This is a genomic window from Marinactinospora rubrisoli (genome assembly GCF_042664915.1).
GTDB lineage: Bacteria > Actinomycetota > Actinomycetes > Streptosporangiales > Streptosporangiaceae > Marinitenerispora > Marinitenerispora rubrisoli.
Genome location: NZ_JBHTBH010000012.1, coordinates 114103 through 171773, shown reverse-complemented (window position 1 = coordinate 171773; position 57671 = coordinate 114103). Strand labels below are relative to the sequence as shown.

Sequence of the window (57671 nt, the reverse complement as noted above, 5' to 3'; positions counted from 1 at the left end):
TGGTGCACCGCGACGTCGGTCGGGAGTAGGCCGGGCCCGGCGGGTCTTCACCCGCCCGCTGCGGACGGTGGCGGCCGGTACCCCCTAGCATGGCTTCATTTGCAAGCGGCCGGTGGGCGGTCCGCCATCGGAACGGCGGTACCGGCGCGGTCCGCACACGGATCGGACAGGGGTACGCAGACTCTGATGTCGGGCTACGAGGACGCGGACAACCCGGAGGAGGCCGCCGAAGCCTCCGTGGCGTGTGAGCGGGGAGCCGAGCCTCCTCCGCCGAGGGTGGTCGCGCTGGGCGGCGGGCACGGCCTGTACGCCTCGCTGTCGGCACTGCGCCGGGTGACCACCGACGTCACCGCGGTGGTGACCGTCGCCGACGACGGCGGGTCCAGCGGGCGGCTCCGCCGCGAGCTGGGGGTGCTGCCGCCGGGCGACCTCCGCATGGCCCTGGCCGCGCTGTGCGGCGACGACGAGTGGGGCCACACCTGGAGCGAGGTCATCCAGCACCGGTTCCGCTCGGAGGGCGAGCTGCACGGGCACGCCGTGGGCAACCTGCTGATCGTGGCGCTGTGGGAGCTTCTCGGCGATTCGGTGGCCGGGCTGGACTGGGTCGGCCAGCTGCTGGGCGCGCACGGCCGGGTGCTGCCGATGTCCTCGGTACCGCTGGACATCGTCGCCGAGGTCCAGGGGGTCGACCCGGCCCGCCCGGCCGAGGTGAGCACGGTGCGCGGACAGGTGGCGTGCGCGAGCACCCGCGGCCGGGTGCGCTCCATCTCGCTGGTCCCCGAGGCGCCGCCGGCCTCTCCGCAGGCGGTCAAGGCGGTGCTGGAGGCGGACTGGGTCGTGTTCGGCCCCGGGTCGTGGTTCACCAGCGTCCTCCCGCACCTTCTGGTGCCCGAGCTGGCGGACGCGCTGGTGCGCACCCCGGCGCGCCGGGTCGTGGCGCTCAACCTGTCGCCGCAGCGCGGTGAGACCGACGGCTTCGCGGCGCACACCTACCTGGAGGTGCTGGCCGCGCACGCCCCCCGGCTCGGGGTGGACGTGGTGCTGGCCGATCCCGGGGTGGTCGAGGACACCCGGTCGCTGCGTGGTGCCGCCGAGCGCCTGGGCGGTCGGCTGGTGCTGGCCGACGTCGCCGCCGCGGACGGCTCGCCGCGGCACGATCCGGATCTGCTCGCGGCGGCGTTCGACGGCATCTTCCGGAGCGGGCCGGACTGACCGCCCCCGCCGCCGGTGTGCGGGCCTGCCGGAGCCTCGGTGCCCGGCAGGCCGCCCCACGGCAGGGACAATCCACATCAAGATCCGGCAGAGCGGAAAAGTGGCCGCGCCGCTTTGCGGAGGTGCCAGCGGACACGCGGTCAGGGGCGTGGCGCGACAGCGCTCGGCCAGTAGTCTGCCACGAGGGGCAGTGCTGACGACGCCGCCGCACCGCAAAGCGTTCCAGGGGAGGACCACATCCATGGCCATGACCGGCGTGGTGAAGGACGAGTTGAGCCGGCTGACCGTTCTCAAGCCATGTTGCCGGAAAGCCGAGGTCTCCACGATCCTGCGGTTCACCGGAGGGCTGCACCTGGTCAGCGGCCGGATCGTGATCGAGGCGGAACTCGACACCGGGGCCGCGGCGCGCCGGCTGCGCAAGGACATCTCCGAGGTGTTCGGCCACGAATCCGAGGTCGTGGTCCTCGCCCCCAGCGGGTTGCGCAAGGGCAACCGCTACGTCGTCCGGGTGATCAAGGACGGCGAGAGCCTGGCCCGCCAGACCGGCCTCATCGACAACAACGGCCGTCCCGTCCGCGGCCTGCCCCGGCACGTGGTCGCCGGCGGCTCGTGCGACTCGGAGTCGGCCTGGCGCGGCGCCTTCATCGCGCACGGTTCGCTCACCGAGCCCGGCCGTTCGATGTCCCTGGAGGTGACCTGCCCCGGGCCCGAGGCGGCGCTGGCGCTGGTGGGCGCGGCGCGCCGCCTCAAGGTGCACGCGAAGGCGCGGGAGGTGCGCGGGGTGGACCGGGTGGTGGTCCGCGACGGCGACTCCATCGGTGCGCTGCTCACCCTGCTCGGCGCGCACCAGAGCGTGCTCGCCTGGGAGGAGCGCCGGATGCGCCGCGAGGTGCGGGCCACCGCGAACCGGCTGGCCAACTTCGACGACGCCAACCTGCGGCGCAGCGCACGTGCGGCCGTGGCGGCGGGAGCGCGGGTGGAGCGCGCCCTGGAGATCCTGGGCGAGGACGCGCCGGACCACCTCGTGGCGGCCGGCCGGCTGCGGCTGCTGCACAAGCAGGCGTCGCTGGAGGAGCTCGGGCAACTGTCCGACCCGCCGCTGACGAAGGACGCCATCGCCGGGCGGATCCGCCGGCTGCTGGCCATGGCGGACAAGCGGGCGGCCGACCTGGGCATCCCGGGCACCGAGGCCAACCTGACCGCGGACATGCTCGTGCCGTGACCACGGCGGTGCGGGAGCCGCGCGGTGACGGTAACCCGGCGTAAATATCGCCGTAAAAACCGTTTGGCGCCAAAAATCGGACCTAATGGTCTAGACCTCTGGTCGCGTTGCTGCCAGGATGGTCCCGGCGTTGCGGGGTTGTGCGCCCACGGGCGCACCGCGGATCCACCTCGGCCCATCTCGGCGGGTGGCGATAGGCTCGGTAACAACCCCGATACAACGCGGCCCAACTCAAAGAGCAGCTCTGTCGGGGCTCGGCGCGGGCACGCGCCGGACCGCTCGCAGCGACACATCGAAACACGTGAGGAGACTGGTCCCGTGACCATCCGTGTAGGCGTGAACGGCTTCGGTCGGATCGGCCGTAACTTCTGGCGTGCGGTGCAGGCCGCCGGGGGCAACGACGTCGAGATCGTCGCGGTCAACGACCTCACCGACAACGCCACGCTCGCGCACCTGCTGAAGTACGACACCGTTCTCGGCACCCTCCAGGGTGAGGTCGAGGTCGGCGAGGACACCATCAGCGTCGGGGGCCGCAGCATTCGGGCGCTGGAGGAGCGCGACCCGGCGGCGCTGCCGTGGGGCGACCTCGGCGTCGACGTGGTCATCGAGTCCACCGGCCGGTTCACCAAGGCCGAGGACGCCAGGAAGCACCTCGACGCCGGCGCCAAGAAGGTCATCATCTCGGCCCCGGCCAAGGGCGAGGACCTTACCGTCGTCATGGGCGTCAACGACGACAAGTACGACCCCGCCCAGCACCACATCCTGTCGAACGCGTCCTGCACCACCAACTGCGTGGCGCCCATGGCCAAGACGCTGCTGGACAACTTCGGCATCGTCAAGGGCCTGATGACCACGGTGCACGCCTACACCAACGACCAGGTCATCCTCGACTTCCCGCACAAGGACCTGCGCCGGGCCCGCGCCGCCGCGCAGAACATCATCCCCACCACCACCGGTGCGGCCAAGGCCACCGCCCTCGTGCTGCCCGAGCTGCAGGGCAAGCTCGACGGCATGGCCATGCGGGTGCCGGTGCCCGACGGCTCGGTCACCGACCTCGTCGTCGAGGTCGAGCGGGAGGTCACCAAGGACGAGGTCAACGCCGCCTTCAAGGCCGCCGCCGAGGGCCCGCTCAAGGGCTACCTGCACTACACGGAGGACCAGATCGTCTCCTCCGACATCGTCGGCACCTCGCCCTCCTGCACCTTCGACGCCAGCCTGACCATGACCTTCGGCTCGCAGGTCAAGGTCATCGGCTGGTACGACAACGAGTGGGGCTACTCCAACCGGCTGGTCGACCTCGCCAAGCTGGTCGGCTCGCGCCTGTAACAGCGGTCTCCGGCCCGCCGCGGCCCGCCGGTGGCGCTCCTCCCCGCGCGGGAGAGCGCCACCCGGTGTCCGCCGGCGGGCAGCGCCGTGCCGGCACCCGGCCGAACCGGCCGCCCGTCCCGGCGGCCGCACATCGCCGCCTCCGTGGACTCTTCGGACTTTTCGCCCAACTCTCCCTGAAGGGGAAACCCACATGCGGACGATCGAGGACCTCGACGTCGCGGGCAACCGCGTGTTCGTCCGGGCCGATCTGAACGTGCCGCTCGACGGTGACCGCATCACCGACGACGGCCGCATCCGGGCCAGCCTGCCCACCATCGAGAAGCTGCGGTCCCGTGGCGCCCGCGTCATCGTCGGCGCGCACCTGGGCCGGCCCAAGGGCGAGGTGCGCCCGGAGTTCTCGCTGCGCCCGGTGGCCGCCCGGCTCGGCGAACTGCTCGGCACCGACGTGCACTTCGCCGCCGACACCGCGGGCGAGTCGGCGCGAGAGGTGAGCGCGGCCCTGCGCGACGGCGAGGTGGCCCTGGTCGAGAACCTGCGCTTCGAGCCGGGCGAGACCAGCAAGGACGAGGCCGAGCGCGGCGCGTTCGCCGACCGGCTGGCCCGGCTCGCCGACCTCTACGTCGGCGACGGCTTCGGCGCCGTGCACCGCAGGCACGCGAGCGTCTTCGACCTGCCCCGGCGGCTGCCGCACGCCGCCGGCGGACTGGTCTTCACCGAGGTCGGTGTGCTGCGCCGGCTCACCGAGTCGCCGGAGCGGCCCTATGCCGTGGTCCTCGGCGGTTCCAAGGTGTCCGACAAGCTCGGCGTGATCGACAACCTGCTCGGCACCGCCGACCGCATCCTGGTCGGCGGCGGCATGGTGTTCACCTTCCTGGCCGCCCAGGGGCACGAGGTGGGCGCCAGCCTGCTGGAGCGCGACCAGATCCCCACCGTGCAGGAGTACCTGCGCCGTGCCGCGGAGCGCGGAGTGGAGTTCGTCCTGCCGGTGGACATCGTGGCCGCCGACCGGTTCGCCGCCGACGCCGGGCACGACGTCGTCGCGGCCGACGCGATCCCCGCCGGCCGGATGGGGCTGGACATCGGGCCGCGCTCGGCCGAACTGTTCGCGCACAAGCTGGCCGACGCCAAGACGATCTTCTGGAACGGCCCCATGGGCGTGTTCGAGATGGCGCCGTTCGCCGGCGGCACCCGAGCGGTCGCCCAGGGCCTCATCGACTCCGGCGCGTTCACCGTGGTCGGCGGCGGCGACTCCGCCGCGGCGGTGCGCGCGCTCGGCTTCGAGGAATCCGCGTTCGGTCACATCTCCACCGGTGGCGGCGCGAGCCTGGAGTACCTCGAAGGCAAGAACCTGCCCGGTATCGCCGCACTGGAAGAGTAGGAAAGACCTCCCCTATGGGAAACCCCGCAAGCACCGCGAAGTCCGTGCGCAAGCCGCTGATCGCGGGCAACTGGAAGCTGCACAACAACCACTTCGAGGCCATCGCCCTGGTCCAGAAGCTGGCGTTCGCGCTGAACGACGCCGACTTCGACGCAGCCGAGGTCGTCGTGCTGCCGCCGTTCACGAGCCTGCGCAGCGTGCAGACCCTGGTCGATGGCGACAAGCTGAAGATCGGCTACGGCGCGCAGGACGTCTCCCAGCACGAGAAGGGGGCCTACACCGGTGAGATCTCCGGTGCGATGCTCGCCAAGCTCGGCTGCTCCTACGTGCTGGCCGGCCACTCCGAGCGGCGCCAGTACCACAACGAGGACGACGCGATCGTCAACGCCAAGGTCCGCGTGGCCTTCGCCCACGACATCACCCCCATCCTGTGCCTGGGGGAGGGCCTTGACGTGCGTAAGGCCGGCGACCAGGTCGCGTACTCGCTGGCGCAGCTCGACGGCGCGCTGAAGGGCGTGACCGAGGAGCAGGCGCGCCGGCTGGTGGTCGCTTATGAGCCGGTGTGGGCCATCGGCACCGGCGAGGTCGCCACGCCCGAGGACGCCCAGGAGGTCTGCGCGGCGCTGCGCGCCCGGATCGGCGAGCTGTACACGCCCGAGACGGCCGGGGAGACGCGCATCCTGTACGGCGGCTCGGTGAAGAGCGGCAACATCGCCGGCATCATGGCGCAGACCGACGTGGACGGCGCGCTCGTCGGTGGCGCGAGCCTTCAGGCGGAGGAGTTCGTCAAGCTCGTGCGCTTCCGCGAGCAGTCCTAGCCCGGGATCTCCGGCCGCCGCGGAGTGCGGATCCTTCGCGGCGGCACCCGGAGATGGGTCGCGTAACCTCGCAGAACGCCGACTCCATGCCGCCGCGCTGTGCAACCGGATCCGTCACGCCGCGGCAGAAGGTAACATCGGAATCTGTTCCGGTCCCGGAAACGGGATCGCGCCGGCGGATCCTTCCAGCGGCGCGATCGCGGCTCCGGGGCCCAGGTCGTCAATTCCCCCTCGCAGGGGTCGAGTTACGGGTGAGCACGTGGTCCTCGGTCTATCCATCGTCCTGATGATCTGCAGCGTGCTGCTGGTCCTGCTGGTCCTGCTCCACAAGGGCAAGGGCGGCGGCCTCTCCGACCTGTTCGGCGGTGGTGTCACGTCGTCCCTGGGCGGTTCCTCCGTCGTGGAGCGCAACCTCGACCGGCTGACGATCATCACCGGCCTGATCTGGGTCGTGTCCGCGGTCGTCCTGGGGCTGCTCATCAACCGGGGAGCGTAGGTCCCTCCAGTCTCCCGTGCCCGCGCGGTCCGGGCACCCGCGCCCGGCACCCTGCCGCCGTGCCGCCGACTGGCGCATCATCCGTCCCCTCAGCGGGGTATGTCGCCGAAGGAGTTCTTTCGTGGGTAGTGGCAGTGCCATCCGGGGTAGCCGTGTCGGTGCCGGCCCTATGGGTGAGGCCGAGCGCGGTGAGTCCGCGCCCCGGATCCGTGTCCCGTTCTACTGCGCCAACAAGCATGAGGTCGTGCCGAGCTTCTCGCACGAGGCCCAGGTCCCCGAGGAGTGGGACTGCCCGCGCTGCGGTTTCCCCGCGGGCAAGGACCCGAACAACCCGCCGGCGCCGCCGCGCACCGAGCCGTACAAAACGCACCTGGCCTACGTGAAGGAGCGGCGCAGCGACGCCGACGGCCAGGCGATCCTGGAGGAGGCGCTCGCCAAGCTCCGCGCCGACCGTGCGGCGGTCGCCGCGGCCATGCGCGGCTGACGCGCCCCAGCGGCTTCCAGCGCCCACCGGCCCGGCCGGTGGGCGCTGTGCTGTGCCGGAGGGCGCGCCGGGGTCGCTCCGGCGATTCGGTCGTCACGGGGAGCGGCCGCCGAGCCGGCGGGTGAGCTCGGCGGCGGCGTCGCGCGCCCGCGCGGCCAGGGCGGGCAGTGTGACCGGTCGGGCGCGCGGCACGGTCAGGCTGATGGCGGCGACCGGCGTGGCGTTGTGGTCGAACGCGGCTGCGGCGACCGAGATGAAGTTCTCCGCCACCTGCTCCTCTTCGCTGGACCATCCCTGGCGGCGCTCGATGTCGAGCACCTCGCGCAGCTCCCGGGGGCCGGCCGGCCCCCGGCCGGTCCGCGTCACGAAGCTGCCGGGCCCTGGGTAGAGGGCGCGCACCTGGGTCCGGGGCAGCCGGGCCAGCATCGCGCGGCCGGACGCGGTCAGGTGCGCCGGCAGCCGGACGCCCACGGCGGTGATGAGCGTCGGCGCCTCGGCGGGCTGCTCCTTGAGCAGGTAGAGGGTGTCCGAGCCGTGCAGCACCCCCAGATGGGCGGTGGCGCCGGTCTGCTCGGCCAGACGGACGAGCAGCGGCCGGGCGAGCCGTTCCAGCGGGCCGTGCCGCAGGTAGGCGGAGCCGATCTCGAAGGCGGCCACCCCGAGCCCCCAGCGCGCCTCCTCGGGGAAGTGCGTCACGAACCCCTCCTGGGCCATGGCCTCCAGCAGCTGGTAGACGCTCGACCTCGGCATGTCCAGGCCGCGGGCCAGCGTCGTGGCCGACACCGGCCCCGGCTGGGCGGCGAGGAAGCGCAGCAGCCGCAGGGCGCGGGTCGCGGCGGGCACGTGACTCATGGGGAGATTGTGCCCGTTTGTTCGCCGGGCACCTGCTTCCGTCGCGGCCGGGGACGCCGCAAGGGCGGGGAGCCGCACGGCGGTCCGCCGCGATCCACTCCGCCGGGACGTGGCCGAGAACCGGGGCGGCGCCAACGGCGTCTTCCGCCACGGCAAGGCGGGCGTGTTCACCGGGCGGCGACCGCGAGCACGCCGGGGCCACCACGCTCGCCCTGCACCTGCTCCGGTCCTCTCCGGCCACGTCGACGCGCCGCTGGTGCGGCACGTCCGGAGCGATTTCGCCTGGGGCGACCGGCGCACCGCGGAGGACCGGCGCACTCACTGTTCTGGACCCGCGGCAGCTCCCGTTGGGGGTTCGAGCCGGACGTGGACGAGCGCGCTGACCTGGCCCCGTGCACCCGCCCGCTGCGCCGATGGGCCGACCGGCCTCGGCCGGTGACGCCACCCCTGACACCGCCTGCCGGGCGCCCGTTGTGCCGCGTACGATCATGGTCCGGCTGCCGATGCGACAGCCACGACCCGAGTTAAGGAGATCGCCGTGCTCCCCGCTCTTCCTCCCCTGCTCCACGTCGGCATCGTCGTGGCGGACCTCGACCGTGCCGCGGCGGACTACGAGCGACGGTGGGCCGTCAAGACCGAGCGGATCATGGATCTGCGCTTCCCCGACGCCCGGTTCCACGGGCAGGAGGTCGCCTGTTCGGCCCGCTACGGCTTCATCAGTACCGGAGCCTCGGAGATCCAACTGATCCAGCCGCTCACCGGCCGCTCGCCGTACACGGAGTTCCTGGAGACCAACGGCGAGGGCGTCCACCATCTCGCCTACGTCGTCGAGAGCATCGACCGCCATCTCGCGGCGCTGCGCGAGGCGGGCGAGGACCCGAGCGTCGTCTTCGACGGAGCCATCGGGGACCGGGTCCGCTTCGTGTACCTGGACGGCCTGGCGCACGGGCCGGTCGTCGAGCTGATCGAGAGGGCCGGCCAGGGCGGCTGACCGCCCGGGAACCGCACCCGTCCCCCCGTGGCCGCGGGCCGGGGACGGCCTGAGACGCAGCGGCGGCGCACGGCCCGCGCCGCCTCGGCGCCCAGTGCCACGGGTTGGCCGGGGCGCCTCTTCCCGGTGGCGAGACGCGCGCCGTCCCGCCACCCCGCAGGCCCGCCGGCCGTCGCACGAGCTGGTGGACGCACTCGGCCGCCCGGCTGCGATCCGGTTTAGTTTAAAGTTCAACCTTCGGGTAGGTTGGGCATGTCACCCCACCGGTGAGAAGGGATGAACCCATGAGCGCCCGACCCGCGGGGATCCATCACGTGACGGCGATCGCCAGCGACCCGCAGGCCAACGCCGACTTCTACCTCGCCGCCCTCGGCATGCGGCTGGTGAAGCAGACCGTCAACTTCGACGCTCCGGACACCCACCACCTGTACTACGGGGACCGGGCCGGAAACCCCGGCACGATCATGACCTTCTTCCCGTGGCCGGGCGCGCGGCGCGGTCGGCACGGCGCCGGGCAGGCGACCACCACGTCCTTCTCGGTGCCCGAGGGCTCCATCGGCTGGTGGCACGACCACCTCACGGCGCTCGGCGTGTCGGCCACCCGTCCGGCCGAGCGGGCCGAGGAGGACGTGCTCTCCCTGCGCGACCCCGACGGGCTGGCCATCGAGCTCGTCGCCAGCGCCGACGCCCACGACACCGATCCCTGGGACGGCGGAGCGGTGCCGGCCGAGCACGCGATCCGCGGCATCCGCTCGGTCACGCTCACCGAACGCGACCACGAGCGCACCGTCGCCATGCTCACCGACCAGCTCGGCTTCCGGCTCGCGGCCGAGGACGGCAACCGGCTGCGGTTCCGGACAGCGGGTGCCGGGGACGGAGTCGGGACCATCGTGGACGTCCTGGCCGAGCCGGGCGCACCGAGCGGGCACGTGGCGGCGGGGACGGTGCACCACGTCGCCTACCGGGCGCCGGACGCCGCGGCCCAGGTCGCCTGGCGGCAGGCCCTGCTCGACGAGGGCGTCGGGGTCACCGAGATCCGGGACCGTAACTACTTCACGTCGATCTACTTCCGTGAGCCCGGTGGCGTGCTGCTGGAGATCGCCACCGACGGGCCCGGTTTCGACTACGACGAGCCGCTGCTGGAACTGGGTCGCCGGCTCCGGCTGCCGCCGTGGCTGGAGCCGAACCGAGAGCAGATCGAGAAGGCGCTGCCGGCCGTCACCTTCCCGGCGGACGGCGGGACGGCATGACCGGAACGGCGTTCGCGCACGTCTACACCCCGCCGACCCGCCCGGGGGCGCCCACGCTGCTCCTGCTGCACGGCACCGGCGGCGACGAGCACGACCTGCTCGGGCTGGGCCGGCTGCTCGCGCCGGGCGCGGCCCTGCTCTCGCCGCGCGGCCGGGTGGACGAGAACGGCGCCAACCGCTGGTTCCGGCGACTGCGCGAAGGCGTCTTCGACGTCGCCGACGTCCGGCGCCGCGCGCACGAGCTCGCGGATTTCGTGGAGTCCGCCGCGGCCGGGCGCGGGTTCGATCCGGAGCGGGTCGTGGCGGTCGGCTTCTCCAACGGGGCGAACATCGCCGCGGCCCTGCTCCTGCTCCGCCCGGGGCTGCTGCGTGCGGCCGCGCTGTTCGCCGCCGCCGCGCCGCTGCAGGACGAAACCCCGGAACCGGTGGACCTCACCGGCACGGACGTCTTCATCGGCGCCGGAATCCGCGACCTGATCACGCCACTGGACCAGGCGGAACTGCTGGCGCGCCAGCTCGCCGACCGCGGCGCGCACGTGCAGATGCAAACGCACCCCGGTGGTCACGGTCTCCCGCCGGAGGTGTTGAATAGCGCACAGGAGTGGCTGCGGTCGGCCATGGCGGGGCCGCCAGAGAGCCTTTCTGAATAGGCGCGTGTCCGTCCCACGCGCCAGAGGGGGCGCCCCGCCCGTTGGGGGAGGTGGGGCGCCCCCTCGCGTGTTCCGTCGCACCGTGCTCGCCGCGGGCGGCACCTCCCGCAACGGCTAGGACGACAGCGACCGCGAGACGATGTCGTCGGCGAGAGGGGCGACCAGCGCGATGATCTCGCCCACCGTCTCCTCCGGGACGCCGGCCGCCGCCAGCGCCGCGGACAGATGCCCGGCCACCAGGTCGAAGTGCCGTTGCTCGATCCCGCGCCCGGCGTGCACCTCCTTCATGGTCCCGCCGCTGTAGGTGACCGGACCGCCGAGCGCGGCGGAGAAGAATTCGGCCTGCCGGCCCTTCAGCTTCGCCATGTTCGTCCCACTGAAGAATCCGGCCAGCTCCGGATCGGCGAGCACCCGGACGTAGAAATCGTCCACGACGGTGGAAATGGCTTCGTAGCCACCGACGCGGTCGTAGATCGTGGTCGCGGTCTCGGTCATGTGACACCTCGCGCGGAAAGGCCTGTCGTTCGGTCATCACCCAGAGTGACGGATGCGTCGTTGCCGAACCGTCAACACCTGGTAACGCGCGCGGAAACCTCGCCGCACGGACCCGGCCGGTGCGTTGTGAGACCGGTTCCGGCGCGGTCGGCGGTGCGCGGTGTCCGGGCGGGCGCCTAAAATCACTGTCCATGTGGACAGTAAATAATCCAATTGGACAGTCGGCTGGCTCGGGCGGCGACGCGGGCGCGCCGCCGCCCGATGCGCGAGCCTCCCGCCCCGAACCGTCCGGCACCGGCCGCCTGTACCACCTCGACAACCTCCGGCTGCTGCTGATCGTCCTGGTGGTGGTGCACCACGCGAGCCAGCCGTACGGTCCCGCGGACTGGTGGTACGTCGAGGGAGGCGACCGGTCCGCCTTCCTTTCGGTCTTCGCCACGGTCAGCGGTGCGTTCCGGATGAGCCTGTTCTTCCTGGTATCGGCCTTCCTGCTCCCGCCCGCCTACGACCGCAAGGGCGGCGCGCGGTTCCTCGGGGAGCGGTTCCGCCGGTTCGTCCCGCCCATCCTCATCGGCTTCTTCGTGCTCACCCCGGTGCTGATGTACGCCTACTACCTGAACTTCCGGGACTACGGAGCGATCGGCTTCGGCGCGTACTACACCGACGTGTATCTCGGGATGGGCGACGAACCGGCGGGCTGGTCCGGCCCCATCTGGCCGGACCGGCAGTTCGCCCACCTGTGGTTCCTGCAGCACCTGCTCGGCTACGCGCTGCTGTACGCGGCCTGGCGGTGGCTCACCGCCCGGCGCGGTAGGCCGTCCGCCCCCGGGCACCGGCTCCGGCCCGCCCCCGGGACGCTTGCGATCGTGCTGTTCGTCCTCGCCGTGTCCGCCGCGACGTTCCTGCTGCGGGTGGCCTACCCCGTGGACCAGTGGGTGCCGATGCTGGAGTTCATCCAGACCGAACCCGCCGACCTCGCGCAGTACGCGGCGTTCTTCGTCGTGGGTCTGGCCGCCTATCGGCGCGGCTGGCTGAGCACGTTCTCCGCCCGGGCCGGCTACGCCTGGCTCGCGGCCGGGGTCGTCCTGGCGGGGGTGCACTTCCTCGGCGGCGGCTGGTTCGATGACGTCTACGCCATGGGCGGCTGGGACCCGCGCTCACTGCTGTGGTCCACCGTCGAGACGGCGATCTGCACCGCGCTGTCCATCGGGCTGCTGGTCGCCTTTCGCGAGTGGGCCGACCGGCCCAGCCGCCTGGTCCGCGCCTTGGCTCCGGCCACCTTCACGGTCTACGTGCTGCACGTGCCCGTGGTGGTGGCCCTGCAGTACGCGATGGCGGGGGCGGCCGCCGGGCCGCTGGTGAAGTTCGGCGTCGTCGCCACGGCCGGTGTGCTGCTGAGCTTCGCGCTGGCCTGGGGTGTGCGCCGTACGCCCGTGCTGCGCGGGCTGCTGTGACCCGCCGGTGCGGAGCGCGGCCTGGCCGGTCCTGACGTACGAGCCGCAGTGAGGGGGGTAGGTTGGCGGCCATGACCGAGACGACCTCGCCGGACCTCACCGCGCGAGCCCGCCTGCGGATGGCGGCCCTGCACCTCTTCGCCGAGCGCGGGTTCGAGGCGACGTCGACCCGCGCGATCGCGGCGGAGGCGGGCGTCTCCCACGCTCTGCTCCGCCACCACTTCGGGTCCAAGGACGGACTCCGCCGGGCCGTGGACGAGGAGGTCCTGGACACCTTCGACCGGATCCTCGCCGACCTGGACGCCCCGGCCGGCGGGGAAAGCCTGATGGCGACGTTCGGCACGGTGACCGCGCGGCTGTTCGGGGCAGATGAAGTGCGCCGCAGCTACCTGCGCCGCGCCCTGCTGGAAGGGAGCGCGGCCAGCGGCGACCTCTTCACCCGCCTGCTCGACGGCGCACGGGCCCGCCTGGACCAACTCGGCGTCGACGGCGGCCCGGAGTCCGAACCCGAACGGGAGTCGGACCGGCTCTGGGCGCCCTACCAGGTGCTGTTCCTGATCCTGGGCCCGATGCTGCTGGAACCGGTCATGCGGCACACCCTCGACGACCCGGTGTTCGCGCCGGATGTACTGCGCGACCGCAGCGCCGCCAACCAGCGGCTGCTGGCGCGGGGATTGATCGGCGCTCGCAGCGGACGAGATCGCTGAGTTCCTGTTCCGGAGGGTGCGCCGGCGCCAGAATGCTGCCATGACTGCGATTCAGGTGAAGAACGTTCCGGATGAAGTGCGAGACGAACTGGCGGCTGCGGCCAAGCGGGCGGGACAGTCACTTCAGGCTTATGTGCTCGGCATCCTTGAGCGTGAGGCGCGCTTCGCGCGCAACGTCAAAAAAGTTGCGCAATGCCCGATTCCGGGTGCTGATGTAAGCACGGAGGACATCGTCGCGGCCGTGCGGGAGGCGCGATGTGTCCAGCCACCAGCCTCGTGCTCCAGTGCGGACGGTACTGCGTGATCACCGGCGGCACACCTGTCTTCATCACCTGCTATCCGGGGCTGGTGGAACCGCACGGAGCGCGCGCCGCGTACTCGGCGGGGACTCTCGGCGGTACGCGCCCGTGCATTGCCGCGTCGATCTCCGTCACGCGTTGCGTGGAGTCATGGTGAGCCGGAAGGTCTGCATCGACAAGGCCGACATGGCAGGCGAGCTTTACTTCCAGCGAAGTCGTCGCCGGGATCGCGATCGATGAGGCACGGACCGATCGGGTCTGGCGAATTCGCCATGACCACACCGCCCATGACACCGCGTATGTGGCGGTTGCCAGGAAGCCGGAATGCCCGCTCGTGATGGCGGATCCGCGTCCGGCGAGTGCTTTCGGTATCCGCTGCGACATCAGACGTGGCCGGTGACCAGCGGGGCGTCTGATATCTCGGACACGAATGGGGCGTGGGCGCTCCCGGAAACCACCCGCGAGGCGTCCAATGGGAGGTATGTCCACCGCAGTCGAGATCGAGATCGGCCCGGAGCCGCTGACCACCGATGACGTCGTCGCCGTCGCCCGCCATGGGGCGGCCGTGCGGATCGCCGACGACGCGCGCAAGGCGCTCATCGACGGCCGGGCCCGTGTGGAGGAGCTGGCGGCGGGCGAGACCCCGGCCTACGGGGTGAGCACCGGGTTCGGGGCGCTCGCCACCCGGCACATCGCGCCGGAGCTGCGCGAACGATTGCAGCGCTCGCTGATCCGCTCGCACGCCGCCGGTACCGGGCCCGAGGTCGAGCGCGAGGTGGTGCGCGCGCTCATGCTGCTGCGGCTGCGCACCCTCGCCACCGGGTACACCGGTGTCCGGCCCGAGACGGCCGACACGCTCGCCGCCCTGCTGAACGCCGGCATCACCCCCGTCGTGTACGAGTACGGCAGCCTCGGCTGCTCCGGCGACCTCGCGCCGCTCGCGCACGTGGCGCTCGCGCTGATGGGAGAGGGAGAGGTGCACACCGCCGGGGGAGCCCGGCGGCCGGCCGCCGACGCGCTGCGCGACGCCGGGCTGCGGCCGGTCCGGCTCGCGGCCAAGGAAGGGCTCGCGCTCATCAACGGCACCGACGGCATGCTCGGCATGCTCCTGCTGGCCTGCCACGACCTGCGCGGACTGCTCCGCGTCGCCGACATCACCGCGGCGATGAGCGTGGAGGCGCTGCTAGGCACCGACCGGGTCTTCGCCGCCGACCTGCAGCGACTGCGGCCGCACCCCGGCCAGGCGACCGCCGCCGCCAACATGCGGGCGCTGCTCGCCGGCTCCGCCATCGTCGCCTCGCACCGCGGGCCCGACTGCACCCGGGTGCAGGACGCCTACTCGCTGCGGTGCGCCCCACAGGTGGCCGGCGCGGCCCGCGACACGCTCGCGCACGCCGAGACGGTCGCCGCCCGCGAACTCGCGTCCGCCATCGACAACCCGGTGGTCCTCGAAGACGGCCGGGTGGAGTCCAACGGCAACTTCCACGGAGCTCCGGTGGGGTACGTGCTGGACTTCCTGGCGATCGCGGCGGCCGACGTGGCCGCCATGGCCGAACGCCGGACCGACCGGATGCTCGACGTCGCCCGCTCGCACGGCCTGCCCGCGTTCCTGGCCGACGACCCCGGGGTCGACTCCGGGCACATGATCGCGCAGTACACCCAGGCCGCCATCGTCTCCGAACTGAAACGGCTCGCGGCCCCGGCCAGTGTCGACTCCATCCCCAGCTCGGCGATGCAGGAGGACCACGTCTCCATGGGCTGGTCCGCCGCGCGCAAGCTGCGCCGCTCGCTCGACGGGCTGACCCGCGTCCTGGCCGTGGAGCTGATCACCGCCGCCCGCGCCCTGGACCTGCGCGCCCCGCTGCGCCCCGCCCCGGCCACCGCCGCCGTGGTGGCCGCGGTGCGGGAGCGGGTCCCCGGCCCCGGCCCCGACCGCCACCTGGCCCCCGAGATCGCCGCCGTCGCCGAGCTGATCGCCGACGGCACCGTGTGCGGCGCGGCCGCATCCGTCACCCAGATCCGCTGATCCGAGGGAGACCCGTTCATGACGACGACGCCACCCGAGCCCCCGGGCCCCCGGCCGGTCCGCGCCGCCCGGGGCACCCGGCTCACCGCCCGCGGCTGGCCACAGGAAGCCGCCCTGCGCATGCTGCACAACAACCTTGACCCCCAGGTGGCCGAACACCCCCACGACCTGGTCGTCTACGGCGGAACCGGCCGCGCCGCGCGGGACTGGGCGAGTTTCGAACGGATCACCGCCGCGCTGCGCGACCTCGACGGCGACGAGACCCTGCTCGTCCAGTCCGGCCGGCCGGTGGGGATCCTGCGCACCCACGAATGGGCGCCGCGGGTCCTCATCGCCAACGCCAACCTGGTGCCCGACTGGGCGTCCTGGCCGGAGTTCCGCCGGCTCGAAACGCTCGGCCTCACGATGTACGGGCAGATGACGGCGGGCTCGTGGATCTACATCGGCACCCAGGGCATCCTGCAGGGCACCTACGAGACCTTCGCCGCCGTCGCGGCGAAGCGGTTCGGCGGCAGCCTGGCCGGCACCATCACCCTCACCGCGGGCCTCGGCGGAATGGGCGGCGCGCAGCCGCTGGCCGTGACCATGAACGGCGGGGTGGCCATCGTCGTGGAGGCCGACGACAGCCGAATCAGCCGCCGGCTGGACACCCGCTACCTCGACGCGCGGGCCGACGACCTCGACGAGGCACTGCGGCTGGCCGTCGCCGCACGCGATGCCCGGCGCCCGCTCTCGGTGGGCGTGCCCGGCAACGCCGCCGAGGTGCTGCCGGAACTGCTGCGCCGCTCCGCACCGATCGACATCGTCACCGACCAGACGTCCGCGCACGACCCGCTGGCCTACCTGCCCGCCGGGGTGGCGTTCGAGGACTGGCACGACTACGCGGCCGCCAAGCCGGAGGAGTTCACCCGCCGCGCCCGCGAATCCATGGCCGCGCACGTGGCGGCCATGGTGGGGTTCATGGACTCCGGTGCCGAGGTGTTCGACTACGGCAACTCCATCCGCGGCGAGGCCCGCACCGCCGGATACGAGCGGGCCTTCGACTTCCCCGGATTCGTCCCGGCCTACATCCGCCCGCTGTTCTGCGAGGGCCGGGGGCCGTTCCGGTGGGCGGCGCTCTCCGGCGACCCGGCGGACATCGCCGCCACCGACCGCGCGATCCTCGACCTGTTCCCCGACAACGAGCCGCTCGCTCGCTGGATCCGCATGGCGGGCGAGCGGGTGGCGTTCCAGGGGCTGCCCGCCCGGATCTGCTGGCTCGGTCAGGGAGAGCGTGCCGCGGCCGGACTGCGGTTCAACGAACTCGTGGCCGACGGCACCATCACCGCGCCGCTGGCGATCGGCCGCGACCACCTGGACACCGGATCGGTGGCGTCGCCGTACCGCGAGACCGAAGGCATGAAGGACGGCTCGGACGCGATCGCCGACTGGCCGCTGCTCAACGCCCTGGTCAACACGGCGTCCGGTGCGTCGTGGGTCTCGATCCACCATGGCGGTGGCGTGGGGATCGGCCGCTCGATCCACGCCGGCCAGGTGAGCGTGGCCGACGGTACCGGCCTCGCCGCGCAGAAACTGGAGCGGGTCCTGGAGAACGACCCGGCGACCGGCGTGCTGCGGCACGCCGACGCCGGATACTCCGAGGCCGAGGCGGTGGCGGAGCGGCACGGCCTGCGGATTCCGATGCGCGAGAACTGACCCGCGACGCCGGCGCCGCGCCGCACCGGCGGGCGGCGCGGGCACCGGCCACCGCAGGACCGGCATCGCGAGGGAAGAGAGCGGACGGGCGGAACGGACGGGGCCGGTGTCCACGATGAGCGTCATGCCTTCAGGTTGCGGCCGCTTCCCCGGTCCGCGCCATCCGGATTCGCGGCCTGTGGACGACCAGGCGGCCGGCGGCACGCCCGGCGCCGTGCCCCGCCCGCCCGGCGCCGGCCTCCTCCGGTACCGTCCGGGGTGATCCAACATGGCCCCGAGATGTCCGCGGCTGCACCTCAGGGCGTGCGAGCCGGGTCCCGAGCCGCCTGACAATCTACGGAGAACCCGATGAGCGACACGTTCGACGAACTGTGGGGCGCGCTCGCGCCGGTGGGACGGCAGCGGACGACCGGTGGATACCGCCGGTTCTCCTGGACCGCGGCGGACGCCGAAGCGCGCGCCTGGTTCACGGCCGCCGCGACCGACCGGGGACTCACCGTCGAGACCGACCGCAACGGCAACCTGTGGGCCTGGTGGGGCGAGCCCGGCCCGGACGCGCTCGTGACGGGGTCGCACCTCGACTCCGTCCCGGACGGCGGCGGCTACGACGGACCGCTGGGCGTGGTCAGCGCGCTGGCGGCGGTCGACGAACTCCGCGCCCGCGGCGTCCGCCCGGCCCGGCCGCTCGCCGTCACCGTGTTCGTCGAGGAGGAGGGCGCGCGCTTCGGTGTTGCCTGCCTCGGCAGCCGGCTGCTCACCGGCGCGATCACCCCGGAGCGCGCCCGGGGACTCACCGACGCCGACGGGATCACCTGGGCCCGCGCGATGGCCGACGCCGGCCTGGACCCGGACCGGATCGGCGCCGACCCCGAGGCGGTGCGGCGCATCGGAACCTTCGTGGAACTGCACATCGAACAGGGACGCCACCTCGTCCACCGCGGCAGCGCCCTCGGTGTGGCCAGCGCCGTGTGGCCGCACGGCCGCTGGCGGCTGGACTTCACCGGCCAGGCCGACCACGCCGGCACCACGCGGCTCGCCGACCGCAACGATCCCATGCTGCCGTTCGCCGAGACGGTCCTCGCCGCCCGCGCCACGGCCGAGGCCCACGACGCGGTGGCCACCATCGGCAAGGTGCAGGTCCACCCGAACGGCACGAACGCCATCCCCTCGCGCGTGCGCGCATGGCTGGACGCCAGAGCGCCCGACGAGGCGACCCTGCGGACCGTGGTCGACGGCGTCACGGCCGCCGCCCGGCGCAGCTCGGGCCGACACGGCGTCTCGCACGCCAGCTTCCAGGAGTCCTTCAGCCCGGTCGTCCGGTTCCGGGAGGACCTTCGCGACCGTGTGGCCGCCGTGATCGGCGGCCCCGACGGCTCGGCGCCGGTCCTGCCCACCGGAGCGGGACACGACGCCGGCACCCTCGCGGCCTCGACCGCCACCGTGATGATGTTCGTGCGCAACCCGTCCGGGGTATCGCACGCCCCCGACGAGTACGCCGAACCGGCCGACTGCCACGCCGGGGTGACCGCGCTGGCCGACGTGCTGGCCGATCTGCTGGGCGCGGCGTGACGTCCGGCCGGGCGCGGCCGGTCCGGGAAGGGGGCGGCCACGGGAAGGGGCGGCGGCGTGCGGACGGGACGGCGCGCGGACCGGGAGCCACGGGACGGAATCCGGCGTCCGCGAGTGAGGCGGTCCCCTCTAGGAGGCGGAGCCACCGGAGCGCGGTGGCCGGGAGCGACGGAACGGGGGCGTGGGCGTCCGCCGGGGGTCCGGCGCGAGTCGCCTTACGGCCATCGGGTCGGCAGGGGAGAGTCTCGCAGCGAACCCGTCCGGGAGGAGGCGGTGCGCCGCGCCCGGGCGGAGAGGGGTGTTACGGCACGACGGTCGGGACCTTGGAGCCGAGATGACGACCATTGGGATCGGCGCAGCTCTGGACGTTCGGGTGACCGGCGATGGTGGGCGGCTGCGGTTGACAGGCCTGCCCTCGTGAGAGGGGCAGGGCGTCATGGGCGTGGTGGCTGCCCGATGGGTGGTCTGGTGAGCGGGAGTGAAGGACGGGGTGACGTCTGATGGGGGCGCCGAGTGGGGGATTTCTTGGTACCGGTTCGCGGACTGCATGCCAGGTGGCCGGTCGTTCGTTCGGCGAGGAGGCGCGGGTATGTGTGGTGCGGCGTTACGGACCGACGAGCGCGACCACGGAGCCGGGATGACGGCGTGACCAGTTCACGCCTGTGAAGCTCGGGTGGCCGGTGCATGGTCGAGAGGAAACCGGCCGCCCGGCGTGCCGGAATGGAGGAACGGGTGACCGCTGACGGATCGTCCGCAACGCCGGACGCACGCCGGTATTGGTGTGCGTGGGCGCTGACGGGAGAGGGGACCGCGAACGCGCGTCCGGGGGTACTGGTCGAGGTCGACGGCGGCCGGATCGCCGCGGTGCGCTCGGCGGCCGAACCGCCCCCCGACGCCGAGCGGCTGCCCGGCCTCACCATGCCGGGGATGGCCAACGCCCACTCACACGCGTTCCACCGCGCCCTGCGCGGGCGCACCGGCGAGCGGGGCGGCAGCTTCTGGACCTGGCGCGAGCGCATGTACCAGGTGGCCGACCGGCTCGACCCCGACTCCTACCACCGGCTCGCGCGCGGCGTATACGCCGAGATGGCCCTCGCCGGGATCACCTGCGTCGGGGAGTTCCACTACCTGCACCACGGTCCCGGCGGAGTCCGCTACCGTGACCGCAACGCCATGAGCGCGGCCCTGGTCGCGGCCGCCGCCGACGCGGGCGTCCGCATCACGCTGCTGGACACCTGCTACCTGTCCGGGGGGCTGACCGAGGACGGGCGTCGGCTGCCGTTGACCGGCCCGCAACTCCGGTTCGGCGACGGCGACGTCGAGGCGTGGGCCGGACGCGTCGCCGACTTCCGGCCGCACGGCGATCACGCCCGGGTGGGGGCCGCGGTGCACTCGGTGCGCGCGGTGCCCGCCGACGCGATCCGGCACATCGCCGACGCCGCACGGCCGAACGAACGCGCCGTGCACGCGCACCTCTCCGAACAGCCGGCGGAGAACTCGGCCTGCCTGGCCGCGCACGGCCGCACCCCCACCGAACTGCTCGCCGACACCGGCTTCCTGGAGCGCACCCGGCCCACCCTCGTGCACGCCACCCACCTCACCGCCCGCGACGCCGCACTCATCAGTGGCGTGGCGGCCCGCGTCTGCCTCTGCCCGACCACCGAACGCGACCTCGCCGACGGCTGCCCGCCCCTCGACCTGCTCGCCGACGTCCCGCTGGTGCTCGGCAGCGACGGTCACTCCACCATCGACATGTTCGAGGAGGCACGGGGTGTGGAGGCGCACGAACGGCTGCGCACCGGCCGCCGTGGGCACGTGCCGGCCGAACGGCTGCTGGATGCGCTGCATCGCCCCGGCCACACGGCGCTGGGCTGGCCGGACGCCGGCAGCATCACCCCGGGTGCCCGCGCCGACCTCGTCAACATCGACCTCGACGGAGTCCGCCTGGCCGGCCTGGACCCGCACCGGGCCGCCGACGGCCTCGTCGCCGCCGGCGCCGCCGCCGCCGTGCGGCACGTCATGGCCGACGGGCGCTGGATCGTCCGCGACGGCCGGCACCGCACCGTGCCCGACGCCGCGTCCCGCCTGGACGCCGAGATCCGCGCCCTGACCTCGACATGAGCACGTCGGCGTCACGGCGAGCGGGCCGGCCGCCGCGATCCGGCCAGAGGCCGAGGGAGGGCGTCCGGCGCGGCCTGCCCATCGGCGCGGTCCGGTCGGGCACAGGAGAGGGGAACCGTTCCGAGGGCGCGGCGAGGGGCGGAGTCACCCCCGAACCCGCGACCGCTCCGATTCGGCACCGCGGCGCCGGCCGTGTCGGCGGGGCACGTACGGCCGCGCCCGATCGCGGCCGTCCGCTGTCGGGGAGGACGGTGAGGGCGACGTCACCGCCCAGCCTAAGCCGAAGGGCTGAGGGGATCGTCGCCGCACGATGTGTGCGCCAAAGGACGATGACGCCGCTGGGGCGCGGCGACGTGGGCGGGCGCGGCCGGTCCGGAACACTGGGCCGCCTCGCCGAGCCGCAGCGCGGCGGAGCCCTGGCCAGGTGGACGAGCGACATCGTGCGACCGGTTCGAGGGACGATCCTCCGGCCTCGAAACCGGCCGCTGAAGTGAGGTGTGGAGTCGGGTGTCCGGTCCTGTCACCGTGCGTTGCCGGGCGCGGCAGGATCGCGGCATGGCGTGTGCCGCCTCCGCCACCGGTTTCCGCCGTGGGTGTTCCTGGAGCCGGTCGACATGGGCATGGCCGTCCCACATGGGTTCCCTCCCTGCGGGAGTCGTTCTCGCCGCCCGTGGCTCGACGTGGCGATGCAGACTTCGTCCGGGTCGGCGAATGTTTGGGCGGACGGGGCCGTCTGCGCCGCTTCGTGCCCGGTGAGCGGGAACCGGCTCTGGGGTGGGCGTCACCGAAACCGGCGGCCGGAGTGCCGGGGTGCAGCGTAGGGTGTGACGTCAGCCCGCTGTGCGGTCGCGGCGCGCGGCGGGATCACGGGGTGGGGGTGCCGGTCTCGCTTCCGGTACGGCGTGCGGCGCGGGTTTCCGCCACGGGGCGTCCCCGGAGCCGGTCGACACGGACATGGCCGTCGGGCTCCCGCCCCCGCTCGTGATGGGGATCGTTCGCGCCCCCTCGCGGGCTCGACGTGCGGGTGCAGGGGAGCGCGGACGCATGCGCGCCGGCGCATGCCTGCGGCTCCTTGGTCCGCGGCCGAGCGTCCGGTGGCGGGAGAGGCGGTACGCGGCGGCAGGAGTGGTGGGGGATCATCGAACGCTCACCGTCGCCGGGCCGCCGCCATGTCGGCCGGCAGAGCCGAGCAGGCGTCACGATCGCCGGCACCGGGGTAGCTCCCCAAGGGGGCCGCACCGGTGGCCCGCCGCGTTCCGCCGGACGGCCACGTCCGCACCCGCCGCAGCGCGGGGTGACCACGGAGGAGAACCGATGACCGCCACGACCACCGCCCCGCGGTCCCTCGTCATCGACGGGATCAGCGTGCTGGTCACCAACGCCCCCGATCTCGGCGCCGGGCCGCTGGGAGAGATCGCCGACGCCGCCATCGTCATCGCCGACGGCCGCGTCGCCTGGGCCGGGCCGGCCGGGGTGGCGCCAGCTGCCGACGTTCGCGTCGACGCCGCAGGGCGATCCGTCATCCCGGGGTTCGTGGACAGCCACACCCATCTCGTCTTCGCCGGGGACCGCGGCGCGGAGTTCGCCGCGCGGATGAGCGGTGCCCCCTACCAGGCCGGCGGTATTCGCAGCACGGTCGCCGCCACCCGGGCCGCCTCCGACGCCGACCTGCTGGCGACCGCCGTCCGGCTGTACCGCGAGGCGCGCGCCCAGGGCACCACCACCTGTGAGGTCAAGTCCGGCTACGGGCTGACCGTCGCCGACGAGGAGCGCATGCTGCGGATCGCCGCCCGACTCACCGAGGAGGTCACCTTCCTGGGCGCACACGTCGTGCCACCCGAGTACGCCGACGACCCCGCCGGATACGTCGATCTCGTCACCGGGCCGATGCTCGACGCCTGCGCGCCGCACGCCCGCTGGATCGATGTGTTCTGCGAACGCGGCGCCTTCGACGAGGCGGCGTCCCGCCGGGTGCTGCTCGCTGGCCGTGAGCGGGGGCTGGCCGCGCGGGTGCACGGCAACCAGCTCGGCACCGGGCCGGGGGTCCGGCTGGCGGTCGAGGTGGGGGCGGCGTCGGTGGACCACTGCACGCATCTGACCGCCGCCGACGTCGCCGCCCTCGCCGACGCCGCGTCGGACGGCTCCGGCACCGTGGCGACCCTGCTGCCCGGCGTCGACTTCGCCACCCGCCAGCCGTACCCGGACGCCCGCGCGCTGCTGGACGCCGGGGTGCCCGTGGCGCTGGCGAGTGACTGCAACCCGGGTTCGTGCTTCACCTCCAGCATCCCGTTCTGCATCGCGCTCGCCGTCCGGGAGATGCGGATGACCCCGCGCGAGGCCCTGTACGCGGCGACCGCGGGCGGCGCGCGGGCGCTGCGGCGCACCGACGTCGGCCACCTCGGCGTCGGAGCACGGGCCGACCTCGTGCTCCTCGACGCGCCGGACCCGGTGTACCTCGCCTACCGGCCCGGCGTCCCGCTGGTGGCCGCCGTCTGGCAGGACGGCGAGCTCGTCAGCGGCGACCCGGCCCGCTGAGCGGCCCACGGCGCCGGACTCGGCGTGCTCCCGGCCGCCTTCTGGGTCGGCGGCCCGATCGGTAACGGGCGAAGTGCGGCGGAATTCCCACCGCCGTAGCCTCCCGGAAACGTCTCGGCGGCACTGTTGGGTCGAGGCCGTGCCGACCGCGGAACGCCGTGCGGCGGGCGAGGGCCGTGGCCCGCCCGTACCATCGCCCGCCCCGGGTGCGCCGCTGCCCCCACCACGACGGCACGGCCGGAGAGGAAGACATGAGCCTGTGGCGTATCCGCACCGTCGTCGAGGACCGGCCCGGCCAGCTCGCCGGGATCGTGGCGGCCATGGCCCGGCACGGCGGCAACGTCGTGGGGCTGTCGATTCACGCCGACGCAGCCGGGGTGGTGGACGAGTTCATCGTGGACGTGCCGGGCGACCACCGTGCGCTGCTGCGCGAGGTCGCCGGGCGCAGCGTCACCGACAGCGTGACCGCCGTCCCGGCGCAGCCGCGCGAGGTCGGCGACGACACCACCCGGGCGCTACTCCTCACGGCGCGGCTGCGAGCGCAGCCCAACCGGCTTCCCGAGGCGCTGCGCGAGTTGCTGCTCGCCGACGAGGCGCGCTGGACGAACCTCACCCGGCCGGCCGCAACGTTTCCCGAAGAACCCGAGACCACCCTCCTGGTGCCCGTCGGCCCGCTGCGCGCGGTCCGGCTGCGCCGCGCCGACCGCCCGTTCACCTGGACCGAATCCGCCCGCGCCGACGCCCTGGTCCGCTCGGTGCTCCCGGCCACCGGCCCGGCGCCCACCGACGGAGCCGTGGTCACGCACCGGGGTGCGGAGTTGTTCGTGTGGCAGACGACGGGGGCCGACGCCGACGCCATCCAGCGGCTGCACCGCCGCTGTTCGGCCGAGACGGCCCGCCGCCGGTACTTCGCCGCCATGCCGGAACTCAGCCCGCGGATGCTGGGGGTGTTCTGCGATCCCGAGCGCGGGCTCACCCTGGCCGCCCGGCCGATGCGCGGCAGGGAGCCCGTGGCGCTGGCCCACCTGATGTACACCCTGGATCCGGGGGTGGGGGAGATCGCCCTGCTGGTCGAGGACTCCTGGCAGGGCGAGGGAGTCGGCACCGCCCTGGCCCGGGTGCTCACCGCGATCGCGGCCGACTGGGGGCTCGCCGAGGTGCGCGCCGACATGGAGGCGGGGAACAGGGCCATGAACCGCCTGATGCACCGGCTCGGCGCGACGGTCCGCCCGCCGCGCGACGGCGTGGTGCAGGCGCGGCTCCCGGTCGCCGGAACGGTGCCGTCGCGGCGCCCGGGGCGGTTGATGACGCTGCTCGGCCAGGCGGGCGCCCCCGGCACCGGCGCGGGATCCCGGCCGGTGGATCCGGCGCGTGCCCGATGACGCGGGCGGGGCCGGCCCTGGGAGAACGGGCCGGCCCCGCCGATCGCCCCGAGCGGCGGCTGCGGAGCGGGAAGGAGCGAACCGGTACGGCGGTCGGCGGACTCGCTCAGTCCGTGCCGGACACCGACGGGCCGGGCTGCGGCATCTCCTGCTCGCCGCGGCCGAGTCGGCTGCGCCGCATGCCGTACAGGAAGTAGATGGCGACGCCGAGCGCCATCCAGACGACGAACCGGATCCAGGTGTCCACGGTGAGGTTGAGCATCAGCCACAGGCAGGCGAGGGCCGCGATGATCGGGAGCACCGGCACCAGCGGCGCCCGGAACGAGCGCGGCAGGTCGGGCCGCTTCCGGCGCAGCACGATGACGCCGATGGAGACCACCACGAAGGCGAACAGCGTCCCGATGTTCACCATCTCCTCCAGCGCCGCGATGGGCACCAGACCGGCGAGCACCATGACGGCCACCGTGGTGACGATGGTCATGATGTAGGGGGTGCCGAATCTGGGGTGCGTCTTGGAGAGGAAGCGGGGCAGCAGCCCGTCCCGCGACATGGCGAACGCGACCCGCGACTGCCCCATCATCAGCACCAGGATCACCGTGGTGATGCCGATGACGCCGCCCAGCGAGATCAGCGTGCCCGCCCAGTCGGCGCCCACCTGGCGGAACGCCTCGGCGAGCGGGGCGGGGGAGTCGAGTTCGGTGTAGGGGCGCATGCCGGTGACCACGGCGGCGACCGCCATGTACAGCACCGTGGTGATGATGAGCGAGCCGAAGATGCCGATGGGCATGTCCCGCTTGGGGTTGCGGGTCTCCTCCGCGGTGGTGGCCACGATGTCGAAGCCGATGAAGGAGAAGAACACGACGGAGGCGGCGGCGATCACGCCCCACAGGCCGAAGGCGCTGGGCTCCAGCCCGAGCAGTACCTGGGTCAGCGGGGTGTGCCCGATCTCGGCGGTCTCGGCGGGCAGCGGCTCGGACGGGGGGATGAACGGAACCCAGTTGGCGGCCTTAACGAAGAAGGCGCCGACCACGATGATGAACAGGACGATGCCGACCTTGATGGCGACGATGACCGCGGAGACCCGGCCGGACAGCTTCGTGCCCAGCGTGGCGAGGACGCCCAGCACGGCGACGATGAGCATCGCGCCGAAGTTCACCGGCCAGCCCCCGATGGAGACCGATGTCGGTATCCCGAGGAGGTCGCCGGCGTAGCCGGACCAGCCGACCGCCACCACCGACGCGGCCAGCGTGAACTCCAGCACCAGGTCCCAGCCGATGATCCACGCGATGAACTCGCCCAGGCTGGCGTAGCCGAAGGTGTACGCACTGCCCGCGACGGGGACCGTGGACGCGAACTCCGCGTAGCACATGGCCGCGAGGGCGCACACCAGACCGGCGATGAGGAACGAGAGCACGATCGCGGGACCGGCGTTGACCGCGGCCTGGCGGCCGGTCACCACGAAGATGCCGGTACCGATGATGACGCCGATGCCGAAGACGATGAGGTCGAAACCGGTGAGGTCCTTGCGGAGCTGGTGACCCGGTTCGTCGGTATCCCGGATGGATTGTTCGATGCTTTTCGTACGCCAGATGCTCAAGGACGGACTCCAGCCCCGTTGTCGGGCCCTTATGGGGCCGTAGAACAAGATCGATTGCCGCGCGAGCATACTCTCATCCGAAAGGTTTCCTAAAGTCACCTTTGTAGGAGAGATGCAGCAAAATCGCGCCAGAAGTCCGGAAATGCCGGACTGGTCGGTGTTCTCGCGCGATCCGGCGCTCACCCGGCCGCGGTGCTGGGTAATGTGAACAATCCCACCATATGGGCAGGTCAGCGGGCATGTCGCGCTGCCGCGCCGCCCGATGTGGGCCGTAACGGCCGGAACCGGACGGCCTGCCCAGGGACCCCCGGTTGGGGCAGGCCCGTATCGGGAGCGTGGATGAAGCCGAAACCCGATGCGGGCTGTGCGGTGCTCCGTCCGGCACCGTCGGCGCGCCGGCTGTTCCTGCTCCTGCCGGCATGGCTGGCGCCGTGCCCGGGGCCGGCCGGGGCCGGTGATCGCGCGGGGCCGCCGGTGTCCGTGGGTTCCGTCGACGTGCATGCCGCCGCTACACCGTCCCCGCCGTGTTCTCGGTCCGCTCCTCGTCCTGGGGCCGGGCGCGGGCGGCGGCCTCGGCGAGCCAGGTGGTGATGAGGAGCAGGGCGAGCCGGTCGGCGACCTCGCGGTCGCCGAGCCAGCTCTTCGCGGCCGGGCTGAGCACGCCCGATCGCGGCTCGGTGGCGGCGAGGTCGACCGGGGCGATCGCGGCGGCCAGCGCCGCGTCGGAGTCTCCGAACGCACCGGCCCGCCAGTCCACCGGTGCCGTCGCCGCCCTCTCCAGCCAGGTGGGGAGGGCGAGCGGTTGGCCCCGCCACACGACCCTGGTAGCCCGGACCGCTCGCGCCGCCTTGCCGGTGAACGGCTTGAACCGGCCCGCCTTACCCCGGGAACGCGAAGGCCGGCGGCGGATCCCTGGGGGATCCGCCGCCGGCCAGAGGTGCGGCCACCCGACGGCTCAGGCCATGCCGGCCGGCACTGGACCGAGACCCGTTCGATCCGGTCTCCCGTACGGTCCGATGCTGAGGGCGCGGCTCCGGGATCAGCCGGCCAGAGGGCTGCGGAGCGGAAGGCTGTCAGTGGCGTCGCGGCAGCGACCGACGCCTCGGTCCGACGCCTGCGGGCCCGCCGTCGTTACGCGGCGGACATCCCTCGTGCACCGATCGCGGCGGCCGGGGAGCGGTCACGGCGGCGCGATCAGGCGTCGGCCTGCTGCTCCGCGGTGTCGGCGGCGGGGGCCGTCTCGGGCTTGTCGGCGCTGTCGTCGGCCTTCGGCTTGGTCGCGCGCTTCTTCTTCACCGGGCGGGAGTAGTCGACCAGCGGCTCGAACTGCGCGTCGTACTCCTTCTTGCACTCGGTGCAGGCGTCCACCTCGCGCACGGTGCCGTCCCAGGCGAACTGGAGGACCTCGGTCGCCTCGACCCTCTCGTCGCGGACGGCGTGCGGATCGCAATACTTGCGCGTGAAGACCTCGGTGACCACGGCAGTGGCATCCCTTCGGTAGTCGGTTCGGGTACTGGCGCCCAAAATCATACACGCGTTCGAAAGTGCGGGCGAGGCGTTGCCCGACTTCGCGGCGGTTCTGTGATGCCTTCGGGGATGTCCACGGAGCCACGGTCCCGCCCGCCGTCACTCTCGCTCCGCCGCCGGACTTCGGGCCGCGGGGCAGGGTACCGTCTGCGGGCCGACGGTGACGGCTCCCGGACCGCCGACGCGTCCATTGCGGGCATGGAGCCGGATCCGGCGCAGCCTGGCCGCTCGCACCGGTGAGCCTATCGAAAACCCGGCGATTTCGAGGCGGAACACCTGGCGTGCCTTGAGGGAAGCACGGCCCCCTGTGGCTATCGTCACGTTCAGTGTCGGCGTGGTGCGTAATACGATCCATTTTCCAAGGAAGATTTTTTCTGGATGATCTTCCGTGGTCCGTCCGACCGGCGAACCGCCCGAGCCTGTCCTCGGGGTGGCAGTGCGCCGAACCGAAGGACACGCGAATCCGCGCACCTGAGCAGAAGGCTGGAAAGAGATGGCTGGACAGACTCTTACGACCAAGTACCGGCTGGCGGACAGTGCCGCGCTGATCGCGCGCGTCGCCGTCGGCGTCATCTTCATGGTGCACGGCTGGCAGAAGATCGCGACCGGTGTCGACGGCGTCGCGGCCGGATTCGCCGCGATGGGCATCCCGCTGCCCGAGGTGGCCGCGATCGTGGCCATGGCGGTGGAGTTCGGCGGCGGGATCCTGCTGGCGGTGGGCTTCGCGCTGCCCGTCACCGGGGTCGTGCTCGCGCTGCAGATGGCCGCCGCCTACTACTTCGCCCACCTCGGCGGCCCGCTGACGGGCGAGGGCGGGTTCGAGCTCGCGCTCGCGCTCGGCGCCACCTCCCTGGCGCTCGGCTTCGCCGGTGGCGGGTTCGCCGTCGACCGGCTGCTGCCCTGGGGACGCCGCGAGCAGGCGGCGGCCCAGCCCACGGCCGCCTGAGACGGACCGAGTACGAACGCCGGGGCGGCCGGGGACCACGTGGTCCCCGGCCGCCCCGGCGTTGGGTGTTTCTGGTCGGGTTCGCCTTCTCGCTTTCCTTACTCCGGAGAGCTACTCGAAGATCTCGTCCAGGAAGTCGGCCTGCCGTCGGCGCCGCTCGCCGTGGTACTGCTCGCTCTGCGGTTCGAGGTCCTCCAGCGTGTCGGCTCCTTCCCGTCGGCGGCGGCCCCCGGTGTAGCCGCCGTCCTGGCCACGGGTCCATCGGTGCTCGGCCTCCAGGAGCTGCTCCAGCTCGCCACGGTCCAGGAAGATCCCGCGGCACTTCCCGCACTGGTCCACGGTCACACCCACGAGGACGCGCCGCGACAGCTCGCCGGGGCACTTGGGACAGTTGATTCGCGTCATGCCCCGTTGGACAGCGCCCGGCCCGCCGAGGTTCCCAGCCGATCGGCTCATTCGCCGAGCAGGTCGGCGATCCGCACCGGAGCACCTGAGGCGATCGAGGCGTTGGCCGCCAGACCGGTGAGCAGGGCGCGCGCGCCGTCCTCGTGGTCCGCAGGCGCGGCTCCGTCCGCCCCGCCGAACAGGCTCGCCAGCATCCGCACGTCACCGCCGCCGTGCGAGCCCTCGCCCACCGCGACCGGAATCTCACGCGGGGGCTCCCAGTGGCGGCGCAGCGTGAGCGTGGCCGTGGTGCTCTCCTTGGGCGCGGGCATCCCGCGCACCGGCGTGCGGTCGGTCCGCCCGGGTTCGGTGTACGGGTTCTCCACGACGTCCAGCTCCACGCGGCCCTCGCTGCCGGTGAACGCGACCCGGTAGCCCTCCCACGGGGAGTAGGCCACGAGGTGGTAGCTGAGCTTGGCGCCGGATTCATAGCGGACGAGCACCGACATGTCGTCCTCGATCGTGATGTCGGAGCCGAACACGTTGCGGTCCCGCTGGTAGCCGTCCTCGTGCTCTGCGTCGAGGTAGAGGGCGACCAGGTCGGGGCTGTCGGCGAGGTGCAGCGCGAAGGGGTCCCGCTCCGCGCCGGCCTCGCCGTGCGCCCGCTGGTAGTCGGCCGCCAGTTTCCTCCGGCGGCCGTTGGCCTCGCCGTAGAAGAACAGGTCGCCCCACGCGAACACACTGGTCGGCCCGGTGCCCAGCCACCAGTTGACGAGGTCGAAGTGGTGGCTGGACTTGTGAACCAGCAGGCCGCCGGAGTTGCGCTTGTCGCGGTGCCAGCGGCGGAAGTAGTCGGCGCCGTGCCGCAGGTCCAGCAGCCATTCGAAGTGCACCGACCCGATGTCCCCGATCGCCCCGGAGGCGAGCAGGTCGCGCAGTGCGGTGTGCACCGGGTTGAACCGGTAGTTGAAGGCGACCGAGACCCGACGGCCGGTCCGCCGTTGGGCGTCCAGGATGCGGCGGCAGCCCTCGATGTCGGACGTCATCGGCTTCTCGGTGACGACGTCGCAGCCGGCCTCCAGCGCCGCGCTGATGTAGTGGGCGTGCGTGTGGTCGACACTGCACACCACGACTTCGTGCACGTCCTCCCGGCGGAGCATCTCGGTGAACTCGTCGGGCGAGTAGGCCGGCACCGGATCGTGGTCGAGGTCGGCGAGGATCGCGTTGTGCGCGCGCATCCGGGTCTGGTTGGTGTCACAGAAGGCGACGAGCCTCCCGGAGTCGCGGTGCGTGGTGGCCAGCGCCCTGGTGTACATGCGCGCCCGGGAGCCGAGGCCCACGATGGCGTATCGGCGGTGGCCGGAGTGACGATCGGCGGGACGGTCGTGCGGGTCGGTGGTCCGTGCGGAGCTGTCAGGGAGTGTCACACGGGAGAGGGTAAGCGTTTTCCTGGCTCATGACCAGCCCTGGACCGCCGTTCTCCCCGTTCCGGAACCCCTCGGCGCGCCGGTGGAACCGCTGGCCGGGGCCGCTCCGGCGCCCGGGACGATCTCGCCGGCCGCGCGCGCTCCCCGGAAACCCACTGTTGACTCTGCTGTAAAGGGAGTGTTAGAAACCGGATATTCCGCTCTGGATAGCGCTTACCTAGAAGGCGTTCCACCGGCGTCAGACCCGGGGTGCCTTCCCCGTCCCCGCAGCTCCGCCACACTCCATGAACGGTGGACCGATGATGTACCTGCAACACGTGATCGCCGTGCTCCCGCCGGCCGGCCCCGCAGGTGGCGCCTGATGGTGAGTCTGGACTCGGCGCCCCCGACCGCCGCCCCCGACGACACGCGGTCCCGGCCGTCGCCCGCCCCCCGCCGCCGGCGGCGGAACGGGCAGGACAACGCGGCCGCCTACGTGTTCCTGGCCCCCTGGTTCGTCGGCCTCCTGGTCATCACCATCGGGCCCATGCTGGCCTCGTTGTACTTCTCGTTCACCGACTACAGCCTCATCGCCGAGCCCGAGTGGGTCGGGCTGGACAACTACCGGCGCATGCTGGAGGACGAGCGGCTGCACACCTCGCTCGGGGTCACGTTCTTCTACGTGTTCGTGTCGGTGCCGCTGCAGCTCGCGCTCGCCCTCCTCCTGGCGATCGTGCTCGACCGGGGCGTGCGCGGACTCTCGCTGTACCGCTCGGTCTACTACCTGCCGTCGCTCCTCGGCGGCAGCGTAGCGGTCGCAATTCTGTGGCGCCAGGTCTTCGGCGCGGAGGGGCTGATCAACTCGGTGCTCGGCCTCTTCGGGATCGCCGGCGAGGGCTGGGTCTCCCACCCCGACTACGCGCTCGGCACGCTCGTCGTGCTCAACGTGTGGACCTTCGGCGCGCCCATGGTCATCTTCCTCGCGGGGCTACGGCAGATCCCCACGATGTACTACGAGGCGGCCGCCGTCGACGGCGCCGGCCCCCTCCGCCGGTTCTTCCGGATCACCGTGCCGCTGCTCAGCCCCATCGTCTTCTTCAACCTGGTGCTGCAGATCATCAACGCCTTCCAGAGCTTCACCCAGGCGTTCGTCGTCAGCGGCGGGACCGGCGGGCCATCGGACTCCACGCTGTTCTACACGCTCTACCTGTACGACCGCGGCTTCGGGTCGTTCGACATGGGGTACGCGTCGGCGATGGCCTGGCTGCTGCTGATGATCATCGCCGGGTTCACCGCCATCCACTTCCTCGCCTCCAAGTACTGGGTTTTCTATGATGACTGAGACTTCGGCGCCCCCGGCCGCGCCCGACCGGCCGGCGTCGGCTCCGCACCGGACTACGGGGGAGAAGAAGCGGCGCGGCGGGTCCGGGCGGCGGCTGCTCACCCACGCCGCCCTCATCGGGTTCGGCCTGATCATGCTGTATCCGCTGCTGTGGATGCTGGCCAGCTCCTTCAAACCGACCTCCGAGATCTTCCGCGATCCAGGTCTGTGGCCCACGACCTGGGCGCCGGAGAACTACACCGAAGGCTGGAACGCGCTCGCCCAGCCCTTCCACCGGTACCTGCTGAACTCGGCGATCGTGGTGGCCGGGTCGATCATCGGCAACCTGGTCTCCTGCTCCATGGCCGCTTACGCGTTCGCCCGCCTGGAGTTCCGGGGGCGCAGGCTGTTCTTCGCGATCACGATGGCGACGCTCATGCTGCCCATCCACGTCGTGATCGTGCCGCAGTACATCCTGTTCGCGCAGCTGGACTGGATCAACACCTACCTGCCGTTGATCGTGCCGAAGCTGCTCGCCACCGACGCGTTCTTCATCTTCCTGATGGTGCAGTTCATCCGCGGGCTGCCCCGCGACCTGGACAACGCCGCGCGCATCGACGGCTGCGGCCACGCCGGCATCTTCCTGCGGATCATCCTGCCGCTGTCCATGCCGGCCCTGGCCACCACCGCGATCTTCACCTTCATCTGGACCTGGAACGACTTCTTCAGCCAGCTGATCTTCCTCACCGACCCGGACATGTACACCGTCCCGGTCGCGCTGCGGACGTTCGTGGACTCCACCAGCCAGACCTCGTGGGGACCGCTGTTCGCCATGTCGATCGTGTCCCTGGGACCGATCTTCGGATTCTTCCTCGCCGGCCAGCGCTACCTCCTCCGGGGCATCGCGACCACCGGCATCAAATGACGAAGGGAGCCACACCGTGCGCAAGGACGAGCGGGCCGGACGCCCGACGCGGCGCGGCCGCACTGCCCTGGCCGCGCTGGCCGGCTGCTGCGCCGTCGCCCTGGTCGCCACCGGGTGCGGGGGAGGCGGCGACGGTGCCGACGGCGAGGTGACGCTGCGCTTCTCCTGGTGGGGCGCCGACGAGCGGCACGCCGAGACCCAGGAGGTCATCGAGCGGTTCGAGGCCGCGAACCCCGGCATCAACGTGGAGGGCGAGTACGCCGACTGGGCGTCCTACTGGGACCGGCTGGCCACCAACGTCGCCGCCAACGACGCGCCCGACATCATCCAGCATGAGGAACGCTACCTGCGCGAGTACGGCGACCGCGGGGCGCTGCTGAACCTGCACGAGTTCGAGGACGTGCTGGACCTGTCGAACATCGACGAACTCGCGCTCGGCGGTGGCGAGGTCGACGGCGAACTGTACGGGGTGGCGACCGGCGTCAACGCCTACGGCATCATCGCCGACCCGCAGATCTTCGAGGAGGCCGGCGTGGAGATGCCGGACGACACCACGTGGACCTGGGACGACTACGTGGAGATCGCCACCGAGATCACCGAGAACTCGCCCGACGGCGTGTACGGCGCGCAGAACTACGGATTCAACGAGGCCGGGTTCAACATCTTCGCCCGCCAGCGCGGCGAGTCGCTGTACACCGAGGACGGCGGGATCGGCTTCACCCAGGGGACGCTGGCCGACTGGTGGGAGCTGTCGCTGGAGCTCCAGGACAGCGGCGCCGAGCCCGGCGCGGCCCGCAGCGTCGAGGTGGAGTCGGGCGGCGTGGACCAGTCGCTCATCGCCACCAACACCGGTGCGATGTACCACTCCTGGACCAACCAGCTCGGCGTGCTCACCAACACCTCCGAACACGAGCTGCAGATGCTGCGGTACCCGCGCGCGGGGGAGGACGACCCCACAGGGCTGTACCTCAAGCCCGCGATGTACTACTCGGTCTCGGCGCGCTCCGAGCACCCGCGCGAAGCCGCGATGTTCGTCGACTTCCTGCTCAACGACCCACAGGCGGCCGAGATCATCCTCGCCGACCGCGGGCTGCCCGCCAACCTCGAACTGCGCGAGCAGATCCGCGACGACCTGGAGGCCGGCGACGCGGTCGGCGCCGAGTTCATCGAGGAGATCACGCCCGGGATCACCGATGCCGCGCCCGTCCCGCCGATCGGCGCCGGCGAGGTCGTCGACCTGATCAAGCGGACCAACGAGGAGGTGCTCTTCGGCCGGCTCACCCCCGACGAGGCCGCCGAGCGGTTCATGGCCGACGTGGAGACGGCCATCGCGCGCTGACCGCTACGGCGTCCGTACTCCGCCGCCCCGGGCCGGCCGAGGCGGCGGGCGCGGGCCCGGACGGTCAGCCGACCGTCCGGGCCTCCCACGCGCGCTCGGCCACGCGGACCAGCCCGCGGTCGGTGATCTTGACCTGCGGCGACACCGGCAGGGTCAGCGTCGAAACGCTCATGAACACGTTGCGGTTGCGCCAGCCCCACGCGAGCAGGGCGTCGCGCACCCGTCCGGACACCGCGGCCACCTGGTCGGCCGGCGCCGGCGACATCACCCCGCCGATCGGCAGCGGCAGGGTGACCGGATCGCCGCCGTCGCGCACCACGCTCATCCCGCCGCCGGCCGCGATGACGGCGTTCGCCGCCGCGCACAGCGCCGCCTCGCGGGTCGCGATGACCGTCAGGTTGTGACTGTCGTGGGCGTAGGTGGTGGCGAACGCGCCGTCGCCGAGCCGGTGCCCGGCCACCGGGGCCACGCTCACCCTCCCCGAACCGGTGTGCCGCTCGAACACCGCGACCACCGCGGTGCGGCCCTCCCACTCGACCACTCCGTCGCGCACCGGCAGCCGGACCTCGTCCGGCTCGGTGTAGGTATCCACCTCGTTCACCCGCAGCGCGCGGAACACGTGCTCGCCGTCGGGCAGGTCCGTCCGCCATACCGGCGCCCCGCCCAGTTCCCCCAGCCGCACCGTGCCGGCGAAGGGGACCTCCGCCGCCGTACCCGGACTCTGCGGGCCGTGCACCGGACGGGCGTCGCGGCCGACGACCCGGCCGCCGGCGATCACCACGGCGGGTGTCAGGTCGGTGAGCGAGCGCAGCAGCACCAGGTCGGCCCGCTTGCCGGGGCTGACCACGCCGCGGTCGTGCAGCCCGAGCCGCCGTGCGGGGTGCACGGTGAGGGCGCGCAGCACCGCGATCGGCGGCAGCCCGCGGCGCAGCGCCACGTGCCCCACGTGGTCGAGGTGGCCGCGCGCGAGGATGGCGTCGGCGGCGACGTCGTCGGTGACCAGGCACAGGTCCGGCAGGTGCGGCAGCGCGAGCAGCGCGTCGGCCACCTCGGGCGTCAGGCACTTCTCCTGCAGCATGAGCAGCACCCCCAGCCGCGCCTTCTCCACCGCGACCTCGGGCGTGTTCTTGCAGTGGTCGGAGTCGATGCCCGCCCACAGGTACTCGCCCAGGTCGGCGCCGGACAGGTTGGGGCAGTGCCCGTCGAGCCGCACACCGCGCCGGCGGGCGGCCGCGACGATCGCGTGCATCCGCGGGTCGCCGTCCACCACGGCCCGGTAGTCCATGACCTCGCCGAGCGTGGTGACACCGTCCCAGCCGAGCATCTCGTCGATGTCGTCGGCGTCCAGCCGGGCACCGGCCGTCTCGAAGCCGTCGAGGGCGGGCACGCACGAGGGGACGGCCCACCGCATCGTCTGCGCGGTGGCCCGGCCCTCGGCGATCATCCACGCCTGTGCCTCGCGCCCGGCGACGTTGACGATCTCGTGCGCGTCGGCGAGCACGGTGGTCGTGCCGTGCGGCAGCGTGACGCGCGCGAACTCACGGGGAGCCAGCAGCGAGCTCTCGATGTGCATGTGCGCGTCGACGTAGCCGGGGGCGACGACGAGCCCGCGCGCGTCCAGCTCCTCGGTCGCGGGCAGGTCGGTTCCGGGCGGCAGCACCGCCCGGACGCGGTCACCGGTGACCGCGACGTCGGCCGGCCAGACCTCGCCGGTCTGGACGGACAGCACTTCGCCGCCCCTGATCAGCAGGTCGGCGGTTTCCGGTAGCGGCATCGGGTGTTCGTTCCTCGGCAGACGGGGGTTCGGGCGGGGACAGCGGAGGCCCGGGCGGTATCCGGGGCCGGCGGGGCGTCAGCCGCCGCCGTAACCGGCCAGCCGGCCGGCGAGCAGGGAGGTGAAGCCGTCGGCGTCCACCCGCAGGGCGATGTCGACGTCGCGGGACCGTTCCGGCCGGAGCAGATCGGCGACCAGCGCGCCCCGGGTCAGCTCGCCCGCGCACTCCACGGCCGCCGTACCGCTCTCCCAGCCCAGCAGTCCGGGGTGGGTGACGGCGGCGACCGCCACCGCGTCGTGCACCGGGACGGCCGCGACACCGTAGCGCTCCTCGTAGCGGGCGGCGAATCCGCACAGCAGCGCACCGGCGACCCCGGCCGCGCCGGGCAGCGCGGCCAGCCGCTCGGCCGCCGCGCGCGGGAAGAGCGCGGCGCGGGTGACGTCCAGCCCCACGACCCGGACCGTCGCGCCCGAGGTCAGGACGCGGTGCGCCGCCTCGGGGTCGGCGTGGAAGTTGAACTCGGCGGCCGGGGTGACGTTGCCCTGGGCGCGCGCCGCGCCGCCCATGACGACGATCTCGCGCAGCGCCGCCGCGGCCTCGGGCGCGCGGTCGAACAGCGCGGCGACGTTGGACAGCGGACCGAGCGCGACCAGCGTGAGCACACCGGGCTCGGCGAGGGCGCGTTCGGCCAGCCAGTCGACCGCGTGCCCGGGCACCGGGCCGCGCGGTGCCGCCGGGACCGGGAGCCCGCCGAGACCGCCGGGGCCGTGCATCGGCTCGTCCGGGACCCGGGGCGAGCCGTCGGCCGGTCCGGCGAGTCCCGCGACCAGCGGCAGGCCGGTCGGCGCGCCGGCCAGATCGAGCACGTGGCCGGCGTTACGGGTGGCCCGGTCCAGTCCGACATTGCCGGCGACCGTGGTGACGCCGCGGACGTCCAGCTCCGGGGAGGCGAACGCGAGCAGCAGCGCGATGGCGTCGTCGACCCCGGGATCGCAGTCGATGACGACCGGCCGGCGCGTGGGAGGTGTCACCGCTCGATCTCCTCGACGTAGCGGTCCAGCCAGGCGGAACGCTCGGCCGCGATGAGGTCCGGGTCGCCCTGACGGTAGCCGTTGCCGGCAGGGTCGACGGCGGCGTCGCCGGACACCTGGAGCATCAGGTCGGTGACCTCGGCGTCGGGGTGCACCGGCTTGTCGTAGATGACCTGGGCGACCTCGCTCTGCACCTCCGGCTCCAGCAGGAAGTCGATGAACGCCTCCGCGCCCGCCCGGTTCGGCGCGTCACGGACGATCTGCGCGGTGTTGGCCGTCATCAGCCGCCCGCGCTCGGGGACCGCGAAGCCGATGGGCTGCCCGCTGGCGACCGCCTCCATGGCGAAGTTGTCCAGGCTCGGCGCCATGGCGATCTCGCCGCGTTCCAGCAGGCTGGAGACCTCGGTGCTGCGGCTGTAGAACTGCAGCGCGTCCGGCCCGATCTCGGCCAGCCGCTCGAAGCCGGTGTCGGCGTCGGTGGGACCCGAGCCGTAGGCCTCCCCGGCGGCCAGCACCATCAGGGGACCGGCGGAGACGGAGATGTCGGGGAGCGCGAACCCGCCCGGATGCTCGGGATCCCACAGCGCGTCCCACGAGGCCGGCGGCTCCTCGACCAGGTCCGTGCGGTACATCACGCCGAGCAGCTGGAAGGTGTAGGCGGGGCCGTATCCGTCCGGGTCCACCGCCCAGGGCTGGATCTCGGCCATGTTCGGCACGGCCGCCGGGTCCACCTTCTCGAACAGGCCCATCTCCTCGCCGATGGCGGCGAAGTAGTCCGAGATCAGCACGACGTCGGTGTCCGGGTGCTCCCGGTTGATCCGCAGCTTGGTCAGCCGGGTGGCGTTGTTGCCGGTGTCGAGGATGACGCGGATCCCGGTGCGCTCCTCGAACGGCTCGGCGATGACGCGCTCGAAGTCCTCCGTGGCGAAGGAGAACGTGCTGACCACGAGCGTGTCGGTCTCGTTCTCGCGCACCGGCGCGCACGCGGTGACGGTGACGGTCAGCGCGCACGCGCCGGCCAGCGCGGCGAGGGGCCCGGTGCGCATCAGCGGGCCTCCGCCTCGTCGGCGAGCGCCACCAGGTGCCGGTGCGGCAGCGCGACCCGGACCCGCGTCCCGGGGCGGAGGTCGTCGCCCGGGTGCAGGCAGTGCAGCGTGGCCGGTGCCGCCGCCCCGTTCGCGTCCGTTCCGGCGCCCGCCACCGCGACCTCGACCAGGCAACGGCTGCCCTGGTAGGTGACGGCGCGGACCTCCGCGTCAAGGAGCACGCCGTCCTCGCCGGCCGGCTCGCCGTCGGTGAGCAGCCGGGCGTGCTCGGGCCGGACGGCCACCGGCCCGTGGCCGGGCACGGTCAGGAAGTTCTGGTAGCCGAGGAACTCCGCGACGAAGCGGCTGGCCGGAGCCGGGAACACCGCACGCGGCGCGCCCTGCTGGACCAGCCGGCCGCCGTCCATGATGACCAGGTGGTCCGACAGCTCCAGCGCCTCGTCCTGGTCGTGGGTGACCAGCACCGTGGTCACGCCGGTCTCGCGCTGCACCCGCAGCAGTTCCCGGCGCATCTGCACCCGCAGGCGCGCGTCCAGGTTGGACAGCGGCTCGTCCAGCAGCAGCACCGACGGGCGGATGGCGACCGCCCGGGCCAGGGCGACCCGCTGCTGCTGGCCGCCGGACAGCTCGGCCGGCCGCCGGGCGGCGAGGCCCGCGAGCCCCACCAGTTCCAGGGCCTCCCCGACCCGCTGGGCGACCTCGGCCTTGGGCAGCCTTCGGGCCCGCAGCCCGAAGGCGACGTTGTCCCGCAGCGTCATGTGCGGGAACAGCGCGTAGGACTGGAAGACCATGCCGATGTTGCGCTTCTCTGGTGGAGTGGCGGTGGCATCGGCGCCCTCCAGCAGGATCCGGCCACGGGTCGGGCGGACGAACCCGGCGATCATCCGCAGGGTGGTGGTCTTGCCGCAGCCGCTCGGGCCGAGCAGCGTGGTGAACGATCCGCGCGGCACGTCGAGACTGAGGTCGCTGACCGCCGCGAAGGTGTCGGCGGCCTTGCCGTACTCGCGGCTCACCCCGTCGAGGCGGACCACCGGATCCGGACCGGCGCCGGTGTTCGCTGGGGCGGCTGTGTTAGCCATTGCACGTCTCCACAGTGGGTGTCGAGGCCGTCACCGGCCGAAGACCTTCGTGAAACCGACCAGGCGCTCGGTCACCAGGGCGACCAGCACGCTGCCGGCCAGCAGCAGCACGCTGACCGCCGCGACCACGGGGTCGAACGAGGACTGCACGTAGTTGAGCATCTCGACCGGGAGCGTCGCGACGCCGGGCCCGGTGAGCAGCAGCGACAGCGGCACGTTGTTCAGCGAGGTGACGAACGCCAGGATCGCGGCGGACACGATGCCGGGCCGCATCACGGGCAGCGTCACCGACAGGAAGGTGCGCACCGGCCCGGCGCCCAGGCCGCGGGCCGCCTCCTCCAGCCGCGGGTCGGCGAGGGCGAGGGACGCTCCGGCGACCCGCACCGCGTAGGGGAGGAGCAGCACGGTGTGCCCCAGCACCAGCGCGGCGGTCGCCGTGCTGTGCAGCCCCACCATGACCTGCTGGAACAGGGCGAGGCCCAGCACCAGTTCGGGCACGATCACCGGGCTGAAGAAGAGGTTCTCCAGCGCCCGGCGGCCCGGAAGCGCCCCCCGGTGCAGCGCGACGGCCGCGGGGATCCCCAGCGCCAGCGCGAACAGCGTGGACAGCACCGCCACGACGAGGCTGGTCCGGAAGGCGTCCAGGAACGGCTGGTAGGCGAGGGCGGCACCGAACCAGCGCACCGAGAGCCCCTCCGGCGGGAAGGTGAGCGTGGTCCCGGCCGTGAAGGCGACACCGACGAGGACGACCACCGGGCCGAGCATCACCGTGAACGCGAGCGCGGTGAGCAGCGAGAGGAACGGGCGGCGGATCACCGTGAGACCCCCTTCGGGCCGAGCCGGCCGGACAGCGCGCTCACGGCGAGCACCAGGACCGTCATGATCAGCGCCACCGCGCTGGCCGCCGGCCAGTCCAGGCTGACGTTCACCCGGCTGTACAGCAGGGTGGACAGCAGCCGTTCGCGCGCGCCGCCCAGCAGCTGCGGCGTGGTGAACGCGGTCACCGCGCCGGCGAACACCAGCGTGCAGCCGACGAGCGCACCGGGCACCGCCAACGGCAGCACCACCTGCCGGAACGCCCGGCCCGGCGAGGCGCCGAGGCCGCGCGCGGCCTCCTCAAGGCGCGGATCCTGCTGGGAGAGGCTGCTGTAGCAGGACAGGATCATGATCGGCAGGAACAGCTGCACCAGGCCGAGGTCGATCGCCGTCTCGGTGTAGAGCAGCTGTGTGCGGCCCAGGCCCAGCGCGGCCGAGACCTCGCTGATCAGGCCGTTGCTGCCGAGCAGCACCAGCCAGCCGTAGGTGCGCACCACGGTGTTGAGCATCAGCGGGAAGATCGCCAGCGCGAGCAGCTTGCCCGCCCAGCGGGCGGGCGCGCGGGAGATCAGGTAGGCCACCGGGAAGCCGAGCAGCAGGCACGCCGCGGTGGTCACGACGGCGACCCGGATCGTCCGCGCGATCACGGGCAGCAGGTACGGGTCGCTGAGCAGTGCCGCGGTCTCCCGGGCGACCGTGGCGGGGTCGCCGTCCGGCGGCGCGGCGAGCGTCACCGCGACCGGATACAGGAAACCGAAGGCGAGCACCGCCGCACCGGGGACGAGCAGCGCGACCATGGCGCTACGCCGGAACAATGCCACCTCCGAGGGGCCGGCGAGGGGAAGCCGACGCGGGGACAGGGGGAACGGATCTCCTTGGGGGAACGGGAGAACGCCACGCTGAACAGCCGGAACGAGTACGGGCGGTTCTGCAAGCGCTTGCAACACCGTAGCCTTGAAACGGACATAACGCCAAAGTGGCGTCGTAAACACGCGGTTAAGAAGGGGGCCCGGGTGGCCGGTCTGGAGGATGTGGCGCGCGCCGCCGGAGTGTCGGCCTCCACGGTCTCCCGGGCGATGAGCCGGCCGGACATGGTGGCGCCCGCAACGCTGGAGCGGGTGCGCGCCGCCGCGGCCGAACTCGGTTTCCGCGCCAACCCGGCGGCGCGCGCCCTGACCACTGGCCGCACCGGCTACCTCGCCATGGTCGTGCCCGACCTGCACAACCCCTTCTACGGGGGCGTCATCTCCGGCGCGCAGCGGGCGGCCGAGCGGCGGGACGTCCGGCTGGTGATCACCGTCACCGATGGCCGGCCGGAGCGGGAGGCGGCGGCGCTGCGCGACCTCGCCGGGCAGGTCGACGGATTCGCCCTGCTCTCGCCGGTCAGCACCACGGCCGATCTCACCGCGGCGCGGCGCCGCGCACCCGTGGTGGTCGTCAACCGCCGGGTCCCGGGCGTCACGTCGTTCACGGCCGACACTCCGGGCGGCCTGGCCCGCATCTTCGACCGGCTCGGCGAGCTCGGGCACACCGACGTCGGCTACCTCGCCGGACCGCCCGGTTCGTGGATGGACCGGCGCCGCCGGGCCGAGCTGCGCGACCGCGCCGGCCGGCACGGTCTGCGGCTGCGGGAGTTCGGCCCGGTCCGGCCGGCGTTCGCCGAGGGCGCAGCGGCGGCCGACGAGATCGTGGCCTCCGGCTGCGGGGCGGTGCTCGCGTACAACAGCCTGCTGCTGCTGGGCCTGCTGTTCGAGTTCGGCCGGTGGGGCATCCGCGTGCCGACGGACATGAGCGTGGCCGCGGCGGACGACATGGCGTTCGCCGACCTGCCGGGCCAGCCGGTGACCGCGCTGCGGGTCCCCGCCGTGGAACTGGGGCGGCGGGCGGCGGACGCGCTGCTGGCCATGGCCGGGGGCACCGGGCGGCGCCCGGCCAGCCGGACCCTGCCCACGGAGGTCACCCTGACCGGGTCGGTGGCCGCGCCGCCCGCCCGGCGCTGACGCACGGCGTCACAGCGCGTGGCCGCCGGCCACCTGCAGCACCTGCCCGGTGATCCAGCGCGCCTGGTGCGAGGCGAGGAAGACCACGGCGTCGGCGATGTCCTCGGGCTCGCCCACCCGGCCGAGCGGGACGACGGAGCGCGCGTACTCGGCCGTGGCCGCGTCCATCCAGCCGGTCTGGACGGGGCCGGGCGCGACCGCGTTCACCCGGACGCCCACCGCGCCGAGGTCGAGGGCCGCCGCCCGGGTGAACGCCTCCAGGGCGGCCTTGGAGGTGCCGTAGCCGATCTGGCCCGGGAACGCGCGGGCGGCGTCGGTGGAGATGTTCACGACGCACGGGGGAGCGTCCGCCCGCGCGCGGCGGGCGAGTTCGCCGGTGAGCAGGGCGGGGGCGATCGCGTTGACCCGGTAGTGCCGCGCGAGGCTGTCGGCGGTGACCGCGTCGATACCGTCCGGGGTCTCGCAGTGCGCGGCGTTGTTCACCAGCACGTCGACCGGCCCGAGGAGGCGCTCGACCTCGCCGAACAGCCGGGGGGCCGCGTCCGGCGCGGAGAGATCGGCGGCCACCGCGACGGCGCCGGTCAACTCGGCCACGAGTTCCTCGACGGCCGCGGGGGCCGGCGTGCGGTGCTCCCACACGGCGTCCCGCGGTGCCGGCGGGTCGGCGGGCAGATGGTGCACCGCCACCCGCGCGCCCTGAGCGTGGAACGCCCGCGCGATCGCGGCGCCGATTCCACCGCCGGCGCCGGTGACGAGAACGACCTTGTCGTGGAGTCTGGTATCGAGCACGGCCGCAGGATCGCGGATCCGGCCAGCGCCGGGCAACCGGATTTCCCGGTAACCGGTGAACGGCGCCGTTCCCATTTGCGGACGCATCGGGTGGCGTCTCTCCGGCACTCCACGCCGATCCGGCCGCCTGCGGCGGGGTCCGGGCGGCAGCCGAGACCGTTGATGGGGTTCGCCGAACCGCCTGTGGACCGGGGCACTAGGGACCGGTGTGCGACGACCGGCCTCGACGCCGGAGCCCGACGAACGCGAGCAGCCGCGCACGCGCTCTACGCGCGGGTATACGCGCCGGCACCGTACCCGGTGACGTGCGGCCACGGCCGCACCGATGCCGCGGCCGAGACGGCGGTGACCACCGACCGGACCCCGCAACCCCCATCAACGGTCTGGGCTTCGGTCCGGCTTCCAGTCCTGCACGAGGAGTCCGAGCAGCACCTCGTCCAGGAACTCGCCCATCACCCAGGCCGAGGAGCGCAGGACGCCCTCGCAGACGAAGCCGTTGCGCTCGGCGGAGCGCAGCATCGCGACGTTGTCCGCCAGCGTCTCGATCTGCAGCCGGTGCAGGCCGCGCACGACGAATCCGTAGTGACACAGCACCGCGACCACGTCGGTGCCGTAGCCCTTGCCGCGGCAGGCCGGCCGCAGCCCCAGGCCGATGTGCGCGGACCGGTGGTGGTTGTCGATGCCCCACAGCGTCGCGGTACCGACCAGCGTGCCGCCGTCAAGCTCCACGACGGAGAACGGGACGTGCCCCTCTTCCTTGTCGTCCACCACGAGCCGCGAGTCCGGCGATCCGGGCGTGATGGGCCGCCACGGCCGGCTTTCGGCCCGCGATGAGTTGACCACGTCGTCGTAGAGCTCGGCCCGCAGGATGGGGATGTCGTCCTCGTGGCGTGCTCTGAGCCCGACCTTGGTTCCTGTCAGCATTCGAGCTTTCTATCCGGCCGAACCGGCCAGCGCAAGCCGATTAGCGGCTGTTCGGTCGTCGGGCGCATGCCGTAGGGCACCGAATCGCCACCGATCTACCGCCAGGCGCCCCGCCTGGCAGCGGTGCGAACGAGCGCGATTTCCGGTGCATCGTCCGCCCTGCGGGACGCGATGCCGGTCACGGTGCGATGGGCGCGGTCCCCGGTGGCGCCGGGACGCCGGGCTTGTGGACCGGTGGCGGGGCGCCGCGCAGCCCGTCGATCTGCCGGTCGAGCAGGGCCAGCGCCGTCTCGGGCGGGTAGTGCGCGTGCAGCAGGTCGGTCGCGATGCCATCGGTGGCCGCGAGGAGCGCGTACGTCTCCAGGTAGGGGTCGATCCGCTCGGGGATCTCGCCGGCTGCCGCGGCGGCGGCCAGGTGCGACATCACCTCCGCCACAAGCCGGGCCCGGCCGCGCCGGTAGAGCCGGGCCAGTTCGCGGTCGCCCAGGGCCCGGTGGAAGACCGCCAGCCCGACCAGCGCCGTCTCGCGCCCGTCCTCGTCGAGCGGAAGCAAGGCCGTGAGCAGGGCGCGCAGCACGAGCAGCGGACTGCGCGGCTCGGGAACCTCGGCGACGTGCCGGCGGATCCGCTCCTCGATCCGGTTCCGCAGCCGCGTGGCCGCGAAGGCGACCAGGTCGTCCTTGCTCTCGAAGTAGTGCTGGACCCGGCCGATGGAGACCCCGGCCTCGGCGGCCACCTCGCGCATCCGCACCGCTTCCAGGCCGCGCGCCGCGGCGATTCGCCACACCGCCTCCGCGATCTCCCGCCGGCGCTCGTCATGGTCCACCTGTCTGGGCATTCGTCACTTCGCTCTCGGATGTGGTTGAATGCGGACTCAATACAAACATATTGTATAAAAAGGAGAGTCCCGCATGACGTCCAGGGGCAGCGGCCGTGTCGAGCCGCCCGGTGGGATCGGGCGCTTCACCTCGCCGGCCGCGCGCGCACGGTTCGAGTACCACTACGGGAAGGCACTCGACGGGCTCCCGGAACGGGCGGGACTCCACAACATCCCCACCCGGTTCGGCCGGGTGCGGGTCTACCGGTTCGGCACCGCCGGAGGGCCGCCGCTCGTGCTGCTCCACGGCACCGGCGGCACCTCCGCGATGTGGCGTCCGAACATCGCGGACCTGGCCGCGCGGCGCCGGGTGTACGCGGTCGACCTGCTCGGGGAGGCCGGGGGGAGCGAGCAGAGCGCGCCCATCCGGTCGGCGGCCGACCGCGCCGCGTGGCTCGCCGAGGCGCTGGACCACCTGGAGATCGAGCGCGCCCACCTGGTGGGCGTGTCCATCGGCGGCTGGAGCGCCGCCAACCAGGCCGTGCACGCCCCCGAACGGATCGCCTCCATCAGCCTCCTCGACCCGATCCAGACGTTCGCCCGCATGTCCGCCGGCCTTGTGCTGCGCACCATCCCGACGATCGTGCCGCTCACCGCGTCATGGGCGCTGCCCCGCTTCCTCCGCTGGATCGACGGCCAGGGCGTGCCCCCCGAAGGCGACCCGACGGGCGACGTCATCGCGGCGGCCCTGCGCTGCTACCGGACCGCCCTCCCCGCCCCCACGCTCTTCACCGACGACCAACTGCGTGGTATCACCGTCCCCGCACTCGCCCTCATCGCCGGCCGCAGCGTCGTGCACGACCCTCGGCGGGCGATCGAGCGGGCGCGCGCCTTCGTACCGGACGTCCAGGCCGAACTGTGGCCGGACGCCACCCACGCGATCTCCGGCCAGTGCGCGGCCGAGGTCAACGCCCGGGTCCTGCGGTTCGCGGACGAGGTCGACGGCAGGGGCGGCTCCAAGACCGCGGGCGGCGCCGGGCACTGACCGGCGGACGTCCACCGGGCCGGCGCGGCCGATCCCGGCCATCGGGCTGCGAACCGCCCCTTCTGTCCGCCAGGATGATCACCTGCGCCCCCGGGCCGGCCCGTGCCCGCCCCTGGCCGGGCGCCCCCGCGCCGCCGGGCCCCACCGGCGACCGATCCGCCACCGCAGTGACGAGGAGATCTCCCGTGCCCACCAGCCCGCCCGGCCGCCGCGAACCCGTGGCGGGGGGAGTCCTCGTCGGCGTCGACCTGCGCGGCATCCAGGCGTTCGTGTTCGAGACGCGGCGGCTGCTCGACGCGGTGGGCCGGGCCGAGATGGTCGCCGAACTGACCACCCCGGAGTGGCTGGAGGAGAAGCTGTACCGGAAGCGCTCCGTGAAGCCTCCCACCTACACCCTCGAACGCGAGCACGGCGGCACCCTCGTCGTCGGTTTCGCGGACCACGCCACGGCCCGGGAGTTCACCGGCCGCTACACTCGCGCGGTGCGGGAGCGGTCCGACCGGCTGCTGCCGGTGGTGGCGCACCTCGCCTACGGCCCGGACGCGCCGCTGCGCACGCTCGCCGACGCACTCGCCGCGCTGCCGCGCGAGCTCAGCACGGCCCGGGGCCGGGCCGTCGAGCACCTGCCCGCACGCGGGTTCGGCGTCACCGCGCTCTGCGAGGTGACCGGGCGGCCCGCCGAGGTCGTGGACCAGCCGCCGAAGGGGCGCGGGGGCGCTGACCGGCCGGCCGAGCGGGTGGCACGTGACATCGTCGACGCCCGTCGGCTCGGCACCCGCTGGCACCGTGACAAAAGGGGCGCGTGGCTGGACGCGGCCGCCCGTCCCGACGGCTGGGACGGCGACCTCGACCTGCCCACGGACGTGGAGGAACTGGGCCGCGACGTCGGCGACATCAGCCGCCTCGCCGTCATCCACCTTGACTTCAACGGGCTCGGCGACCGACTCGCCAGGTTCCTCGACGGCCTCCCCCGCGACGAGGTGCCGGCGGAACTGCGGCGCGTGTCGGCCGACATCCACGCGGTCACCGCCGGGCTCGCCGAGGCGATCGTCCGCGCCGTCGCCCGCGCGATCAAGCTGACGGAGGATGGCCAGCCCGTCATCACGGGGCGCGGGAACGGCGACCCCGGACTGCGTCCCGTCGTCAAGCGGCCGAAGCACGGCGGGTCGCGCACCCTGCTCGTGCCGGTCCGGCCCTTGGTGGTCGCCGGGGACGACCTCAGCATCCTCTGCGACGCCCGGCTGGCGTGGAGCGTCACCCGGTTCGCGCTGGACTGGCTGGACGGCGAGCCGACCGACGAGAATGACCCCCGCCACCGCATGGCGAACCGGGGAGCACCGTGGGCCCGGCAGGTGTCGGACGGCCCGGACCTGCCGCCCCGGACCACCGGGGTGCCCACCGCCGGAGTCGGCATCGCCGTGCAGCCGGTGGGATCCTCGATCGCGGTCGGCTACGACATCTGCGCGCAGTTGTGCGAGCGCGCCAAGGAGCACCGCAAGGAACTCGGCACCGAGGCCAGGAAGGCCGGGAAAGCGGATGGGCTCGAGGACCACGTCGTCGCCTGGTCCCAGACGTTCAACGCGCCCGAGCGGGTGATCGCCGACCTGAACCGTGCCCGGGAGGACCGGGACGACACGCGTGCGGGACGCACCGCGCTGCCCATGACCGGCGCCGAGTTCCGGGCCTTCCTCGACCGGTACCTGTCCGAGCGACCTGGCGCGCTCCGCGGACCCGGGGCGGCCGAGCAGCGGTCCTGGGTCCTGTCGGACCTGCGCACGCTGCTGTACGACGGTGAGCCCCTTCAGCCGGAGCTGGAGCGGCGAAAGGCCCGGGGCGTCGCCGCGGAGCTGCCGCCCGAGTGTTCCCGGGGCGAACTCCTCGACGCCATCGACCTGCTGGACGTCCACCTCGACGTGGCGCTGGCGGAAGTCCCGGTGCGGAGCGGGGAGGGCGCATGAGCGGCCGGCCGGAGTTCCTCATCGTCAACATCGCGTCTCCCGCGATGTTCGTGGGGCACAGCGTCGCCGGCACCGCGGCCGACACCGACATCGCCACCGACGACCACGGGCTGCCCCGCCTGCCCCGGCACCGGCTCGCGGCCCGGCTGCGCGCCGCCGCCGTCGGCGTGGTCCGGGCGGAGCCCGGCCTGCTGGACGCTGCGGAGGAGGTGTTCGGGGTTCCCCGAAGTCACGACCGGGAACGGCTCGTGCTGATCGACGACGCGCGGTGCGCCGAGCCGATCCGCGCCGCCGTCGCCTACGCGCTGCACCAGCGCGGCCACCGCCCGGGCACGAGCCCGGACGGACCGGCCGCCGTCCTGGTCCGGTCGGTGACCGACGCGTTCACCAGCCTGGAGAGCGGCGTGGAGGTCGACGCGGACGGCGCTCCCATTTCAGGACGGCTGCGTACCAACCGGGTGCTCAACCCCGGGATTCGTCTAGTGGCGCCCCTCAGGTGGCAGGGCGAGCCCCAGACCGACCATCTACGGCTGCTCGCCCGCGCCGCCCTCGCCACCACGCAGGCGGGGCACCGCGAGACCCGCGGGCGGGGACGCATCGATGTCCGGCTCGGCCCGGCGAGCACGTCCGGCGAGGAGCATGAGGCGACTCTGGAGTGGGCCGGTCTGCCACCGCGCGAGCAGCGGTCCCCGGAGGACACGTGAGCCGGTGCGCGCCCGGCCGGCGCCGCCCCGGTGGGCGGTCCGCCCTGCGGATCCGCCCCCGCGTGCACCCGGGCGGGTCGAGCGCCGCGCGTCCCCCGGCGAGGACGGCCGCCGACGGCCGCCGCCACCGGCCCACCCCGACGTCCGCCGGCAAGAAGGGAACAGGGTGACAGTGACCGAGTCCGCGTTCACCCCCGTACCGGGAGGGGGCGGCGTGACCGGCTATCTCCGGTTGCGCTACCACACCACACAGTCCATGGTGCTGCGCACCGACCTCAACCCGCTGTTCGTCCGGTCGGCGGCCGTGATCGAGGGACGGGTGCAGCGCGGCATGCTCGCCTGGGTGCTGAACCGGGCCGGGCGGCGGGACCTGGTCCCGGAGTGGGTGGCGCGCGGAGCGGCCGTCCGGTTCGCGACGGCGTTCCCGCTGCTGGAGCCGGAGGGCGCCCAGCCCACCCCGACCATTCCGGCGCCGCGGTGGCTCCGGCTGCGCGACAAGGACGGTCCCAGCGCCGGACTGGTCGACACGCTGGCCGCACGGGGCGGCCATGCGGGCCGGACAGGGGAGGGCGGGAGGACCCGTTCCTACGACGGGCTGGTCACCCCTGATCTCCGGTACCGGGCGGTGCCCGCCATGAGCACCGAGCAGTACCTCGGCCGCGGCGACGGCGAGGGCCGGGGATCCGGGACGCCGTTCCTCACCACGAGCGTCGACCACGGCCAGGTCTTCGAGGCCCGCTGGCAGTTGCGCGCACCGGACGAGGCGGGCCTGCGCGCGCTGGCGGCCGAGATCCGGGCGATTTTGGTCGACGGCGGCCACCCCTTCACCCTCGGCGCCGACCGCACCCGGGCGCACGGTGGCCGGGTGCTGGTCGGCACCCTGCCGGGGACGCCCGGCGGGGACTCGCCGCTCGCCGTGGACCGCACCGCCTGCCCGGCCGGCGCGTGGCCGGCCGGCGCCCACCGCGACCTGGTGCTCCTGGCTCCGGCGCTGATCGTGGACGACCGTGGCCAGCCGCACCCCGGCGCACTTCCGGCGGCCGTGCGGAGGCTGGCGGAGAGCGTCGTGGGGCGGGACGCGGTGGTGGTCGAGGCCGGCCACATCGAGCCGTGCGAGCTGTTCGGGTACCACGTCGGCTACCGGTCCGAGATGGCGCAGCGCTGGGCGGCGGCCCCCGGCTCCGTGGTCCGGCTGCGCGCCCGGCGCGACCTCACGGCGGAGGAGGTGCGCGCCCTGGAGGCGGTGCCGCTCGGTACCCGGACGGCGGACGGCAACGGCGCGTTCGTGCTGCTGCCCGAGCCCGACCTGTCCCGGGTGCCGGTGGACAAGGCGCCGACCGCCGCCGGGGAGGCGGGCCCGCCTCCCCGGCGGAACGCAGGCGGGTCCGGCACCCTGGTGACGCTCGCCGACGGGCAGAGCGCCCGGGTGGCGCCGGAAGAGCTCGCGGCGGCCATCATGTCCGACGAGAACCACCCGCTCGCCGGTCTCCACGACAAGCTGCTGTGGAACGCCTGCGCCCGTGTCGTCCGCGACCGGGCCCGCATGGTCGCCGCCGCCAGCGCCGAGGCGGGACCGCTGCCCACCAGGAGCCTGCTCGGCCGCCTGCGCGAGGTCGCCGCGGCATGGGCGCCCGACGCGGGGACCTCCCTGAAGCGGCTGGCCGGCGTCGTGTCCGGGGCGGCCCCCGGCGCGGAGGCGGCGGAGGAGAACGACACGGACTCGTCGAGTCGGTTCAAACCGTTCACCGGCAAGGCGGAGGAAGCCGTCCGCTCCACCAGGGTCCCCTGGGGAAACGAGCGGGTCAGGCTCGACACCTGGCTCCGGAACGCGGCGACGGCACCGGTGGACTGGCGGGCCGGTGCGTTCGGAGACTCCGACGCCGTGCTGGCCGCCGCGATCGCCCCGGTCGACCTCGCCGCGGCCGAGCCGCGATCGGGCGTGCTCAGCCCGGCCGCGAAGAGCTGGCTCGGCGACCGCGAGGTCGCCGAGCGGCTCGCCCTGCTTCTCATCACCACCTGGCTCGCCGAGGCCGCCGCCCGCGCCCGGCTCCAGGACGAGGAGCGGACCGAGAACACGGCGGGGACGGTGTAGCGGCGGCATGCGCGTCGACGGACCCCGCGGGTACAGCGGCAGCCGTACCAGCAGGAGCAGGAACAGGGAGGAGCCATGGTCGGTGTGCGGCAGCAGACGTCCGTGCGGCGGCCGGCCGGGATCGCCGGGAGGAGTTCCCAGGGGCCGCGCGCGGTGCGAGACGTCGCCGTCCGGCCTCGGCCGGTGGCTCCCTCCCGCTCGGAGCGGGCGAGTGACGCGTTCCGGGCGCCGCGAGGGGACCGGGGCATCCGATCGACGGCCGCAAGGCGGATCGGTCCAGGTCCGGGAGATGTCCCGCGCGCGTGGAGCGGAGAGGCACTGACATGACGGGAACGGCCCCGCAGGGGTTCGAGAAGCGCCTGGACGAGTTCGCGGGCGGCGCGCCCGCCGGGCCTCGGGTGCTCTGGGAGATCAGCACGCGGCTGCGGCTGCTCGGCGACACCCACATCGGGTCGGCCGCCCCCAGCGCGCCGCACTCCGCCGAAAGCGAGGTCGATCAGCTCCTGGACCGCGATCCGCAGACCGGGAAACCCCGACTGCGGGCCAGCACGCTCGCGGGGCTGCTCCGGCACCACCTGGCCGACCGATGCGACCCACCGGGCCGCGCCGACGCCACCGGAGCCACGGGGTCCGGAGAACGCGGCTGGGCCGACACGCTGTTCGGGGCACCCGCGGTCCCGGAGTTCGCCGCGGCCGACACCGAACCGGCGACCATGAGCGCGCTCGACATCGACGACGCGGTGGCCGACCTCCCCCAAGACGCGAACATCACCGTCCGGGTCGGCAACCGGATCGACCCCGATTCGGGCACCGCCGCGCCCGGCGCGTTCTGGCGGATGGAGGTGCTACCGGCCGGAACGTCGTTCACCGTCACGATGCGGCTGCGGGTGCCGGACGGCGGCGACGAGGGCCGGCTGCTGGCGCTCGTCTCGACGGCCGCCGCCGGGCTCGCCGCCGACGACCGAGACGACGCGCCGGAGAACGGACTCCCGGGACCCATCCGGATCGGTGCCCGGACCGGGCGCGGGTACGGGGAGGTGGTGGCGGAGGCGTGGCACGCCCGCCGCCATGACCTGCACACGCCGGAGGGCTGGGAAGCCTACTACGCCCGCGAGTGGCAGACGCGCTGGGACGACGCTCGCGACATCCTCGAAAACTCCGGCCGCCCCGCCCGGCTGGAGTCCGCGGTCGACGACACCTTCGCCGCCCTGCGGACCGCCGCGCTGGCCGACGCCGGTAACGACGAGTGGGCCGGATGGACCGCTCGCGACTTCGAACGGACGCACACCGCCTTCCACCACGAACTCGACGCCCGGCGTGCCGACGTCCGGTGCCGCGACGTCCTCGTCGTCACGCTGGCCGTCGCCGAGCGCCCCACCCGCTCCTTCGTCCCAGCGCCGTTCGACGATCCCGGCGGCACGCCCGCCACCGGGCCGTGGCCCGGCCTGCTGCTGGTGGGCGACACGCCGGCGCCGGATCGCCTCGGCGAAGTGGACCGCGCGCACCGCACCCGGCCGCGCTACTCCGGTGGCCGCGTGCAGTGGCGGCCCGAGCTGGGCGGGACCGCGCTCTTCGCGCTGTTCAAACGCACCGCGCGCAGCCTGGTGCGCGAGATCGCAGGCACTGCCGAGCAGCCGGGAACGGAGTGGGACGTCTCGGGAGATCCAGCCCATAACTGGTTCGCCCACTGGTGGGGGAGCGACACCGGGCCCGGCGGGGACGGGGGCCCGCGCCCCGCGCGGCTCCGGCTGCGCTCGCCCGGAGTGCTCTCGGAGAGCACGACGTTGCGCACCACCCGCACGACGATCGACACGCTGTTCGGCGACACCGTCGACGGCCGGCTGTTCACCGACGACGTCGAGGCGGGCGGGGTAGCCCGCGTCGTCCTCGACGCCACCGACGCCGACGACGCCCTGCGGGGCCTGCTCACGCTGGTCGTCCGCGAGCTGCACACCGTCCCCTTCCACTCCATCGGCGGCGACGCCGGAGTGGGGCACGGCCGTCTCACGGTGCGGTCCGCGGTGCTGGTGTCCCGCCGGCCGGGTGAGGACCCGGAGCGGACCGACCTGCTGCGGGCGATCAACGACCCGGCCGGCCCGGAACGGGCACGGGCCGCCGACTGGCTGGCCGAACTGCACAAGGAGGCCGGAGGCGGAGCCGATCCGTCGGCGGCCGGAACACCGTCCGGAGCGCGGTCGCCCAGAGCACAGCCGTCCGGAGTACAGCCGTCCGGGGCAGCGTCGTCCGGAGGAGAGGGGAACGGATGACCACGAACGACACGCTGGGCTCACCGGGAGTCGCCCCGGAGGACGGCGAGCTTCCCGCGCCGCACGGCGTGCTGGTGCGCGAACTCGGTGACGACGAGATCGCGGCGGCCTTCGCGGACGTGTTCGGCGAACAACGCCGCTGCCGTGTGCTCGACGCGGTGGCCCCGGGGGAGCGGCAGTGGCTGCTCGCGGAGTTCGGCCACGGCCGGATCACCGGCGGCTGCCCCCATGAGGCGTGGCGGCTGTCCAGCACCGAGGAGGCCACGCAGCAGTTCTCCGCCCCGACCCCGGCCGCCGACCGGTCCGACGCCTGGCAACTGCTGGAGGCGGTGGTGTTCTCCCCGTCGGCCGAACTCCGCATCGGGGAGGGCGCCGAGCGGGCGTGGCTGTCGCGGGACGCCGACGATGTCGACCGGCTCCCGCCCTGGCTCCAGCCATGGGACCGGTCGTTCCTGCTGCTCGGCGGCACGGTCACCCAGATCCCCGCGAGCAGGCCGGACGTCGGCCCCCTGTGCATCGCCGAGGACCGGTCCGGGTCCACGGCGGTCCATCCGGTCGAGTGGCGGAATCCGGCGCCCGGCGGCAAGAAGGGCTACGGCAGCTGGCTCACCGTCCGCGAGTACTGGGCGGAGGATCCGGCCACGGGGGCGGTGGGGGTGGTGTTCCACCGGCTCGTCGGATACACGTGCGATTCCGAGCCGCTTCCGGGCACGTCGCCGACCTCGACGGAGGAACGGGCATGAGCGCATCGAAGAGAGCCGGAGAGGGCCGGGCGCCGAACCCTCTCGCCATCGGGCGGTTGGTGAACCGGCAGGCGGACCAGCAGCGACGCAGGTCGGCGACCGGCCCGTCGGGAAAGGGCGCCGGGGGTACGAGCACCCCGGCGAGCGGACCCATGACCGACTTCCGGGCGCTGGCGCCCTACGGTCTGGTACCGCTCCCCGAACGCCCCCTGCCGGCCGAACGCCTGCAGCGGGCGACAGTATCCAGCGGCATCACGCAGGATGACCTCCTGAAGAGCCACGACCGGCGGATCCCGGGCACTCGCACGGGGTGGATCGACCTGCAGATCCGTGGCCTGACACCGCTCTTCATCGGTGCTACGGATCCGCAGAGTCCTCAGTCGACGCGTTCGCTGCGGATCAACGGGCACCCGGCCATCCCGGGGTCCTCGCTGCGTGGGATGCTCCGCGACTACCTGCGGATGCTCACCGGAGGAGAAATGGGGCCGGTGAACACCCCGCAACTGTTCTTCCGGGCGCCGATCAAGGTCAAGGGGGCCAAGGGCAGGCCGTTGAACCGCTCCCAATGGGTCATGTCGCGCCTCCATGACCAGTACAAGGCGAAGCATTCAGGCAACGCGGAGAGCGAGATCGGCTTCCTCTTCCGCAGCGGCGACGGGTGGTGGATCAAGCGCAGCCCCTCCAATCTGCCGCTGAAGATGTCGTTCACGGACTTTCAGCGCTGCATTAAGGAACACGAGTTCCCGCACCGCACGTTCCCGATCCCGCCGAACGACAACACCTACGGTCCCATGGAGGACCCGCATCATCGGCACTTCCAGTTCCGCATCGTGTTTGTGCTGGACCCGCCGCCGGGCGCCGATGGTGAGTACTGGACTGAGAAGGTCGAGCGGGTGTTTCCGAGCCGGGAGCGGGCGTCCGAGTTTCAGCGGACCCGCACGGGCTACCAGAACCACGAGATCGTGCGGTGCGTGATCGTCCTAACCGGTGTGGCAGCCGGCCAGCGAACGCACCTGTACCTTTTCCCGATGCCGAACGGCTTCCGAGGTGACCTCCTTTCCGTGCCGGAGCGACTCATCACGGAATTCGAGTCATCTGAACAGGTGACTCAGTATCAGCAGCAGAATTTTCCCGGATATCTACGGGTGAGAGACATCGATGCGGAGCTGAATGAGAAGGAGTCGAGGCGGCGACTGCTTCCGTACGGCCGTGGCGGCGGCCTTCCGGCCCAGGGGATCGAACCTGTCTGGTTCCGGGCTGATGAGTCGGGAGAAGTGCTCTCCTTCGGCCGGGCCGGGGGCTACCGGATCGCGGTCGGCGACTTCGATCCCATCAGCGCGGCGGTCCCCGAATCACTGATGGAGGAGACGGCCGGCCGTGCGATCGACGTTCCCCGCGCCCTGTTCGGCGACATCGACCTTTTCAACAGCGACGACGGCAGGCCCCTCGCCGTGCGTGGACGGGTGTCGGTCGGCTCGGCGGTGAGCGGCGACGAGAACCCGGATGACAGAACGCCCCTGCGGGTCCAGCTCCTCTCCCCGCATCGGACGGCGTTCGCTCAGTACCTTTTCCAGAATCACTCCAGCCGCTGGGAGGAGAACCCGAGACTGAACACCTGGTCCCAGGAGAACCAGGACGGGATCCGCCTCACCGGCTACAAGACCTACCTGCACCGCCACGCGACCAGGCGTGACGGCTCCGACGAGCCCCCCGAACTCAAGGACGCCCGTGACCGGTGGTCCGCGACGCAACCGCCCGGCGACACCGAACGCGATATCGTGCCGCTCCGCGCGGGCCTGACGTTCCACGCCCGGATCACCTTCCGCAACCTGACCGACGCCGAACTCGGCGCGCTGCTGCGCGTCCTGCACCTCGGCAACCCGATCGGTGCGGAGCCGGGCGGCGAATCCGACGCCAAGGACCTCGGCCCCGCGTACGCCCACAAGATCGGCCTCGGCAAGCCGCTGGGCCTGGGCAGCATCCACATCACCCCGAGCCTGCATCTCACGGACCCCCGCGAGCGGACCCGCAGCCTGGACGCGGCGGCGGGCTTCCGCGCCGTGGGGGCGGACGAGGTACGGCGCTACCTGGACGCCTTCGACGGTGCCCTGCTCGCTTGGGAACGGGAGGAGGCCGCCCGCGCGAAGCGCCCTGAGCCGGCCGAACTCCGGCACGTCGAGCGGGTGGACGCGCTGCTGCTCTCCGCCCAGTGGCGGGACCGGCTCCCTGCCTCGAAGACCAGGACCATGACTCTGGAAGAATTCGGGCACTATCCGGTGCTGCCCAGCATCCGGGAGCGGTTCTCCGAGAGAGGGACGTCGAGAGCGGAATGACCGTGCACCTGGTGACGGTGGGGTTGAGCCTCCCGAACAACCTCCGCCGATGGCTCCGGTCGGAGGCGGAGCGGACCGGGAAGCACGGCCCGGCGGCGCGGACCTCCGGCGGCATCGACCTCGTCCCCGTCGGCGACACCGGTGTGCACGACTTCCTGCGGGCCGCACTCACCTCCGGAACCCCGGAGTCGGAGCTGCTGCGCGCGGCCACCGCCGAGTTCGGGGTGCACCACTGGCCGAGCAGCATCAGCGCCGAGCTCACCACGCTCGCCAGGCATGCGGACGAGAAGTCCGCCAAGCTCCCCGAGAAGGTGCGCGCCGGCGCGGACGACATCGTGGTCCTCATCGCCAGCGATACCCCTGGCGCGCTGCGGGTGGCACTGTGGGACGCGATCGCGCTCACCGACGGCGACCTGTCCCGTGTCCGTTACCTGCACGAGCCGGACGAGGTGTACGAGGAGGCCCGGGGCCAGGTGCTCATCGCTCGGCTCCCGGGGATGGACGTGGGCAACAGCCAGGGGTTCCGCACCGCGATGCGGCATCTTGGGACGCTCGGGCGGCACCTCATCGACGTCCTCGCCGGACGAGAACAGGACTACGTCTTCCACTTGACCGGCGGATACAAGGCGGCCGGGTTCTACCTGCTCGGGATCGCCCAGGGGATGCGCGGGCTGACCCGTGTCGAGACCGGCGGGCAACGGGAGGTCGGGTCGGTGCGGGCCGTGGTGATCCACGAGTCGTCCGACGGCTACATCGACATCCCGGTGCGGCGGCTCGATCCGGAGGTGGTGGACGCGGAGCTGCGCTACGCGGGCGCCGACGGCGTCTACGTCCGCAATCCGCCCCGGCCCCGCCAGCTGGACGGATACGCCTACCAGGCGGAGCATGAGCGAGAGTGGCGCACCACGCCGTTCGGCGAGGGGCTGCGCACCCTCATGCAGATCCCGGAGGCGTGACGATGCCCGCCGGACCGGCCGCCGACGCGCCCCTCCCGGAGCTGTACGCGCGGCTGGCCGGTGGGGTGCTGGACGCCGCCCAGCGGTCCCGCGACCCGGGAGCGGCCCGCAATGACGAGAACGAGCGCCGACGGCCGCCGTCTCCGGCGCTCCGGGCGTTGTGGACGCTGCACGACGAGGACGAACCACTGGCCAGCGACGTGGAGGCCGCCGTCGACGCCGCTGCCGCGTGGCTGGCCGGTGACAGGACCGCGCTGCGCGCCATCCTGCACCATCCGCACGAGCAGCTGGCGAAGTCCGTGGATGTCCCCGGGGCCGATGACGAGCGGGAGCACTGGGCGCGCCTGTGCCTGGTGGCCGAGGCGGCGTGGCGCAGCCTGTCCACGCCCGGGGCGGATCCGATGGTGGCCGGCCGCCTGCGGCCCTTGGCCGCCCGGTTCCGGTTCCTGGCCTTCAGCGAGCCGTTCCGGTACCGGCGGGCGGCCGGGACGGTGTGGCTCCCCGACCGGGAGCCGGGTGGCCAGTCCACGGAGATCTGGATGGCCCAGGTCTTCGGACCCCGGACCGCCGACGTGCTGCTGCGCCGCGCCCGTGAGGCGCGGGCGGACTGGGCGGCCTGCCTGGACGCCAGGCACTCGCATGCGTTCCTCGCGGGAGCCGAGCCGGAGGAGGTCGAGGCCGAACTCGACGCGCTCGTCGCCGCGCGCGGCTACCGTAGCGGGCGGCTGAAGCTGATTCTGCGGGATCTGGCGGAGTACGAAGAGCCGCAGGCCGAGGATCGCGCGATCGGTCTCGCGGTGGCCGAACGCCATCTGCTGCCCCGCTTCCGGGTGCTCGCGGTCGCGGCGCTCTGCGAGCCCACCCAGTGGGTGGGGTACCTGCTGCT

The 57671-nt window shown here is 73.1% G+C and carries 50 protein-coding genes (2 of these 50 only partly in view); 34 read left to right on the top strand and 16 right to left on the bottom strand.

Going from position 1 to position 57671, the window contains the following annotated elements; translation table 11 throughout:
• The 8 genes from rapZ to ACFQRF_RS22715 all read left to right on the top strand — a co-directional run.
• Positions 1 to 29 carry the 3' end of an RNase adapter RapZ gene (rapZ, locus tag ACFQRF_RS22750; RefSeq protein ID WP_379873242.1) on the top strand. 856 nt of this gene lie to the left of the window's left edge, so only the last 29 of its 885 coding nucleotides appear in the window; its start codon lies beyond the left edge, outside the window; it ends in the stop codon at positions 27 to 29.
• 247 nt (positions 30 to 276) lie between these two features.
• The gene (locus ACFQRF_RS22745; protein ID WP_379873241.1) at positions 277 to 1212 is read left to right on the top strand and encodes a gluconeogenesis factor YvcK family protein; all 936 of its coding nucleotides are present in this window, start codon (positions 277 to 279) and stop codon (positions 1210 to 1212) included.
• 241 nt (positions 1213 to 1453) lie between these two features.
• Entirely contained in the window at positions 1454 to 2434 is a 981-nt protein-coding gene (gene whiA / locus ACFQRF_RS22740; protein ID WP_379873190.1) for a DNA-binding protein WhiA, read from the top strand.
• A gap of 318 nt (positions 2435 to 2752) precedes the next feature.
• Positions 2753 to 3760 (top strand): type I glyceraldehyde-3-phosphate dehydrogenase, encoded by a 1008-nt coding sequence (gene gap, locus ACFQRF_RS22735; protein WP_379873189.1) that lies wholly within the window; start codon positions 2753 to 2755, stop codon positions 3758 to 3760.
• Between the two features lie 193 nt (positions 3761 to 3953).
• On the top strand, positions 3954 to 5141 hold the full coding sequence (locus ACFQRF_RS22730) for a phosphoglycerate kinase (RefSeq protein WP_379873188.1): 1188 nt from the start codon (positions 3954 to 3956) through the stop codon (positions 5139 to 5141).
• Between the two features lie 14 nt (positions 5142 to 5155).
• Positions 5156 to 5959, top strand: coding sequence for a triose-phosphate isomerase (gene tpiA, locus ACFQRF_RS22725; protein WP_379873187.1), 804 nt, complete (start codon positions 5156 to 5158; stop codon positions 5957 to 5959).
• 259 nt (positions 5960 to 6218) lie between these two features.
• Positions 6219 to 6455, top strand: a complete 237-nt coding sequence (secG, locus tag ACFQRF_RS22720) for a preprotein translocase subunit SecG (protein ID WP_379873186.1) — start codon at positions 6219 to 6221, stop codon at positions 6453 to 6455.
• Between the two features lie 121 nt (positions 6456 to 6576).
• Positions 6577 to 6939: an RNA polymerase-binding protein RbpA gene (locus tag ACFQRF_RS22715; protein WP_379873185.1), complete on the top strand. Its 363-nt coding sequence runs from the start codon at positions 6577 to 6579 to the stop codon at positions 6937 to 6939.
• A gap of 93 nt (positions 6940 to 7032) precedes the next feature.
• Here the strand turns inward: ACFQRF_RS22715 and ACFQRF_RS22710 are convergent, their stop codons facing one another.
• Positions 7033 to 7791, bottom strand: coding sequence for an IclR family transcriptional regulator (locus tag ACFQRF_RS22710; protein ID WP_379873184.1), 759 nt, complete (start codon positions 7789 to 7791; stop codon positions 7033 to 7035).
• Positions 7792 to 8329: 538 nt separating this feature from the next.
• On the opposite strand from ACFQRF_RS22710, the gene ACFQRF_RS22705 reads away from it, so the two are divergent.
• The 3 genes from ACFQRF_RS22705 to ACFQRF_RS22695 all read left to right on the top strand — a co-directional run bounded on the left by ACFQRF_RS22705 (position 8330) and on the right by ACFQRF_RS22695 (position 10682).
• Positions 8330 to 8782 carry a VOC family protein gene (locus ACFQRF_RS22705; protein WP_379873183.1) on the top strand — a complete coding sequence of 151 codons (453 nt, stop codon included), beginning with the start codon at positions 8330 to 8332 and terminating at the stop codon, positions 8780 to 8782.
• Positions 8783 to 9066: 284 nt separating this feature from the next.
• A complete protein-coding gene (locus ACFQRF_RS22700) occupies positions 9067 to 10032 on the top strand; it encodes a ring-cleaving dioxygenase (protein WP_379873182.1) in 966 nt (321 codons plus the stop codon).
• A complete protein-coding gene (locus ACFQRF_RS22695; protein ID WP_379873181.1) occupies positions 10029 to 10682 on the top strand; it encodes an alpha/beta hydrolase in 654 nt (217 codons plus the stop codon). The genes ACFQRF_RS22700 and ACFQRF_RS22695 overlap by 4 nt, the downstream gene beginning before the upstream one ends.
• 114 nt (positions 10683 to 10796) lie before the next feature.
• Here ACFQRF_RS22695 and ACFQRF_RS22690 read toward each other — a convergent pair whose 3' ends face one another.
• Complete coding sequence (locus ACFQRF_RS22690; RefSeq protein ID WP_379873180.1) at positions 10797 to 11177, bottom strand: group I truncated hemoglobin; 381 nt, start codon at positions 11175 to 11177, stop codon at positions 10797 to 10799.
• A 191-nt stretch (positions 11178 to 11368) separates the two neighbouring features.
• On the opposite strand from ACFQRF_RS22690, the gene ACFQRF_RS22685 reads away from it, so the two are divergent.
• The 9 genes from ACFQRF_RS22685 to ACFQRF_RS22645 all read left to right on the top strand — a co-directional run bounded on the left by ACFQRF_RS22685 (position 11369) and on the right by ACFQRF_RS22645 (position 24965).
• A complete protein-coding gene (locus ACFQRF_RS22685) occupies positions 11369 to 12631 on the top strand; it encodes an acyltransferase family protein (protein ID WP_379873179.1) in 1263 nt (420 codons plus the stop codon).
• 71 nt (positions 12632 to 12702) lie between these two features.
• A complete protein-coding gene (locus ACFQRF_RS22680; RefSeq protein ID WP_379873178.1) occupies positions 12703 to 13338 on the top strand; it encodes a TetR/AcrR family transcriptional regulator in 636 nt (211 codons plus the stop codon).
• A 40-nt stretch (positions 13339 to 13378) separates the two neighbouring features.
• Positions 13379 to 13642 (top strand): FitA-like ribbon-helix-helix domain-containing protein, encoded by a 264-nt coding sequence (locus ACFQRF_RS22675; RefSeq protein ID WP_379873177.1) that lies wholly within the window; start codon positions 13379 to 13381, stop codon positions 13640 to 13642.
• A 476-nt stretch (positions 13643 to 14118) separates the two neighbouring features.
• Positions 14119 to 15663 (top strand): histidine ammonia-lyase, encoded by a 1545-nt coding sequence (gene hutH, locus ACFQRF_RS22670; RefSeq protein WP_379873176.1) that lies wholly within the window; start codon positions 14119 to 14121, stop codon positions 15661 to 15663.
• An 18-nt stretch (positions 15664 to 15681) separates the two neighbouring features.
• On the top strand, positions 15682 to 17358 hold the full coding sequence (gene hutU, locus ACFQRF_RS22665; protein ID WP_379873175.1) for a urocanate hydratase: 1677 nt from the start codon (positions 15682 to 15684) through the stop codon (positions 17356 to 17358).
• Positions 17359 to 17706: 348 nt separating this feature from the next.
• On the top strand, positions 17707 to 18927 hold the full coding sequence (locus ACFQRF_RS22660) for an allantoate amidohydrolase (RefSeq protein WP_379873174.1): 1221 nt from the start codon (positions 17707 to 17709) through the stop codon (positions 18925 to 18927).
• 720 nt (positions 18928 to 19647) lie between these two features.
• Positions 19648 to 21048 carry a formimidoylglutamate deiminase gene (locus tag ACFQRF_RS22655; protein WP_379873240.1) on the top strand — a complete coding sequence of 467 codons (1401 nt, stop codon included), beginning with the start codon at positions 19648 to 19650 and terminating at the stop codon, positions 21046 to 21048.
• Positions 21049 to 22362: 1314 nt separating this feature from the next.
• A complete protein-coding gene (hutI, locus tag ACFQRF_RS22650; protein ID WP_379873173.1) occupies positions 22363 to 23583 on the top strand; it encodes an imidazolonepropionase in 1221 nt (406 codons plus the stop codon).
• A gap of 251 nt (positions 23584 to 23834) precedes the next feature.
• Positions 23835 to 24965, top strand: coding sequence for a GNAT family N-acetyltransferase (locus ACFQRF_RS22645; protein ID WP_379873172.1), 1131 nt, complete (start codon positions 23835 to 23837; stop codon positions 24963 to 24965).
• 106 nt (positions 24966 to 25071) lie between these two features.
• Here the strand turns inward: ACFQRF_RS22645 and ACFQRF_RS22640 are convergent, their stop codons facing one another.
• The 3 genes from ACFQRF_RS22640 to ACFQRF_RS22630 all read right to left on the bottom strand — a co-directional run bounded on the left by ACFQRF_RS22640 (position 25072) and on the right by ACFQRF_RS22630 (position 28041).
• The gene (locus ACFQRF_RS22640) at positions 25072 to 26562 is read right to left on the bottom strand and encodes an amino acid permease (protein WP_379873171.1); all 1491 of its coding nucleotides are present in this window, start codon (positions 26560 to 26562) and stop codon (positions 25072 to 25074) included.
• Between the two features lie 508 nt (positions 26563 to 27070).
• The gene (locus ACFQRF_RS22635) at positions 27071 to 27379 is read right to left on the bottom strand and encodes a hypothetical protein (protein WP_379873170.1); all 309 of its coding nucleotides are present in this window, start codon (positions 27377 to 27379) and stop codon (positions 27071 to 27073) included.
• A gap of 377 nt (positions 27380 to 27756) precedes the next feature.
• Positions 27757 to 28041 (bottom strand): hypothetical protein, encoded by a 285-nt coding sequence (locus tag ACFQRF_RS22630; protein ID WP_379873169.1) that lies wholly within the window; start codon positions 28039 to 28041, stop codon positions 27757 to 27759.
• A 541-nt stretch (positions 28042 to 28582) separates the two neighbouring features.
• On the opposite strand from ACFQRF_RS22630, the gene ACFQRF_RS22625 reads away from it, so the two are divergent.
• Positions 28583 to 29035, top strand: coding sequence for a DoxX family protein (locus ACFQRF_RS22625; protein WP_379873168.1), 453 nt, complete (start codon positions 28583 to 28585; stop codon positions 29033 to 29035).
• Between the two features lie 111 nt (positions 29036 to 29146).
• On the opposite strand, the gene ACFQRF_RS22620 is transcribed toward ACFQRF_RS22625, so the two are convergent.
• Entirely contained in the window at positions 29147 to 29440 is a 294-nt protein-coding gene (locus tag ACFQRF_RS22620) for a TFIIB-type zinc ribbon-containing protein (protein WP_379873167.1), read from the bottom strand.
• A gap of 47 nt (positions 29441 to 29487) precedes the next feature.
• Entirely contained in the window at positions 29488 to 30762 is a 1275-nt protein-coding gene (locus tag ACFQRF_RS22615; protein WP_379873239.1) for a Gfo/Idh/MocA family protein, read from the bottom strand.
• 445 nt (positions 30763 to 31207) lie between these two features.
• On the opposite strand from ACFQRF_RS22615, the gene ACFQRF_RS22610 reads away from it, so the two are divergent.
• The 3 genes from ACFQRF_RS22610 to ACFQRF_RS22600 all read left to right on the top strand — a co-directional run bounded on the left by ACFQRF_RS22610 (position 31208) and on the right by ACFQRF_RS22600 (position 34410).
• Positions 31208 to 32167 (top strand): carbohydrate ABC transporter permease, encoded by a 960-nt coding sequence (locus ACFQRF_RS22610; protein WP_379873166.1) that lies wholly within the window; start codon positions 31208 to 31210, stop codon positions 32165 to 32167.
• A 133-nt stretch (positions 32168 to 32300) separates the two neighbouring features.
• Complete coding sequence (locus tag ACFQRF_RS22605) at positions 32301 to 33071, top strand: carbohydrate ABC transporter permease (RefSeq protein ID WP_379873238.1); 771 nt, start codon at positions 32301 to 32303, stop codon at positions 33069 to 33071.
• 16 nt (positions 33072 to 33087) lie between these two features.
• Complete coding sequence (locus ACFQRF_RS22600; RefSeq protein WP_379873165.1) at positions 33088 to 34410, top strand: ABC transporter substrate-binding protein; 1323 nt, start codon at positions 33088 to 33090, stop codon at positions 34408 to 34410.
• Positions 34411 to 34474: 64 nt separating this feature from the next.
• On the opposite strand, the gene ACFQRF_RS22595 is transcribed toward ACFQRF_RS22600, so the two are convergent.
• The 6 genes from ACFQRF_RS22595 to ACFQRF_RS22570 all read right to left on the bottom strand — a co-directional run bounded on the left by ACFQRF_RS22595 (position 34475) and on the right by ACFQRF_RS22570 (position 40972).
• Positions 34475 to 36184 carry an adenine deaminase C-terminal domain-containing protein gene (locus tag ACFQRF_RS22595; protein WP_379873164.1) on the bottom strand — a complete coding sequence of 570 codons (1710 nt, stop codon included), beginning with the start codon at positions 36182 to 36184 and terminating at the stop codon, positions 34475 to 34477.
• Positions 36185 to 36262: 78 nt separating this feature from the next.
• A complete protein-coding gene (locus ACFQRF_RS22590) occupies positions 36263 to 37216 on the bottom strand; it encodes a nucleoside hydrolase (protein WP_379873163.1) in 954 nt (317 codons plus the stop codon).
• Entirely contained in the window at positions 37213 to 38262 is a 1050-nt protein-coding gene (locus tag ACFQRF_RS22585) for an ABC transporter substrate-binding protein (protein ID WP_379873162.1), read from the bottom strand. Before ACFQRF_RS22585 ends, ACFQRF_RS22590 begins: the two co-directional genes overlap by 4 nt.
• Positions 38262 to 39341 carry an ABC transporter ATP-binding protein gene (locus ACFQRF_RS22580; RefSeq protein WP_379873161.1) on the bottom strand — a complete coding sequence of 360 codons (1080 nt, stop codon included), beginning with the start codon at positions 39339 to 39341 and terminating at the stop codon, positions 38262 to 38264. Before ACFQRF_RS22580 ends, ACFQRF_RS22585 begins: the two co-directional genes overlap by 1 nt.
• A gap of 30 nt (positions 39342 to 39371) precedes the next feature.
• Positions 39372 to 40157 carry an ABC transporter permease gene (locus tag ACFQRF_RS22575; RefSeq protein WP_379873160.1) on the bottom strand — a complete coding sequence of 262 codons (786 nt, stop codon included), beginning with the start codon at positions 40155 to 40157 and terminating at the stop codon, positions 39372 to 39374.
• Positions 40154 to 40972, bottom strand: coding sequence for an ABC transporter permease (locus ACFQRF_RS22570; RefSeq protein ID WP_379873159.1), 819 nt, complete (start codon positions 40970 to 40972; stop codon positions 40154 to 40156). The genes ACFQRF_RS22575 and ACFQRF_RS22570 overlap by 4 nt, the downstream gene beginning before the upstream one ends.
• Before the next feature lie 198 nt (positions 40973 to 41170).
• Between ACFQRF_RS22570 and ACFQRF_RS22565 the strand changes: the two genes are divergently transcribed.
• A complete protein-coding gene (locus ACFQRF_RS22565) occupies positions 41171 to 42157 on the top strand; it encodes a LacI family DNA-binding transcriptional regulator (protein ID WP_379873158.1) in 987 nt (328 codons plus the stop codon).
• 9 nt (positions 42158 to 42166) lie between these two features.
• On the opposite strand, the gene ACFQRF_RS22560 is transcribed toward ACFQRF_RS22565, so the two are convergent.
• From ACFQRF_RS22560 to ACFQRF_RS22550, 3 genes are all read right to left on the bottom strand, one after another.
• Positions 42167 to 42946, bottom strand: coding sequence for an SDR family NAD(P)-dependent oxidoreductase (locus ACFQRF_RS22560; RefSeq protein WP_379873157.1), 780 nt, complete (start codon positions 42944 to 42946; stop codon positions 42167 to 42169).
• Between the two features lie 375 nt (positions 42947 to 43321).
• Complete coding sequence (locus ACFQRF_RS22555) at positions 43322 to 43870, bottom strand: GNAT family N-acetyltransferase (protein ID WP_379873156.1); 549 nt, start codon at positions 43868 to 43870, stop codon at positions 43322 to 43324.
• Positions 43871 to 44048: 178 nt separating this feature from the next.
• Complete coding sequence (locus ACFQRF_RS22550; protein ID WP_379873155.1) at positions 44049 to 44708, bottom strand: TetR/AcrR family transcriptional regulator; 660 nt, start codon at positions 44706 to 44708, stop codon at positions 44049 to 44051.
• A 73-nt stretch (positions 44709 to 44781) separates the two neighbouring features.
• On the opposite strand from ACFQRF_RS22550, the gene ACFQRF_RS22545 reads away from it, so the two are divergent.
• From ACFQRF_RS22545 to ACFQRF_RS22505, 9 genes are all read left to right on the top strand, one after another.
• The gene (locus tag ACFQRF_RS22545; RefSeq protein ID WP_379873154.1) at positions 44782 to 45732 is read left to right on the top strand and encodes an alpha/beta fold hydrolase; all 951 of its coding nucleotides are present in this window, start codon (positions 44782 to 44784) and stop codon (positions 45730 to 45732) included.
• Positions 45733 to 45917: 185 nt separating this feature from the next.
• The gene (locus ACFQRF_RS22540; RefSeq protein ID WP_379873153.1) at positions 45918 to 47690 is read left to right on the top strand and encodes a hypothetical protein; all 1773 of its coding nucleotides are present in this window, start codon (positions 45918 to 45920) and stop codon (positions 47688 to 47690) included.
• A complete protein-coding gene (locus ACFQRF_RS22535; protein WP_379873152.1) occupies positions 47687 to 48394 on the top strand; it encodes a hypothetical protein in 708 nt (235 codons plus the stop codon). Before ACFQRF_RS22540 ends, ACFQRF_RS22535 begins: the two co-directional genes overlap by 4 nt.
• Positions 48395 to 48560: 166 nt before the next feature.
• The gene (locus ACFQRF_RS22530) at positions 48561 to 50486 is read left to right on the top strand and encodes a hypothetical protein (protein WP_379873151.1); all 1926 of its coding nucleotides are present in this window, start codon (positions 48561 to 48563) and stop codon (positions 50484 to 50486) included.
• A 323-nt stretch (positions 50487 to 50809) separates the two neighbouring features.
• Positions 50810 to 52753 (top strand): RAMP superfamily CRISPR-associated protein, encoded by a 1944-nt coding sequence (locus tag ACFQRF_RS22525; RefSeq protein ID WP_379873150.1) that lies wholly within the window; start codon positions 50810 to 50812, stop codon positions 52751 to 52753.
• Entirely contained in the window at positions 52750 to 53496 is a 747-nt protein-coding gene (gene csx19, locus ACFQRF_RS22520) for a type III-D CRISPR-associated protein Csx19 (RefSeq protein ID WP_379873149.1), read from the top strand. Before ACFQRF_RS22525 ends, csx19 begins: the two co-directional genes overlap by 4 nt.
• Positions 53497 to 53648: 152 nt before the next feature.
• Positions 53649 to 55829: a TIGR03986 family type III CRISPR-associated RAMP protein gene (locus ACFQRF_RS22515; protein WP_379873148.1), complete on the top strand. Its 2181-nt coding sequence runs from the start codon at positions 53649 to 53651 to the stop codon at positions 55827 to 55829.
• Positions 55826 to 56785: a hypothetical protein gene (locus ACFQRF_RS22510; RefSeq protein ID WP_379873147.1), complete on the top strand. Its 960-nt coding sequence runs from the start codon at positions 55826 to 55828 to the stop codon at positions 56783 to 56785. Before ACFQRF_RS22515 ends, ACFQRF_RS22510 begins: the two co-directional genes overlap by 4 nt.
• Before the next feature lie 2 nt (positions 56786 to 56787).
• Positions 56788 to 57671 carry the 5' portion of a hypothetical protein gene (locus tag ACFQRF_RS22505; protein WP_379873146.1) on the top strand. It continues 586 nt past the right edge of the window, so only the first 884 of its 1470 coding nucleotides appear in the window; the start codon lies at positions 56788 to 56790; its stop codon lies off the right edge, out of view.

Excerpts from the sequence above, each read along its gene's own strand:
- whiA (WP_379873190.1), top strand. The coding sequence starts at position 1,454 with ATGGCCATGACCGGCGTGGTGAAGGACGAGTTGAGCCGGCTGACCGTT.
- ACFQRF_RS22730 (WP_379873188.1), top strand. The coding sequence starts at position 3,954 with ATGCGGACGATCGAGGACCTCGACGTCGCGGGCAACCGCGTGTTCGTC.
- tpiA (WP_379873187.1), top strand. The coding sequence starts at position 5,156 with ATGGGAAACCCCGCAAGCACCGCGAAGTCCGTGCGCAAGCCGCTGATC.
- ACFQRF_RS22710 (WP_379873184.1), bottom strand. The coding sequence starts at position 7,791 with ATGAGTCACGTGCCCGCCGCGACCCGCGCCCTGCGGCTGCTGCGCTTC.
- ACFQRF_RS22700 (WP_379873182.1), top strand. The coding sequence starts at position 9,067 with ATGAGCGCCCGACCCGCGGGGATCCATCACGTGACGGCGATCGCCAGC.
- ACFQRF_RS22695 (WP_379873181.1), top strand. The coding sequence starts at position 10,029 with ATGACCGGAACGGCGTTCGCGCACGTCTACACCCCGCCGACCCGCCCG.
- ACFQRF_RS22690 (WP_379873180.1), bottom strand. The coding sequence starts at position 11,177 with ATGACCGAGACCGCGACCACGATCTACGACCGCGTCGGTGGCTACGAA.
- ACFQRF_RS22685 (WP_379873179.1), top strand. The coding sequence starts at position 11,369 with ATGTGGACAGTAAATAATCCAATTGGACAGTCGGCTGGCTCGGGCGGC.
- ACFQRF_RS22680 (WP_379873178.1), top strand. The coding sequence starts at position 12,703 with ATGACCGAGACGACCTCGCCGGACCTCACCGCGCGAGCCCGCCTGCGG.
- ACFQRF_RS22675 (WP_379873177.1), top strand. The coding sequence starts at position 13,379 with ATGACTGCGATTCAGGTGAAGAACGTTCCGGATGAAGTGCGAGACGAA.
- hutH (WP_379873176.1), top strand. The coding sequence starts at position 14,119 with ATGTCCACCGCAGTCGAGATCGAGATCGGCCCGGAGCCGCTGACCACC.
- hutU (WP_379873175.1), top strand. The coding sequence starts at position 15,682 with ATGACGACGACGCCACCCGAGCCCCCGGGCCCCCGGCCGGTCCGCGCC.
- ACFQRF_RS22660 (WP_379873174.1), top strand. The coding sequence starts at position 17,707 with ATGAGCGACACGTTCGACGAACTGTGGGGCGCGCTCGCGCCGGTGGGA.
- ACFQRF_RS22655 (WP_379873240.1), top strand. The coding sequence starts at position 19,648 with ATGGAGGAACGGGTGACCGCTGACGGATCGTCCGCAACGCCGGACGCA.
- hutI (WP_379873173.1), top strand. The coding sequence starts at position 22,363 with ATGACCGCCACGACCACCGCCCCGCGGTCCCTCGTCATCGACGGGATC.
- ACFQRF_RS22645 (WP_379873172.1), top strand. The coding sequence starts at position 23,835 with ATGAGCCTGTGGCGTATCCGCACCGTCGTCGAGGACCGGCCCGGCCAG.
- ACFQRF_RS22625 (WP_379873168.1), top strand. The coding sequence starts at position 28,583 with ATGGCTGGACAGACTCTTACGACCAAGTACCGGCTGGCGGACAGTGCC.
- ACFQRF_RS22620 (WP_379873167.1), bottom strand. The coding sequence starts at position 29,440 with ATGACGCGAATCAACTGTCCCAAGTGCCCCGGCGAGCTGTCGCGGCGC.
- ACFQRF_RS22610 (WP_379873166.1), top strand. The coding sequence starts at position 31,208 with ATGGTGAGTCTGGACTCGGCGCCCCCGACCGCCGCCCCCGACGACACG.
- ACFQRF_RS22605 (WP_379873238.1), top strand. The coding sequence starts at position 32,301 with ATGCTGTATCCGCTGCTGTGGATGCTGGCCAGCTCCTTCAAACCGACC.
- ACFQRF_RS22595 (WP_379873164.1), bottom strand. The coding sequence starts at position 36,184 with ATGCCGCTACCGGAAACCGCCGACCTGCTGATCAGGGGCGGCGAAGTG.
- ACFQRF_RS22585 (WP_379873162.1), bottom strand. The coding sequence starts at position 38,262 with ATGCGCACCGGGCCCCTCGCCGCGCTGGCCGGCGCGTGCGCGCTGACC.
- ACFQRF_RS22580 (WP_379873161.1), bottom strand. The coding sequence starts at position 39,341 with ATGGCTAACACAGCCGCCCCAGCGAACACCGGCGCCGGTCCGGATCCG.
- ACFQRF_RS22555 (WP_379873156.1), bottom strand. The coding sequence starts at position 43,870 with ATGCTGACAGGAACCAAGGTCGGGCTCAGAGCACGCCACGAGGACGAC.
- ACFQRF_RS22550 (WP_379873155.1), bottom strand. The coding sequence starts at position 44,708 with ATGCCCAGACAGGTGGACCATGACGAGCGCCGGCGGGAGATCGCGGAG.
- ACFQRF_RS22545 (WP_379873154.1), top strand. The coding sequence starts at position 44,782 with ATGACGTCCAGGGGCAGCGGCCGTGTCGAGCCGCCCGGTGGGATCGGG.
- ACFQRF_RS22535 (WP_379873152.1), top strand. The coding sequence starts at position 47,687 with ATGAGCGGCCGGCCGGAGTTCCTCATCGTCAACATCGCGTCTCCCGCG.
- ACFQRF_RS22525 (WP_379873150.1), top strand. The coding sequence starts at position 50,810 with ATGACGGGAACGGCCCCGCAGGGGTTCGAGAAGCGCCTGGACGAGTTC.
- csx19 (WP_379873149.1), top strand. The coding sequence starts at position 52,750 with ATGACCACGAACGACACGCTGGGCTCACCGGGAGTCGCCCCGGAGGAC.
- ACFQRF_RS22515 (WP_379873148.1), top strand. The coding sequence starts at position 53,649 with ATGACCGACTTCCGGGCGCTGGCGCCCTACGGTCTGGTACCGCTCCCC.
- ACFQRF_RS22510 (WP_379873147.1), top strand. The coding sequence starts at position 55,826 with ATGACCGTGCACCTGGTGACGGTGGGGTTGAGCCTCCCGAACAACCTC.